Here is a 57671-nt window from a genome sequence, read left to right as displayed (position 1 = left end):
ATCTGGAAACACTACAAATTTCTTTTTACGTAAATAACTTATACATGTATTTATCATTATTCTTCGTATCCATCCTTCCAAACTTCCTTCCTCCTTGAACTTCTTAATATTTGTAAAAACCTTAAAAAAACCTTGCAACATTAAATCCTCTGCATGATGCATATCCTTTACATATTGCCTACACACCCCCAACATTTTAGGAGAGTATAATTCAAACAAGCGCTGTTGAGCATCTCTATTCTCTTTTTTTGCTTCTCTAACTAGCGTTGCTTCTTTCTTATGTAATGAAATTATTTTCAACTTAATTTTAAAAAGTTTTATGCTCTTACAAATATATAGACTCGTATCTTTTAAAAAAGGTTGCCTTGTCACAAAAAAAAACTCCAACTTTTTTTAAAGTTGGAGCATCAATATCATTTTTGACTATGATATTTCGGGGGGACTTCAATATCTTTTTAAACTAAATTTATACATAAGCGTTTTATTTACAGCTAATTTACCATTATTAACCTTTTAGCTATCAGGAAAAACACTGTATATACCCCATTATTCGACGAATGGAAAAAATTAAGATTCCCTTAACATTTTATTTCCAAAACTTGCTCAGTAATTTTCTTTGTCATACTTTTAATCTATGACATATACAGCAACGATAGAAGAAGAGAACAAAGAGATAGCAAATCGTTATAAAGATTTATTAAAAGGTACGTATCAAACATTATCAGAAGATGATAAGAAGTTAATACGTAAAGCTTTTGATATTGCTGTTGAGGCACATTCAGAGCAACGAAGAAAAACCGGTGAACCTTATATTTACCATCCAATAGCAGTTGCTAAAATTGTAGCCTATGAAATAGGTTTAGGGGCAACTTCAATTGCTGCTGCCCTATTACATGATGTAGTTGAAGATACACACTACACCATTGATGATATGGAACGTCTTTTTGGTGAAACCATTGCTCGTATTGTAAGTGGTTTAACCAAGATTTCTAATTTAAAGAAAGAACAAGACTATTCTATACAAGCAGAAAACTTTAGAAAAATGCTATTAACCTTACACGACGACGTACGTGTAATACTAATTAAAATAGCAGATAGATTGCATAATATGCAAACAATGGATGCAATGCCTGCACATAAACAGGTAAAAATTGCTTCTGAAACACTTTACATTTATGCACCTCTTGCACATCGTTTAGGCTTGTATAATATTAAAACGGAGTTAGAAGACTTAGGTTTAAAGTATACCGAACCAGATGTATATAATGACATCCTTTTAAAAATTAAAGAAAGTAAAGAAGATCAACAAAAGTATATTGATAGTTTTACAGGAGTATTGAAAGAAGCTCTTGATAAAGAAAACTTTAAATACGAAATTAAAGGTAGATTTAAATCTATTTTCTCTATTCGTAGAAAAATGCGTAAACAGAATGTTTCTTTTGATGAAGTTTATGACAAGTTTGCCATTCGTATCATTTATGAACCAGTATCAAAAGATGAAAAGTTTGATGCTTGGAAGATTTATTCTATTGTTACAGATTTCTTCAAACCCAACCCTGCTCGTTTACGTGATTGGATTTCTCAACCTAAATCAACAGGTTATGAAGCTTTGCACATTACGGTAATCGGCCCAGAATCTAAATGGGTAGAAGTACAAGTTCGTTCAAATAGAATGGACGAAATTGCCGAAAAAGGATATGCTGCCCACTTTAAATACAAACAAGGTAATATTACTGAAAATGGTTTAGAAGGCTGGCTTAACAAATTAAAAGAAACCTTAGAAAACCAGAGTTTAAATGCCGTTGATTTTGTTGAAGATTTTAAACTAAATCTTTATGCAAAAGAAATTTACGTCTTTACACCTAAAGGAGATTTAAAATCATTACCAAAAGGAGCTTCTGCCTTAGATTTTGCATTTTCAATTCATACAGATGTTGGATTAAAATGTAGAGGTGCTAAAGTAAATGGTAAACTAGTTCCTTTAAGTCATCAATTAAACAGTGGTGATCAAGTAGAGGTATTAACTGCCAGTAATAATAAACCTAATGTACGCTGGCTAGATTTTGTTTTAACAGCAAGAGCAAGAACCAAAATAAAATCAGCTTTAAAAGCAGAAGAAAAGAAAATAGCTGAGGAAGGTAAAGCAATTTTAATGCGTAAACTTCGTCACTTAAAAATAACGCCAAACGAAAAGACCATTCATGAACTAGCTTCTTATTTTAATTTAAAAACTAGTTTTGATTTATTCTTTAGAATCGGAAATGGTGCTATTGACAATACGCAATTAAAAGAATTTGTTGCGCAACGTAATAGTACAATTATGAACTTCTTTAAAAACCCGTTTAGAAGAAATAGCGGAAAAGGAGTTACCGATAAGGAAGAAGTTACTAGTAAATATGATGCTTTAGTATTTGGAAAAGATGAGCAAACATTAGATTATACACTTGCCAAGTGTTGTGCTCCAATTCCTGGAGATAAAGTTTTTGGATTTGTAACGATTAATGAAGGAATTAAAGTTCATAAGAACGACTGTCCGAATTCTATTTCTTTACAATCTAACTATGCATATCGTATTATGCCAGCAAAATGGATAGACTCTACACAACAAGAGTTTACTGCTATTTTACATATTTCTGGTATCGATAATAAAGGAATTGTAAATAATTTAACAAGAATTATTTCTAGTTCTATGGATGTATTTATTCACAGTATTAACATCTCAGGAAATGATGGAGTTTTCGAAGGAAAATTATCTTTAAGTGTTAAAAATAAAGCACAATTAAACAAGTTAATGGATAGAATGAAGAAGGTTGAAGGTGTTCAAAAAATAGACCGTGTTAATACTTTGTAAATATCAATCAAAAAAATACCTATATATTTTCAGAAATAAGATTAAATTTGTCCTTTAGTAAAATATAAACAATGAGCAGTTCCATCGAAAATCAAGAAATTGTAAAAAAAGTATTCACTTCTTTCCTAGAAGAAAATAAACATAGGAAAACTCCTGAACGTTTTGCTATTTTACAAGAGATATATGATGCAGAAGAACACTTTGATATTGAATCTTTATATATCAAAATGAAAAATAAAAACTATCGTGTGAGTAGAGCAACACTTTACAATACGATTGATTTATTGTTAGATTGTGGTTTGGTTCGTAAGCACCAATTTGATGGCCAATCAATGGCTCGTTATGAAAAGAGTTATTTTGACAAACAACACGATCATGTAATTCTAACGGATACTGGAGAGGTTAAAGAATTTTGCGACCCTAGAATTCAAATCATTAAGAAAACAATTGAAGAAGTTTTTGATATAGATATTCACAACCACTCACTATATTTTTACGGAACAACAAAGAAAAAAGACTAAAATACAACACCCAAAAATCAGCTTTACTCAAAGTTGATTTTTTATTTTCAATTAAACATAAAACAACACACAAATAACACAACTAAATGGCTGTAGATTTATTACTCGGTTTACAATGGGGAGACGAGGGAAAAGGTAAGATTGTAGATGTACTTACAAAGAACTATGATATTATTGCTCGTTTTCAAGGAGGTCCAAATGCTGGACATACTTTAATTTTTGATGGAAACAAACACGTATTACATACGATTCCTTCAGGAATTTTTCATAAAACAGCTTTAAACGTTGTAGGTAACGGAGTTGTTATTGACCCTGTTATTTTTAAACGAGAATTAGAAAATTTAGATGTACATAACATTGACTATACATCGAAATTATTAATTTCTAGAAAGGCACATTTAATTTTACCAACACACCGTTTATTAGACGCTGCTTCAGAAACGTCTAAAGGAAAAGCGAAAATTGGTTCTACTTTAAAAGGAATTGGTCCTACTTATATGGACAAGACAGGTAGAAACGGAATGCGCGTTGGAGATTTAGAATTAGATAACTGGAAAGAAAAATATCGTGCTTTAACTGAAAAGCACATTAAAATGTTAAACTTCTTTGATGTAGACATTCAGTATGATTTAGAAGAATTAGAAGCTGAATTTTCTGAAGGAATTGATAAATTAAAAACATTACAATTCATAGACTCAGAAGAGTTTTTAAACTCAGCAATTAAAGAAGGAAAATCAATTTTAGCAGAAGGAGCTCAAGGTTCTTTATTAGATATTGATTTTGGAACATATCCTTTTGTTACTTCATCTAATACCACAGCAGCAGGAGCTTGTACTGGTTTAGGAATTGCTCCTAATAAAATTGGTGATGTTTTCGGAATTTTTAAAGCATATACTACTCGTGTAGGTTCCGGACCATTCCCAACAGAATTGTTTGATGACAACGGTGCTACTATGGCTAAAGTTGGTCATGAGTTTGGTGCTACCACTGGTAGACCTCGTCGTTGCGGATGGTTAGATCTTGTTGCTTTAAAATATGCTGTTCAAGTAAATGGAGTAACACAGTTAATGATGATGAAAGGTGATGTTTTATCTGGTTTTGACACATTAAAAGTATGTACTGGATATAAGTATAACGGTGAAGAAATTTCTCACTTACCATACAACATAGAACCAGAAAATGTAACACCTATTTATACTGAGTTCAAAGGTTGGCAAGCAGATTTAACAAAAATGTCAACTAAAGAAGAGTTACCACAAAACCTTCTAAAATATATAGACTTTATTGAAAAAGAAACTGAAGTGCCTATTAAAATTGTTTCAGTAGGTCCAGATAGAAAACAAACAATAATGAGATAATAAAAAAGGAGTTCAATTTTGAGCTCCTTTTCTAATTAATGACTATGGTTGAAGAATATTTATATAATATCAAAAAACAATTTCTATCCTATAAAGAAGTAGCTGATAAAACACTAAAACAGCTTCATGAAGAAGATCTACATTGGACCTATAATAATGAAAGTAACAGTATAGCAATGTTAATGATTCATTTATCTGAAAATATGCTTTCAAGATGGACCGATTTTTTCACTTCAGATGGAGAAAAAGAAAACAGAAATAGAGATGCCGAGTTTGAGCCACAAAACTTAAACAAAGAACAGTTAACTGCGCATTGGGAACAAGGTTGGAACTGTTTGTTTGATGCCTTAGACTCATTAAATGAATCTAACTTTAATACGCCTATTTATATTAGGAATAAAGAACATAAACTCATAGAAAGCATTTCAAGACAAATAGCACACTACCCCTATCACATAGGGCAAATAGCTTATATAGGTAAGATGATTTTAAATGACAGATGGCAAACCGCTTCTATAGCAAAAGGAAAGTCTAAAGAATTTATACAAGCTCAATTTGAGCAAAATAAAAAAGGAACTCATTAAATAGAGTTCCTTTTTTTATTATTTTGATTTTGTTGCTAAAATTTCTTCAGCAAACTTATTACATAATAAGAAAGTATCTCTAATATGATCAATTGTTGTCTTAGGATTGATCAAACACATTCTTAATACTACTTGTTTATTCAATATTGTAGTAACTAATAATGCTTCTTTAGATTCCATTACTCTTCTTGAGATCTCTTGATTCAAACTATCAATTTCTTCTTCACTTAAGTTTAAACCAATTGGATTGTATCTAAAATTGATCACTGCTAAGGTAGCTGGTGAAATAATTTCCCAATTTCTACTCTTACGAAGCATATCTTCTACATCATCTGCTAATTGAATATTATAAGTCACAGCCTCTTTAAAAGCTTCTAATCCATAAGTCTTAATAGACATATAAAACTTTAAAGCTCTAAATCTACGTGTTAACTGTACTCCATAATCGTAGAAGTTAATCTCTGATTCATTTCCTTCAATATCTCTTAAGTATTCAGGTTTCTCACTAAACGTATTACTTAACCAAGAAGAATCTTTTACCAATAAACATCCAATTTCATAAGGTTGATAAAACCATTTATGCGGATCTACCGTTAACGAATCCGCTCGTTCTATACCACGCAAAGCTCTTGCTCCTTTCTCCGATAAAATAGCCGCTCCTCCATATGCTCCATCTATATGAAACCACAAGTTTTCTGCTTCACAGATATCAGCAATCTCATCTAATGGGTCTACTGTTCCTGTATTGGTTGTTCCTGCTGAAGCAATAAAACAAAACGGTTGCAAACCTTCTAATCGATCTTTTGCAATGGCGTTTTTAAGTTTGTTGATACTAATTCTAAACTCAATATCTGTAGGTAAAATTCGAATTTGTTCCTTTTTAAATCCAAGAACCCTAATGGCCTTAATATTTGAAGAATGGGCTTGATCAGAAAGATAAATTACCGCTTTTGAAAAGTCGTCTCCACATTTAATTCTTCTTGCGGTAACCAATGCGGTTAAGTTCGCCATAGAACCACCACTGGTAAATATCCCCCCTCCTGCTTTTACAGGAAAGTTAAACATTTTTAATAACCAGTTCATCGTTACGATCTCTAACTCTGCTGCCGCAGGAGAAACAATCCATCCTCCAGAAAAAATATTAAATCCTGTTGCTAAACTATCTGCCATAGTACTTATATAATTACTAGGTCCAGGTACAAAAGAATAAAATTTAGGATGTGAAGTAACATTACTATATGGAACTACGTTTTCCATTACAAAATCCAATACCTCGTTAGGAGGCATCCCCTTATCAGGAGCTTCTTGTAAGAAAATAGAATCCATTTCCTTTCTTGTTGCCGATGTAACAGGCTTCTTATCTTCTAAAGTTGCCCAATGCTCAGCTATTAAGTCTACTATTTTATAACCATAGGCTTTCATTTCATCTATAGATAAATCAAAATGAGCGCTCATAATTTTGTTTATTTTTATAATTATCCTGCAAAATTACGGAATACTATTTGCAAGTCATTTATGAAAGTATTTTAATTCTTTATTAAGAATAATAAAACATACTTTTCCTTATTTTTGTGTGATTAAATTTGAAACATTTTGAAACATTTCTTTCTGCTTATCTCTCTATTATTTTCAATAGTTAGTTTTTCTCAAACCAAACAGATTAAAATACTTTCTACTCAATTAAGTACTGCCGATGAAGAAAAATATCCCGGAGCAACCATACTTATTGGAAATGTAAAAATGTTGCATGAAGGTGCTGTGCTAGAATGCAAACGTGCATTACTCTATAAAAAAGAAAATCTATTTAAAGCTCTTGGAGAAGTGGTTATTGAGCAAGGAGATAGTATTATACAGTATAGTGACTTTGCTACCTATAACGGAAATACTAAAATGGCTAAGTCTTGGGGAAATGTAGAAATAAATGATAAAGAAATGAAGCTTAGTACAGATACGCTTTATTTTGACAGAAAAGAACAAGTTTTGTTCTATCCTAATAATGGAACCATACGTGATAAAAAAAATACCTTAAAAAGTAATAAGGGTACCTATTACTTAAAAGATAAAAAATTCTCTGCTCGCACAAATGTTACGGTTGTAAATCCAGAGAATAATTTAGAATCTAATCACTTAGATTATTATACCAATTCTAATCTAGCTTATTTATACGGACCAAGTACGGTTACCAATTTAAAAGACAGTACCAAAGTATATGCAGAACGTGGTTTTTATGATACGAATACTGATGTTTCTTACTTTGTGAAAAATGCCAAATTGTTCTTAAAAGAAAGAACCGTATTAGCAGATAGTTTGTATTATGATAAACGTAACGGATTTGCATCAGCAACCAATAGAATAAAAGTAATTGACACCGTTCAAAAAATGATTGCCAAAGGAAATTATGCAGAGTTATACGAACTAAAGGATTCTCTTTATATAATTGATAATGCGGTTGCCATTACAGTCTTAGATAAAGATTCTATGTATGTTGCTGGAGATAAAATATTATTAACAGGAAAACCTGAAAAGAGAATTGCGAGAGTATATAATAATGTAAAAATATTTAAATCAGATTTACAAGGAAAATGTGATTCTATACATACCAATCAAGAAACGGGTTTAACAAGAATGTTTAAAAATCCAATACTTTGGTCTCAAAATAGCCAGATTACAGGAGATAGTATTCAGTTTTTAGTTGATAAAGAAACGAACAAGCTAGACTCTTTAAAAGTAATTCGAAATGCTTTTATGATTCAAAAAGACTCTTTGGCTGATGATATTTACAATCAAATAAAAGGAAGAAAAATAAGAGGAAAGTTTAAAGACAATGATTTAAGAATCATGCTTGTAAAGGGGAATGCTGAATCTCTTTATTACAATAGAAATGAGCAAAGTCTAAAACTTGAAACGATTACTAAAGAAACCTCTAGTGATATCGAATTCACTCTAGAAAACAACGAAATAATTCAAACCCAATATTTTAAAAAACCAGAGGGAAAAACATTTCCACCTTCTGAATTTCCAGAAGAAGAAAAGAAATTCAAAGGGTTTATTTGGAGGGGCGACGAACAACCTTTAAGCGTTGAAGATATTTTGGTTAGAGGTAAATTTAAAATACCTACTAACTCTGGAAGAAAAATAGTGCCTAATAAGGAAGCTCAAAAGGCCAAAGAAAAATTTAAGAAAGAGGTTTATAAAAAAGAAAAGCTCGATGAACCTTTACTAAAAAAGTCTCGTGTAAAATAATACTTTAGTGAAACAGGATTTTTTAAAATATCAAGGACAAACTACACCTCATCCTTTAGCCATAGAGATCTCTAAAGCAAAAGGAAGTTATATTTACGATAGTAATGGTAAAGCTTTATTAGACTTTGTAGCAGGGGTTTCTGCCAATAGTTTAGGACACAATCACCCAAAAGTTAATCAAGCTATCAAAGATCAACTAGAAGCCTATACACATGTAATGGTATATGGTGAGTTTATTCAAAAACCTCAACTAGAATTATGCAAAGCCTTAGCTGCAACGCTACCTCCTAGTTTATCTTCTGTATATCTAGTTAATTCAGGAACAGAAGCTACAGAGGGAGCTTTAAAACTAGCAAAGCGCTATACCGGTAGAGCAGAAATTATAGGAGCCAAAAACGCCTATCATGGTAATACCCAAGGAGCCATGAGTGTGTGTGGTGCTGAAGAACAAAATCAAGTATTCCGTCCTTTAATTCCGGGTACTAGGTTTATTCAATTTAATAACGAGCAAGACCTCAAAAAAATAACGACAAAAACAGCAGCTGTTATTTTAGAAACCATTCAAGGTGGTGCAGGGTTTATTGAACCTCAAAATGAGTATTTAGTAAAGGTTAAACAACGCTGTCAAGAAGTAGGCGCATTGTTAATCTTAGATGAAATACAAACAGGAATTGGACGTACTGGAAAGTTTTGGGGCTTCGAAAACTATCATGTAGTTCCAGATATATTCATTACTGGAAAAGGATTAGGAGGAGGAATGCCTGTAGGGGCTTTTGTTTCTAGTTATGAAATCATGAATACCTTAAAGGAAAACCCAAAATTAGGACATATTACCACTTTTGGAGGACATCCTGTAATTGCAGCAGCGAGTTTAGCTACTGTAAATGAAGTAACTTCTTCCAATCTAATGCAAGAAGCTTTAGAAAAGGAACAAATAATAAGAAATTATTTTAAAGACCACCCTAAAGTAAAAGAGATTCGTGGTAAGGGATTAATGCTGGCCCTAATAGTGGATACTCCAGAAATAGCCTCTAGAATCATCCTAAACTGTTTAGAAAAAGGACTTATTTTGTTTTGGTTATTGTTTGAAGGGAGAGCTATTCGCATAACTCCCCCACTAACTTTATCTAACAAAGAACTTAAAATAGGTTGTCAAATGATTCTTGATGAATTGGATGCTTTTTAAACCAAAAACTCAAATAAATTAGGTTTATCGTTTAAATATTCTCCAAAGAAGTTTCGTTCTTTCATCCTGGCAATTAACGGATGAAGATCTTCTCTTTTTTCCAATTCTATTCCTACGACAGCAGGACCATTTTCTCGATTTGTTTTCTTTGAGTATTCGAAAAAAGTAATATCATCGTTTTTCCCTAATACATCCATCACAAACTCTTTTAAAGCCCCTGCTCTTTGTGGAAATCGAATGATAAAATAATGTTTTAAACCATTGTATAATAAAGCCCTTTCTTTTATTTCAGCAGTACGTGTAATATCATTATTACTACCACTTACCACACAAACTACATTCTTTCCTTTAATTTCTTCAGAGAAAGTATCTAGTGCTGCCAATGTTAAGGCTCCTGCTGGTTCCACCACAATAGCATCTTTATTATACATATCTAAAATTGTCTGACAAACTTTTCCTTCTGGAACGGTAATCATATCAAACAAATTCTCTTTACAAATTTTATACGTTAAACCTCCCACTTGTTGCACGGCTGCACCATCAACAAACTTATTTATCTTATTTAACTTAACATTTGTGTTTTCTTTAAATGCCGATTGCATTGAAGGAGCTCCTTCTGGCTCTACCCCGATTACTTTAGTGTTTGGAGATAATATTTTAAATACACTCGACAATCCTGAGGCCAAACCTCCGCCTCCTACAGGAACAAAAACATAATCAATAGGTGCATTATTACTCTGTTCAATAATCTCTAAAGCTACTGTTCCTTGTCCTTCTATAATCTTTTCATCATCAAACGGATGTACAAATGTTTTGCCAAGACTATCAGAAACATACTTCGCTGCATTATAAGCGTCATCAAAAGTATCACCTGTTAACTGAATATCTACATAGCTACCTCCAAACATACGTACTTGTTCTACCTTTTGTTTGGGTGTAGGTGAAGGCATAAATATAGTTCCATGTATTTGCATTTTACTACATGCCAAAGCTACTCCTTGCGCATGATTTCCTGCACTAGCACACACAATTCCATTTACCAACTCATCAGACTCTAACGAGCTTATTTTATTATAAGCCCCACGTATTTTATAAGAGCGTACTTGCTGTAAGTCTTCTCGTTTTAAAAACACATTTGATTGAAACCTGTTAGAAAACGTAAAGTTTTTTAGCAATGGAGTTACAGCAACCACTTCTTTCAAAGTAGCTGCTGCCTCTTGTATAGCTGTTAGTTTAGGAAAATATGTTGTTGCTTCTAATTCCATATTAAGCCAAAACTGGTTCTTTTTCTTCTGTTTTGATTGATTTCATTGCGGTCATTGCCGAACGTAATACACTTCCTGTTTCTTCAATAGGGTGATTTCTAATAGCATCGTTAACCTCAATTAATCGCTGGTTATCTACCTTTCCATTGGTACTAAATGATTGACCAATTACATCTGTTGAAACCGTTTTCATAAAGTCTTCTAATAAAGGTCTACAGGCATGATCAAATAAATAACATCCATATTCTGCAGTATCAGAAATAATACGGTTCATTTCAAATAACTTCTTACGAGCAATCGTATTTGCAATTAATGGTGTTTCATGTAATGATTCATAATAAGCAGAGGCTTCTATAATACCCGCTTCTGTCATAGTTTCAAAAGCTAACTCTACTCCTGCTCTTACAAAAGCTACTAACAATACGCCATGATCAAAATACTCTTGTTCGTCAATTTCTGAAGTCGTAGCCGCTGTTCTTTCAAATAAGGTTTCTCCAGTAGCTGCTCTCCATTGTAATAAATTAGCATCGTCGTTTGCCCAATCTTCCATCATAGTCTTAGAGAAATGTCCAGACATAATATCATCCATATGCTTATGGAACAATGGTCTCATAATATCCTTTAGCTTTTCTGATAACTCAAATGCTTTGATCTTTGCCGGATTCGATAAACGATCCATCATGTTAGTAATACCACCATGTTTCAATGCTTCTGTAATGGTTTCCCAACCGTACTGAATTAATTTAGCTGCATAACTAGCCTCAATTCCTTCGGCAACCATTTTATTAAACGATAAAATAGATCCTGTTTGCAGCACACCACATAAAATAGTTTGCTCTCCCATTAAATCAGATTTTACCTCAGCTACAAAAGAAGACTCTAATACACCTGCTTTATGACCTCCAGTAGCAAATGCATATGCTTTTGCTTGTGCTAAACCTTCTCCTTGCGGATCATTTTCTGGATGTACCGCAATTAAAGTAGGTACTCCAAATCCACGTTTGTATTCCTCACGTACTTCAGACCCTGGACATTTAGGTGCTACCATAATTACCGTTAAGTCTTTACGTACTTGCATTCCCTCTTCAACAATATTAAATCCATGAGAATATGATAAAGTTGCTCCTTCTTTCATTAAAGGCATCACTGTATTTACCACTCTTGTATGTTGCTTATCTGGTGTTAAGTTACATACTACATCTGCCTGCGGAATTAAGGCTTCAAACGTTCCCACTTCAAAACCATTAGAAGTAGCATTTTTATAAGACTGGCGTTGCTCTTGTATAGCTGCATCTCTTAATGCATACGAGATATCTAATCCAGAATCACGCATATTCAATCCTTGGTTCAATCCTTGTGCCCCACAACCAACAATCACAATTTTCTTTCCTTCTAATGCTTTAATTCCATCTTCAAATTCAGAAGACTCCATAAATCTACATTTTGCTAACTGTGCTAACTGTTCTCTTAAAGAAAGTTGGTTAAAATAATTTTTCATTTTTATATGTTTAATGCTGTTTGTTTAATTATTTATTGATTTTAACATTTCAGAAACTGGCATTTCTTCTTTTGTAATGGCAATACGTCCTGAACGAACAAATTGCTTAATTCCATGTTTATTTAACTCGTGATATAACTCTTCTAACTCTTCTTTAGAGCCCGATCTTTCTAAGACAAAAAAGTCTTTGTTTACATTGATAATTCTTGACTTACTATTATTAATTACTTTTTGAATTTCATCATTATCCACTAGTAAATCGGTACTCAACTTAAACAAGCAAGATTCTTGATAAACTGTTTCTTCATCATTATGGTAAAATGCTTTGATTACCTCTACCTGCTTTTCTATTTGACCTAAAATTTTCTTAACCTCTACTTCTGTCAATCGAACTAAAAGCGTAAATCTCGATACACTTTTAATTTCCGATTTAGATACATTGACACTTTCTATATTGATATGTCTTCTTTGGAATATTGCTGATATTCTATTCAATAACCCTACTGTGTTTTCGGTATATATTGAGATGGTATATGTTTGTTTATTTTCCATAATAATTATTCTAATCTTACATCTGATACTGAACTACCTGTTGGAATCATTGGAAAAACGTTGTCTTCCTTTTCTACACAAACTTCTAAGAAGTATGCCTCATCGCTATTCATCATTTCCTGAACAGCGTTTTCTAATTGCTCCCTTTGAGTTACCTTATTTGTTTTTAACTGATATCCTTTAGCAATGGCGATAAAATCTGGATTTACCATTTCTGTAGAAGCATATCGCTTATCAAAGAATAATTGCTGCCATTGACGCACCATTCCTAAGAATTCATTATTAAGAACTACAATTTTTACCGCAGCTCCTGTTTGTAAAATGGTTCCTAATTCTTGAATCGTCATTTGGTAGCCTCCATCTCCAGCAATAGCTACTACTTGTCTCTCTGGCGCTCCCATTTTAGCTCCAATAGCAGCTGGTAAGGCAAACCCCATGGTTCCTAATCCTCCAGAAGTAATATTACTTTTAGACTCTGTAAACTCAGCATACCTACTAGCAATCATTTGATGTTGTCCTACATCGGTAACAATAACTGCTTTACCTTCAGAAGCTTTATTAATCTCTTTAATTACTTCTCCCATGGTTAAGCCTTCCTTAGTTGGATATAAGTCATTCTTTATGACCTTTTCAAACTCTACTTGATCTAAGGCTCTAAATTCTTCCAACCACTCTTTATGATTCTTTTGAGCTATAAAAGGCAAAATTCCCGATAAAGTATCTTTTGAATTTCCTAATACAGCAACATCAGCATGTACGTTCTTATTTACTTCAGCAGGATCTATTTCAAAATGAATCACCTTTGCTTGTTTTGCATAGGTCTCTAAGCTACCCGTAACACGATCATCAAATCGCATTCCTACAGCAATCAATACATCACACTCATTGGTTAATTTATTAGGACCATAGTTTCCATGCATTCCTACCATTCCCACATGTAATGGATGTTTGGTTGGTAAAGCTGAAAGTCCTAAAAGTGTTGATGCTGAAGGAATTCCTGCTTTTTCTATAAAAGCCTTAAACTCTTTCTCTGCTTCTCCTAGAATTACTCCTTGACCCCATACAACAAAAGGTTTTTTTGCATTGTTGATTAATTCAGCCGCTGCTTTTAAGCTTTGCTTTTCAACATTAGGTTGTGCTTTATAACTACGAACAGAAGTACATTGGTTATAGGCAAAATCCAATTCGTCAAACTGTGCATTCTTCGTAATATCTATCAATACAGGTCCAGGTCTACCTGAACGTGCTATGTAAAATGCCTTGGCAAATACTTCTGGTATTTCCGATGCCTTGGTTATTTGATAATTCCATTTCGTAACCGGTGTAGATATTCCAATGATATCTGTTTCTTGAAATGCATCTGTTCCTAATAAATGACTCCCTACTTGACCTGTAATACAAACCATTGGTGTAGAATCTATTTGTGCATCTGCAATTCCTGTGATTAAATTAGTTGCTCCAGGACCAGAAGTAGCTATTGCCACTCCTACTTTACCTGTTGCTCTTGCATATCCTTGTGCCATATGCGTAGCTCCCTGTTCATGGCGAGTTAAGACATGATGTAATTTATCTTGATACTTGTATAATTCATCATATACTGGCATAATTGCCCCACCAGGGTATCCGTATAGTAAATCAACTCCTTCTTCTAACAAACATTTTACTACGGCTTCTGCCCCCGAAACCTTTACAGTTTCCTTAGTTACTTTTTCTGTTAATGCTGCTGTTTTTGTTTTCATAAACTTAGCTTTATGCTATGTAGCCATTGGCTAGTGCTTCGTTTTCTATTAAATTTTAATACGACTCAAAACAATCTTGAATCTTAATTTTTCCCTCTTTGTATAAGATTAAAACTCGTCAGTTACACATCCGTTTGATGCAGATGAAACTGTTCTAGCATACTTGTATAAAACGCCACGTTTTGCCTTTAATGCTGGTGCTTTCCATTGGATTCTTCTTTCCAACAACTCTTCTTCTGAAACTTCTACATTGATTGTATTCGTTTCTGCGTTAATCGTAATAGTATCTCCGTTTTGTACAAGGGCAATTACCCCTCCTTCTTGTGCTTCTGGTGTAATATGTCCTACAACAAATCCGTGTGTTCCTCCAGAAAAACGACCGTCGGTTATCAGCGCTACATCATTTCCTAATCCAGCTCCCATAATAGCAGCAGTAGGTTTTAGCATCTCTGGCATACCTGGTCCACCTTTAGGTCCTTCATAACGAATCACAACCACATCACCTTTTTCTACTTCTCCATTTTTAATACCATCATTGGCTGCATATTCTCCTTCAAATACTTTAGCTTTTCCTGAGAAGTACAATCCTTCTTTCCCTGTAATTTTAGCTACAGAACCTTCTTTTGCTAAGTTTCCGTATAACATGCGTAAGTGCCCAGTTTCTTTAATTGGTGTTTCTACATCTTTGATTACTTCCTGCCCCTCTGTTAAACTTGGAACTTCCGCAAGATTCTCCGCGAGTGTTTTCCCCGTTACGGTTAAACAATCACCATGAATCAATCCTTTCTCATACAAATACTTTAATACGGCTGGTGTTCCTCCTACGCTATGCACATCTTCCATCAAGTATTTACCACTTGGTTTTAGATCCGCTAAAAATGGAGTCTCATCTGATATACGTTGAAAATCTTCTAAGGTAAACGCTACATTGGCTGCTTTTGCAATCGCTAAAAAGTGTAATACTGCATTGGTAGAACCTCCCATTACGGTAACTAAGCGAATGGCATTCTCTAAGGCTTTCTTAGTAACAATGTCAGATGGTTTGATATCCTTTTCTAACAGCACTCTTAATGCTTCCCCTGCCTTTACAGACTCTTCTTCTTTGTTATTACTAATTGCAGGATTCGAAGAGTTATACGGTAAGCTCATTCCTAATGCTTCTATAGCAGAAGCCATCGTATTAGCGGTATACATTCCTCCACAAGCACCTGCACCTGGACAAGCTTTTTCAATAACGCTTTGATATTCTTTGTTATCTATCTTTCCAGCTACTTTCTCACCCCAAGCTTCAAAGGCAGAAACTACATCAAGTTTTTTTCCACCATGACGTCCCGATTCGATCGTACCTCCATATACCAATACAGACGGACGATTTAAACGTAACATTGCCATCAATGCTCCTGGCATATTCTTATCACAACCTACCACCGTTACCAATCCATCATACGACATAGCTTGTACCACAGTCTCCATAGAATCTGCAATTACATCTCTAGAAGGAAGTGAGTAACGCATTCCTGGAGTTCCCATCGAAATACCATCAGAAACACCAATGGTATTAAAGATCAATCCAACTAAATCTACATTCTCTGTTCCTTGCTTAACCAACTTAGCCAAGTCATTTAAGTGCATATTACACGGGTTTCCTTCATATCCCGTACTGGCTATACCTACCAAAGGTTTTTGTAAATCTTCATAAGTTAATCCGATTGCATGCAACATAGCTTGTGCTGCAGGTTGTGTATCGTCTTGAGTTACTTGTTTACTAAACTTATTTAATTCCATTTTTAAACAGCTTTTGCTTGTTTTCTTAATTCTAATACTTCCTCTTTGTACAATTTCATTAGTTGATACCCGTGTGATTTCTCCCATGATAATGGAAATTGGTAATCATCTAACGATTGTAATCCTACTACTTCTGCTGCGGTTCCCGTAAAGAAACACGCGTCTGCATCTTTTAATTCCTCAAGAGTAAAATGCCTTTCTTCTATAGGTATTCCTGCTTCTCTACATAAATCAATTACCGTGGCTCTGGTAATACCTGCCATGATATGTCCACGTGGTGGCGTATATAACTTTCCGTCTTTTTGCATAAACACATTGGCTCCTGAGCATTCTGCTACATTCCCATTCATATCCAGCAATAAGGCTTCGTCATACCCAGCTTGTTTTGCTTCATTGGTAGATAAGATAGAATTGATGTAGTGCCCTGTTACCTTAGCTTCTACAAAACATGATTTAGGATTTGGTCTTTGAAATTTTGATGTTTTCACTTTCAACAATTTATCTCCCATATACTTTCCCCATTCCCAACATTGAATAATTAAGTTGGTTTCTGTTGAAGTGGTTAAGCTCATATTAGCTCCCGTAGTAATGATTGGACGGATATAAGCATCCTTAAATCCATTTTTCTCTAGCAATTCATAGGTTATTCTAGTTAACTCTTCTTCCGTATAATCAAACTCAATATTCATTACTTCTGCCCCATACTTCAATCTTTTGTAATGATCATAGGCTTTGAATATTCTGGTTCCTTTAGAAGTTTCATATGCTCTTATTCCCTCAAAAACACCGTTTCCATAATGCAAGCTCTGGCTATACATATTGGCATTAGCTTTTGCATCGGTTGCTTTTAAAAACTCCCCATTGTAAAAAATTATGGTGTTATCGTTATAGTACATTGTTTTAGTTGTTTTTGTTATTCGAAATTATTTTAAACGGTTTTATTACTTTCTTGTGTTTTTTGATCTTGGATGATTCCTATTGGACGATTTTTTTATTCATTTTATTGATTTTCAGTTAGTTATGTTTAATTTATCTTTTACATTCACGATATAAAAAAAGCCTGTATCAAAAATTGATACAGGCTTTCTTATACACAATAGCTATCTGCATCAACTCGGTGGTGAGTTAATAATGACAATAATGATAATGACTACTATGTTTGTAAATATGTTCATGTGTTCTATTTGAATTGCATAAAAAAAGGCTTCCTAAATTTTAGGAAGCCTTTCATGATATATTATAATTTAAATACTACTTCCCCTATCCTTGTGAAATAATCACAACGACAATAATGACAGAAATAATATTTAATACTTGTTTGCTCATTCTGTTGCAAATATTTCAAAATATTTTTTTAACCACCAAACATTTTTCAACAAAAAAATTAATCCCCTGCAAACAACAGGGCTACAAACCCTTATTTTACAGGGGATTAAAAATAAAATTAATTTTATTCTTTTATTTATCAAAAATTAATTTATAGCTTTGTAGCGTTATGCAACAAAATAAAACATACAATAATACACCCAGTTTGTTTGTGCGGTAAATCACCGACACAGCGTCTTCTATTATAGCAAACTAGGTATTGTATTTTTATTTTTTCGTTTTGAAACCAACAGCAATTTTAAATTTTATTAGTAAGTCATATACTATCTTTTCAGATAGCCATATTACTGTACGCCCTACTTTTATCCGACCACGCCCGTAAGGGTGTTTCTCTATTTCATGGAACTTAGGTGTGTCCGGTTCCTTCTTCCAACAAAACGATTACAACTTAAAATTTCAATCATAACTAAATATCAATGAAAATTGTTATTGCCAATGCATCGCATGCTACATATGCGCAAGTTATTTGTGATACCATTGAAAAGGCCGCTGAAAAAAGAGGTACTGGTATAGCGAAACGTACACCTAACTACATCATTTCTAAGTTAACACAAGGAAATGCGGTGATCGCTTTAGATGGAGATCAATTTGCTGGTTTTTGTTACATCGAATCATGGGAACATGGAAAATTTGTAGCAAACTCCGGACTTATTGTACACCCAAGCTATAGAGGAATTGGGCTCGCTAAAAAGATTAAAGCACATGTTTTTGAGCTATCTAGAACCAAGTATCCTACTGCCAAAATTTTCAGTATTACTACCGGATTAGCGGTTATTAAAATGAATACAAACCTAGGTTACAAGCCTGTTACGTTTTCAGAATTAACCGAAGATCAGTCTTTTTGGAAAGGGTGTCAAACCTGTGTAAACTACGATGTTCTACAAAGGACCCAACAAAAAATGTGCTTATGTACCGGCATGCTATATGATCCAAATACCTCCAACTCAAAAAAAGTAAAAGTCAAAGAAAAGGTCTTCCAAAGACTCAAAAAAATTAAGGAAGCCTTGTTCTTAAAAAAACAAACAACTAAATAATTTAATATCAAATGAAAAAATTAGTCATTGCGTATAGTGGAGGTTTAGACACATCATATTGTGCAGTTAGCCTAGTAAAACAAGGGTATGAAGTACACGCAGTAAGTGTAAATACTGGAGGTTTCTCTTCTGAAGAAGTTAAACATATTGAAGAAAAAGCTTATCTCATGGGAGTAAGTACCTACAAAAACATTGATGCCGTAAACGACTTCTACGAAAAGGTGGTAAAGTATTTAATTTTCGGAAATGTTTTAAAAAACAATACCTACCCTCTTTCTGTAAGTGCAGAAAGAATTATTCAGGCTATTGAAATTATCAATTATGCCAAAAGTATTGGAGCTTCCTACATAGCACACGGAAGTACAGGAGCAGGAAATGATCAAGTTAGGTTTGACATGATCTTTCAAACCTTGGCTCCAGAAATTGAAATCATTACGCCTATTAGAGATTTACAACTATCAAGACAGGAAGAAATTGATTATTTAAAGGCAAATGGTATTGCACTTTCTTGGGAAAAAGCCAAGTATTCTATCAACAAAGGCTTATGGGGAACTAGTGTTGGTGGTGAAGAAACATTAACTTCAAACAAACCATTACCAGAACAAGCCTATCCATCACAACTCAACAAAGTAACTCCTAAAACGGTTAAACTAACCTTTAGCAAAGGGGAATTGATTGCAATTAATGATGTTCATAAAGACATGGTTACCAATATCAAAGTTTTAGATATGATTGCATCTTCTTTTGCTATTGGTAGAGACATTCATGTAGGTGATACTATCGTGGGAATTAAGGGAAGAGTCGGTTTTGAAGCTGCAGCCGCTTTAATTATAATCAAAGCCCATCACCTACTAGAAAAACATACCCTTACCAAATGGCAATTACAGCATAAAGAATACCTAGCTAATTTTTATGGAATGCACTTGCATGAAGGTATGTATCTAGATCCAGTAATGAGAAACATAGAAGCTTTCTTAGAAAACAGTCAAGACAAAGTTACAGGCCATGTATTTGTTACGCTAAAACCTTATCACTTTAGTTTAGACGGAATCTCATCTCCTCATGATTTAATGAATGCTCAATTTGGTAGTTATGGAGAAATGAATACCGGATGGACAGCCGAGGAAGCCAAAGGTTTTATTAAGCTTTTAGGAAATCAAAACAAAATCTATCAACAAGTAAATCAATAAACATGATACAAGTAGGAATCATAGGAGGAGCAGGATATACAGCAGGAGAATTAATCAGACTCTTATTACAACATCCAAATGCAGCTATCAATTTTGTATATAGTACTTCTAATGCGGGTAATAAGCTTTCTCATGTACATCAAGACTTAGAGGGGAATACAGCCTTAAAATTTACACAAGAAATCAATTATAGTATTGATGTGCTTTTCTTGTGTCTCGGACATGGAAACTCAAAGAAGTTCTTAGAGAAATACACTTTTGCCAAGTATACTAAAATTATTGATTTAGGGAATGACTTTAGACTTTCTAAAGATGCCATTTTCAATGAGAAAGACTTTGTATATGGCTTGCCAGAATTTCAAAAAGAAGCTATTCAAAATGCCAAGTATATTGCGAATCCAGGGTGTTTTGCCACCGCCATTCAATTGGCATTACTCCCTTTGGCTAATTCAAAGCAATTGGTAAACGATGTTCATATCAATGCGGTTACAGGAGCCACAGGTGCGGGTACTTCCCTATCTGCTACCACGCACTTTACCTGGAGAGATAATAACTTCTCTTACTATAAGCCATTTACCCATCAGCATTTAGGAGAAATACAACAAACAGTAACCTCCTTGCAATCATCTTTTGAATCGGAGCTCTTTTTCCTTCCGAATAGAGGAAACTTTTCAAGAGGAATCTTTGCAACCCTTTATACCGAATTTGAGGGAAGCATTGAGGAAGCCAAAGAATTGTATGTAGCATATTACAAAGAACATCCTTTTACCCATATTTCAGAAAACTCAATTCATTTAAAACAAGTGGTAAACACCAACAAGTGCTTGATTCACTTACATAAACACCACCATCAATTATTAATTACAAGTAGTATAGACAATCTTTTAAAAGGAGCTTCAGGACAAGCAGTACAAAACATGAATCTATTATTTGACTTACCTGAAGCTACCGGATTACACTTAAAAGCAACCTACTTCTAATCATTAAAAAATAAACAAAAAGAACATGAAAATAGCCATCATCGGAACCGGAAACTTAGGAAAATCAATTGCCAAAGGATTGATTAAAAACAACACCTTTACTCAACTTATTTTAACCAAAAGAAACCTCAAAGAATTGGAAGAGTTTGCTACTACCGAAAATGTACAGCTAACTACCAGCAATATGGAGGCGGTTCAACAAGCCGATATTCTAATTTTTGCAGTACAACCAAGACATTTTGAGCAAATACTACAAGAAATTCAACCAGTATTAACTCCAAATCATGTCATCATTTCTACCATTACAGGCTATTCAATTGATAAAATTGAAGCAAGTATTGGAGCGGCACACAACATTATCAGAGCGATGCCTAATACTGCTATTGCTGTAGGGAAATCTATGACTTGTATTTGTAGTAATGCCAGTGCCAACGGACATGTAGCGCTTGCTTCTTCTATTTTTAATGTACTTGGAAATACTTTAGTGATTCCAGAAAGTCAAATGCAGGCCGCTACTGTAGTATGTGCAAGTGGAATTGCTTTTTGGATGCGTCTAATACGAGCAACTACACAAGCCGCCATTCAACTAGGTTTTGACGCTAAAGAAGCGCAAGAACTAGCCATGTATACCAGTGAGGGAGCCGCTAATTTATTAATCAACACAGGCAGTCATCCAGAACAAGAAATAGACAAAGTAACCACTCCAAAGGGCTGTACTATTGAAGGTTTGAATGAGATGGAACACAAAGGACTAAGTGCTGCATTGATTCAAGGAATGGTGTCCTCTTTCAATAAAATTAATACCATTAAAAAAGAGCAAATATGAGTCTGTTTAATGTATATCCATTATTTGATATTACCCCTGTAAAAGGTAGAGATGTATTCGTATACGATACCAACAATGAAGTGTATTTAGATTTGTATGGCGGACATGCGGTGATCTCTATCGGACATGCGCACCCTGCCTATACTCAAGCTATACAAACACAAGTAAATGCATTGGGGTTCTATAGCAATTCTGTTCAAAACCCTTTGCAAACAACACTGGCCACACAATTAACTAGCATGGCGAATTGTAAAGACTACCAATTGTTTTTATGCAACTCAGGGGCAGAAGCCAATGAAAATGCCTTAAAGCTAGCCTCTTTTCATACAGGTAAAAAGAAAGTGATTGCTTTTAAAAACTCCTTTCATGGTAGAACCTCGGCAGCAGTTGCGGCAACGGATAATCCGAAGATTATTGCTCCTATCAATGCACAACAAGAGGTAATTTTTATTGATTTTGAAGATTTAGAAGCAGTTGAACAGGCCTTACAAACCCATGACGTATGTGCCGTGATACTAGAAACCATACAAGGAGTTGGTGGTTTAGACGAAGCCTCTACCTCTTTTTATCAAGGTGTAAGAACACTGTGTACAAAGTACCATACCCTATTGATTGCCGATGAAATACAATCGGGATTTGGTAGAACAGGTGATTTCTTTGCCTTTCAAAAACACGGTATTCAGCCAGATATTATCTCTATGGCTAAAGGAATGGGGAATGGTTTTCCTATTGGTGGTATTCTTATTCATCCAGCTATCAAAGCTTCTTTCGGATTATTAGGAACCACCTTTGGCGGAAATCATTTGGCTTGCGCCGCTTCTTTAGCTGTTTTAAAAACTCTTGAAAAGGAGCAACTATTAGAGCATACTCTTAATATTTCAGCATATTTGATAGCACAGCTCAACGAGATTCCGCAAATAAGCGCTATTAAAGGAAGAGGACTCATGTTGGGTATCGAGTTTCCGTTTGCCATAGCTTCTTTAAGAAAGTCCTTGTTGTTTAATCAGCATATTTTTACAGGGAGTGCTAAGAATCCGAATTTATTAAGAATTCTACCTCCGTTGAGTTTACAAAAAGAACATGTAGATCTATTTATTCACGCCCTCCAACAAGAATTAAAAACCATTACATCATGAAACAGTATACTAGTTTAAATGATATAAAGAACCTAAATACGCTTGTTAAAAAGGCAATTCAATTGAAAAATAATCCTTTTCAGTATAGTCATTTAGGGAAAAACAAAACCTTAATCATGCTATTTTTCAATGCGAGCTTACGTACCAGATTAAGTACCGAAAAGGCCGCCAAGAATCTAGGAATGGAGGTGAGTATTTTAAACATCAATGCTACTTGGAATATAGAGTTTGAAGAAGGAACCATCATGAATTTAAATACTTCTGAACATATCAAAGAAGCCGCTCAGGTAATTTCTCAATATGGAGATATCCTTGCTATTAGAGCATTTCCAAGCTTAACCGATAAAGAAAAAGATACTGCTGAGTGGGTATTACAGAGCTTTCAAAACTATGCCAGTATTCCTATTGTCAATATGGAAAGTGCTACAGACCATCCGTTACAAGCACTCGCCGATGCGATTACTTTAGAAGAGCATAAGACCGTTCAAAAACCAAAAGTAGTATTGTCATGGGCACCACATCCGAAGGCATTACCACATTCGGTACCCAATGCTTTTGTACATCTTATGCATCGTATGAGTGATACTATTGATTTTGTAATCACGCATCCCAAGGGGTATGAATTAGATACTAAGGTTACAAAAAATGCGAGTATTGTATATAATCAAGAAGAGGCTTTACAAGATGCTGACTTTGTATATACCAAAAACTGGAGCTCTTTTTCTGACTATGGAAAAATACTTCCTATGGATACCAACGATACTAACAGTACTAACCATACTAACTGGACGATTACCCAAGAAAAATTAGGGAACGCCAAGTTTATGCACTGTTTACCTATAAGAAGAAATGTAGTTGCGGAAGATGCTGTTTTAGACGGAAATAATTCTCTGGTTATAGCACAAGCAAACAACAGAACCTATGCCGCACAAGTGGTGTTGCAGGAGATATTGATGGGATTGGTTTAGACCTAAGAGGAAAGATGAGAGATAAGAACACAGCTGTCAGTTCGAGTGGTTTTGTGAAGTAAAACGAAACAAAATTGTATCGAGAACAAATTAGAAACGAAAACTTCTCGATACAAAATAACCCTCCACTTCGTTACGGATAATTTCACTCGAAGTGACATTAGAAGCGAAGACTAAAAACGAAACAAGAAACAAGAAACAAGAAAATTAACGTCATTACGAGTGAAACAACGTGAAGCGAAGTAATCTGTCAAAACATAACGTACACAATAAACAGATTGCCGCACTTTAGCCTGTCTTGAGCGACAGTCGAAAGGTTCGCAATGACAATAGAAAACAAAAAACAAATGAAAATCATAAAAATCGGAGGAAATATTATCAATAACCAAGAAGCATTAGATAGTTTCTTGACTAATTTCCATCAAATAGAAGGTCCGAAGATATTAGTGCATGGAGGTGGAAAACTAGCTTCAGAACTATCCAATAAGCTCAACATTCCTGTACAGATGATTGATGGTAGAAGGATTACAGATACCGAAACGCTTGATATTATTACCATGGTATATGCAGGAAAAATCAATAAAAATATTGTGGCTAAGCTTCAGGCAAATCAGGTAAATGCATTGGGTTTTACAGGTGCAGATGGACAAACTATTCTTGCTAAAAAAAGACCTTCAAAACCTATCGATTACGGATATGCAGGAGATGTAGTGGATGTCAATATATCCACTTTAGAACTATTGATCAAACAACATATTACACCGGTGTTTTGTGCTATTACACATGATACCAAAGGGAATCTACTAAACACCAATGCAGATACCATTGCTTCTGAATTAGCTATAGCCTTTGGTAAATACTATAGAACAGAATTGTATTACTGTTTTGACAAACAAGGAGTTTTAAAAGATGTACAGGATTCTACATCGGTTATCGAAAGAATGCATTTTAAAGAATACCAACAATTAAAAAAGGAACAAGTCATTTTTGAGGGGATGATTCCGAAGTTAGACAATTGCTTCCATGCCTTACAAAACAATGTCTCTCAAGTACACATAGGTACTACAGAGATGCTATTCAATACAACAACACACACGCTATTACAATTACAATGATTTCAAAACTCACTACAAAGGCCATCGCTTTATTAAAAGACTTAATAGTCACGCCTTCCTTTTCTTCGGAAGAAGAGCATACGGCGCAATTATTAGAAAACTGGTTTCAAAGCTTTGATATTCCGTATACACGAACGCAAAACAATGTATGGTCGGTACACAAAGCATATGATCCTAGCAAACCTACCCTATTGCTCAACTCGCATCACGATACGGTAAAACCAAATAACGGATACACCAAAGATCCGTTTAGTCCAATTGTAGAAGATGGTAAGCTATATGGATTAGGAAGTAACGATGCTGGAGGATGCTTGGTATCTTTATTAGCTACCTATACCTATTTCTATCAGCAACAAAACCTAGCTTATAATTTGGTCTTTGCAGGAACTGCGGAGGAAGAAAGTAGCGGTCCGAATGGTTTAAACGGATTGTTAAAAGAACTTCCGAACATCGATGTTGCCATTGTCGGAGAACCTACATTAATGCAACTAGCCATTGCCGAAAAAGGATTGGTTGTTTTTGATGCCGAAATAACCGGTACACCGAGTCATGCTGCCCATATAAATGATGATAATGCGATTTATAATGCTATTGAGGTATTGGAATGGTTTCAAAAGCTAGCTTTTGAGAAAACTTCAGAAACTTTGGGAGATGTAAAGCTTACGGTAACTCAAATCAATGCAGGGAAACAACACAATGCCGTGCCTGCCAATGTTTCTTTGGTAGTAGATGTTCGCGTAAATGACCAGTATACCAACGAAGAAATCAATGCATATTTACAAAAGCATGCGCCTTGTACGAGCATCACACCAAGAAGTTTGCATTTGAACTCTTCTTCGATTCCTAAAGAACATCCATTGGTACAAGCAGGAATTAGCTTAGGAAGAAAAACCTATGGCTCTCCTACCCTTTCTGACCAATCTGTGTTAAGCTGTCCGTCTTTAAAACTAGGACCTGGAGACAGTAAACGATCACATACCGCTGATGAGTTCATTTACCTACAGGAAATTGAAGAAGGTATTGAGTTGTATATACAATTGTTGGAGAAAGTATTGTAAAGAGTCTAGATGAAAGACAAAAGACGAAAGACAAATGACTAAAAAATAGAATTTTGTTAGTCACCAAAAGAAACAACTGTCAGTTCGAGTGGTTTTGTGTAGTGAAACGAAACAAAATTGTATCGAGAACATTTACAACAACAAAAGCTTCTCGATACAAAATAACCCTCTACTTCGTTACGGATTATTTCACTCAAAGTGACAATAGGAACTAAAAACAACAACGACGTCATTACGAGTGAAACGAAGTAATCTGTCAAAATATAACGTACACAACAAACAGATTGCCGCGGTGCCCTCGCAATGACAGGAGACAAGAAACAGGAGAAACAAGAAACAGGAAACAACTGTCAGTTCGAGTGGTTTTGTGAAGTGAAACGAAGCAAAATTGTATCGAGAACATTTACAACAACAAAAGCTTCTCGATACAAAATACTCCTCCACTTCGTTACGGATTATTTCACTCGAAGTGACAATAGGAACTAAAAAGTCAACGACGTCATTACGAGTGAAACGAAGTAATCTGCCAAAACATAACGTACACAATAAACAGATTGCCGCAATACCCACGCAATGACAGGAGACGAGAGACAGGAGAAACAAGAAACAAGAACACAACTGTCAGTTCGAGTGGTTTTGTGAAGTGAAACGAAACAAAATTGTATCGAGAACATTTACAACAACAAAAGCTTCTCGATACAAAATACTCCTCCACTTGGTTACGGAATATTTCACTCGAAGTGACAATAGGAACTAAAAACTCAACGACGTCATTACGAGTGAAACGAAGTAATCTGTCAAAAACATAACGTACACAATAAACAGATTGCCGCAATACCCGCGCAATGACAGGAGACGAGAGACAGGAGAAACAAGAAACAAGAACACAACTGTCAGTTCGAGTGGTTTTGTGAAGTGAAACGAAGCAAAATTGTATCGAGAACATTTACAACAACAAAAGCTTCTCGATACAAAATACTCCTCCACTTCGTTACGGAATATTTCACTCGAAGTGACATAAGGAATGAAAAATAAGAATAAAGACATGAGACCTAAGACAAAAGACGAAAAACAAATGACTAAAAAATAGAATTTTGTTAGTTCCCAAAAAAGAACACAACTGTCAGTTCGAGTGGTTTTGTGTAGTGAAACGAAACAAAATTGTATCGAGAACATTTACAACAACAAAAACTTCTCGATACAAAATACTCCTCCACTTCGCTACGGATTATTTCACTCGAAGTGACAAGAAACAGGAGACAGGAGAAACAAGAAACAAGAAACAAGAAACAAGAAACAAGAAACAAGAAACAAGAAACAAGAAACTAATAACTCAACACTAAGAACTAAGAATTAAAAACTTTAAAACTAAAAAACCATGAAACTCTGGGATAAAGGAATACACATAGATAAAAAAATAGAAAACTTCACTGTTGGAAACGATAGAGAGGTGGATATGCACATAGCAGCATACGATGTACAAGCTTCTATAGCACATGCCCAAATGCTAGAAAGCATTGGTATTATTACTACAAAAGAATGCGCTCAGCTATTAGAAGGACTCGAACAAATAGCCCAACAAATAACGGATAGTACTTTTGTTATTGATAATAGCTTTGAAGATGTACATTCTAAAATAGAATACGAGCTTACCCAACAATACGGAGAAGTTGGTAAAAAGATTCATACGGCTCGTTCTAGAAACGATCAGGTATTGGTAGCTTTACAGTTGTATTATAAAGACAATCTAGCTGCACTTACTCAAAAAACAAAAACACTATTTGCTACACTCTTACAATTAGCAGATCAATATAAAGAGCAATTGTTACCAGGATATACCCATTTACAAATAGCCATGCCTTCTTCATTCGGACTCTGGTTTTCTGCCTATGCGGAGGTATTGATAGACGATTTATATATGGTACAAGCCGCTTATAAAACCGTAGATCAAAATCCACTAGGCTCTGCCGCGGGTTATGGGAGCTCCTTCCCTATTGATAGAGCATTTACCACACAAGCATTGGATTTTAGCTCTTTAAAATACAATGTAGTGGCTGCACAGTTAAGCAGAGGAAAAAGTGAGCGTACGGTTGCCATGGCATTGGGTAGCTTGTCAAATACACTCGCTCGTTTTGCAATGGACATTTGTTTATATATGAGTCAGAATTTTGGATTTATTTCCTTTCCTGATGAATTAACTACCGGAAGTAGTATTATGCCGCATAAAAAGAATCCGGATGTATTTGAACTGATTCGTGGAAAGTGTAATAAAATTCAAGCTTTGTATACCGAAACCTTATTACTAACAAACAATCTACCAAGCGGATACCATAGAGATTATCAGTTACTCAAAGAAAACATTATCTATGCTTTTGAAGATTTAAAAGATGTCCTAGATATTTTTGATTATGCGATTCAGCAGATTATTGTGAAAGACATTGATTTAAACGATGAAAAGTATCAGTATTTGTTTACGGTAGATAACATCAACACTCTAGTAACACAAGGGATAAGTTTTAGAGAGGCTTATCAAAAAATAGGCATGCAAGTGAATGAAGGCACCTATGTACCGGATACTTCCAAACCGCATACACACATAGGAAGTATACATAATTTAGCCTTAGATAAAATCCAAGAGAAAATAAACTTGTTATAAAGTGTTAATTTTTCTCCAAACTACGGAAACCCGTAAGGATGTTATAAAAGAAAGAGTTATGTTTATCGTGGAATGGACGGGTATATAATTCACGACCATATCATATAAAGGGAAAACAAGCAAAAACTACTTTACGATTAAGGTAGTTTTTGTATTTATATACACTTTTTTCTTCCCAATTACGAGAACCCGTAAAATTATTCCAAAATAAGTTCGTAGGTTTATCTCAAGATGTTTAATTAATGTTTTCTAATAGCAACGACTAACCAAACAGTTTGAAAATATATAGTTAAGTGCTACAATTGTTAATTTATATTTTAAGTAATTGATAATTTCTTAGACTGTTCGTTTTTATATGATCACATTGTTTTATCCATCTATATTCAATCATCGTTGAATAGGGGAAAAAACAAAGGCTACCTTGCAAAAGGTAGTTTTTGTATTTATAGCACTTTTTTTCTTCAGAATACGAGAACCCGTAAGACTATTCCCTTTTCATCACTTACATTTGCCATAGGTTTAACAATAAAAGAATCCCCCATATAAAAAAGGCCAGTCCGAAGTATATGTTTGGTATATCAGATAGGATGTATTATCATAGTTTAATGATTAGAAGGGTTTAAATTTAATTCGGATTGGCTGGTTTATAGTCCCCAGAGTTTTTTTATTGTTCAACCAATACCTTAGGTTTAGAACGCCATATTTCCCCTTTCCATCCCTCCAGGATTCATAAATAACTCATAACAAACCTCTTACAAAGACCTACTTTATCAAAAATACGACCAACGGCAAGGTTTTTTCATAAAAATATACTAAATTCGCCATCAACCATAAACACTATAACTTGATAGTTCGGATCCAGAATTCCGTGCTTACACCATAAAGGGTAAGAAAACAAGCTTAAACTGCTTTACATGTATTTGTAAAGCGGTTTTTGTTTATATGCAATTTTCGTCTCAGGAAGAAAAAGAACCATAGACAACCATTGCGCACAAAACTTTTAATTAAAATCAAAGCCTTTTACGGATATCAGTAAGAATAGCTCAAAATTTTATCCCATCTTTAAAAAAAATTAGAAATAGAAGTCCCTCTTTATATCTTCCCTTAATTTCAATCAACGATGAAAAAGAAATACCCATAGATGAGTATAGGCTCCTCTATGGGTATTCATTATTTTGATAACCAAAAGATAACCAAGGTATCCTTTAGAATTCGTTAATTTTAAAAGCTTTAAACCAAGCATTCCATAGGATACTATTAGTACAACTGGTTTATGAATTGTGTTTTTAAAATGCCTATTCATAACCCTGTACACTATGTAAACCTTATAACACTCAAAATTATGCCAACTGACACAAACACATTTAAACTAGGAATTACCATGGCTGGTGCGGTTTCTGCCGGAGCGTATACCGCTGGTTTTATGGATTATTTATTGGAAGCTTTAAGTATATGGGAAGCCAAAAAGGAACATAATCGTACGGTAGGAAAAGAGGCTCCAGACTATGATAAAAAGGTACCTATGCACAATGTAATGATTGAGGTTGTTGGAGGTGCTTCTGCGGGTGGTATTACCTCTATGATGAGTATTTTAGAAATGATGAAAGGTCATCAACCTGTTCATGCTCCGTCTGATACTAAAACAGGCAATATATTTTACGATACCTGGGTGCTTTTAAATGAGGACCCTACCGACGAGAAAGCAAAAAAGGTAATGGATAAAATACTGGATGTTGCCGATATCGAAAACAGTACAAATGGGGTTCCCTCCTTACTCAATTCGAGTTTTATTGATGAGGTGGCCAATGCTGTGTTCGACAAAAATCCTGACTTGTTTGATATTGCCAATTTACCCGATTTCATCACAAAAGACATTTACCTACTCGTTACCTTATGTAGTGTGAGAGGTATTCCTTTTGAAGTGGAATTTGATGCGCGTGACTATGGATTTATTGAAAATATTCCTGCCCATCGTATGAGCGAACATATGATCATTGCACGTTTTAAAATGACCCATAACGAACAAGACATCCATCATGCTTTTCATTTTGATTTACAAGATCCAGATAAACGTGCCTTTTTAAAGCTATGTGCCAAAGGTACCAGTGCTTTTCCTATAGGGCTTGCTCCAAGGCAATTTAAGCAGTTATTATCTAAAGAATATGTGCACAACAATATTGTGGCCAATATGGGAAATATTGATCCCTCAAAAATAAAAGTGGTGTTGGAAGATGAGATGTTTGATTTTACCTCTGTTGATGGAGGTACCATTAATAATGAACCTTATACCCAAGTATTGAGGGAATTGAAAGCTCGTAGTGATGCCTACAATAAAGAACATCCGAATTATGGGATTATTATGATTGATCCGTTTCCTAATTTTTATGATCAAACTGAAATACACGAAATAGAAAGCAATCTCAGCGCTACAGAACGTACAGAGAAAGAGGAAGAAAAAAAACGTTCTATTTTTCAGTTCAACGTGGTTGATTTTATCAAGAATGCCTATCCGATGTTTCAAGAACAAGCGCTTCTTAAAAGAGAGCCTGAGTTTTTTGGAGACGAGTTTAAAATGTTGGTATACCCATCTAAAAGAAAACCCAAAAGAGGTGGCAGACCTGGAGAATCTATTCCAAGAGCGCATCCACCCATTGCTTCTGCTGTCTTAGGTGGTTTTGGAGGTTTTTTAGACAAGAAATTTCGCGATCATGATTACTTTTTAGGTAGAGACAATGCGCGTAACTTTCTACAAGGTATTTTTATGCTTGAATACGACCCCAACAACCTACATCCTTTGTTTGAAAATCTAAGCGATGAAGCTTTAGAGGCCTTTAAACGTGTACCAAGAATAGAGAGAAATCCAGATAGGCGTGTGTTATTTCCAATCATTCCAGATTTTAAAGATCCAGATTATACGGGAATTCCATCTTCTCCCTTTTCTTATACCATTGAAAAGTTTCCACAATTAAAACCTGCAGAGATTGAACAATATCGCTCGCAAATACGAGACCGAGTGAAGCTCATTTTGATTACCAAGATCAAAGACTTCTTTAACAATGTTTGGTGGATCAGGACCTTACTTAATTTGTTTAAAGGAAAAATAGCAAAATATGCTACCAAAAAGGTCATTGATAAAATTTTAAAAGAGCTTAAAGATCATCGTTTGTTAGACGAGTCTTAAACTCTTTGCTATATCACAACTCATATACAGGACTGCGTTAGGTAGTCCTTTTTTTATATACCATTAAGAATTTTTAGCAATACTATTAAAAGCTTGTTTTGACAATTTTTTGGGTTATTTTGATAAAAAAGTCGTACAAAACACGTCAATATTCACTAAAAAACTATACTTTAGAGCTAAATACAATTGACTGTAAAGAAAAATTGCTCTCTCTTTCTTCACTACCCTACATTCAATATTAATTACAAAGTTTAATTAAAAACTTTTGCAGCTTCATTCGCTACGGATAAGTATGCAACAGAAAAAGAACGTAATTTAAAAATTGAATATTATGAAGTACTATTTAGTAGAAAACAAGTTAACGGATGAGGTAAACTTTTCTGCACGTATCCTAACGGAACGTACCGTAAATCAAAATGAGCTTATTGAAAAAATGCTCAGCAAGCGTAACCTGGTGAGCAAAACCGATATTGTAGCGGTGTTAAACTCTTTTTATGAGGAAATCATACAATCTATTGAAGAGGGTGATAATTTGAACCTACCCTTGTTTAATATAGGCTATTCCATGACAGGCGTATTTGAAACAGAAGAAGAGAGTTTTAATTTAGAAAAACACAAATTGCATGTCAACCTAAACAGCGGAAAACTCATCAATGAAGTAAAACGAGACATTCCTTTGCAAAAGGTAACGGCACCGGTAAGCTCAACCCTAATTACCAATTTAAAAGACATTACCAGTCAAACCACCAATGCTAAACTAAGTCCGAATGGTATTTTTGAATTAAACGGATTGCGATTAAAGGTTGCTGGAGATCAAGCTGAAGTAGGCTTGTATTTTGTTTCCGAAAACAATACCGAGTTTAAAGTAGATCACTTGGCTCAAAACAATTATAAGAAAATTATTGGACAAGTGCCTACCCTAGCCCCTGGTACCTATAAGGTTCGTATTAAGACGCAGGCGACTCATAGTGTAGGTATCTTTCTTAAAACTGTGAAGGTTACGGAGTCTCAATTTACATTAACAGTCTCTTAAAATACATCTTTTTTGATGTAAAACACAACAGCACTATGGTAATTCTACATAGTGCTGTTTTTTGCTTTCCCTCTAAATGTCATTTAGACCATAATAGAAACGTTGTTTAGACTATAATGGAAATGGCTTTTAGATTATCGCATAAACACTGTTTAAATAAGTATAAATGCATTTATATTAATAAGGATTCTTTATTTCTCAGGAAAATAATCTACGAGATATTTTTTATTATATTTAATATTAGACAAAACTTTATCCAATACATTTTTTATTTCTTTTTTTTCTTCAAAAGGAATTAAATCCGTTAAAGATACTCTTGCATTATCCGGAGATTTAACTTGAATCGTTAGAATATTATCTTTTATATATTCTAATACTTTTAATAAAATCTGATTAAGTTCTTTAGGCATTTTTATTTCTTCAAAAGCTCTCTTAGTAAGTTCAGTAATAAGAATTGACTTTAAGGGTAATCTTTCTTGACTTTTTAAGATCTTTACCAACTTAATTACCTCTATTTTTTCTTTCTCGAAATCTCCAAGATCTTTTTGTTTATGAGGATTCATTTTAAGCTTTGTTGAACCCCTAGAAAATATTGGGTTTTTATATAGGTGGTAGTCATTTTTACCTTTCTCAAAATCTGTTCTCAACGATGGAACTACATCAATAATTTCTTCAGACCCTTTAATATTAAATATCAAACCAATAGAAACTTTTTGCTGACGAACACTTATTAAGTCGGGATCTTTAAAATTATGCTTTAAAAAATTATACAATTCAAAATACATTTCTCTTGTTTGATAAAAGCTTGTTTTCTTAAATTTAATTAAAATATCAAGATCAGACAAGCCACTTAAGGCTGTCCCAACTGCTTTAGAACCTTGATATGTCGCTCTTCCTAATAGATCAAACCCAAACCTTTCGTTAATTGCATTTTTTATTCTTCTACCTTTGATAAGCACTTCCCTATCTACTTCATTTGGCTCATATGTTTTTAATACAGATGCTAAATAACTAATTTCATCTCTTTCATCTAATATTTCTTCTTTACTCGTAAAAACAGAAAGTAAAAAGTCAATAATACCAAAACTTACTGCTCCTATAATCGAACCTAATATTCCTGCTAATATTAGTGATTTGAAATCGAACTTCCTATCCGGATTCTCTTCTTTTATTTCTGCTTGACATACTACATTTGACATCAAACCTAAGATACCTCCTATAACAAAACCTGTTTCAATAGACTTGCCATTCGTCTTTTTCATGATTTTTTTATTTAAGAACAACAGTATTATCTTGAAATGGAGGTGTTGGTATAATTCTCTCTACAATTTCTTTAGCTTTTTTATGATTTACAGCTTCATTTGGATATGCATCCAAAACTAAAGAAGGTAAAAGACGTTGTATTAAATCAGAAAAAGTAAATCCATATTCTCTTTCCGTAGTCTCTCCTGTAATCTCGACTATATCTTTGATATCATCATCAGTAAAACCAAGTTCTGTTAATGGTTCTCTTAATACAAATAATCTTTGTTCTTTATTTGGTCTGCCAAATTTTAAGATATCCGCAGCCCTTCTTTTAATTGCTGGATCTAAAGAGTTCAAGCGATTTGTACACATGATAACTGCTACCGGTAGTTTCCCATTAGCGATTCTATCAATTCCACGAATAAATGCATTTACTCCTGCTTTATCTTCATGATGCATTTGATTACTTTCTCTAGATTGGGTTAAAGCATCTGCTTCATCAACTAAAAGAATTAATCCTCCTTTAGATTTTCCTGAAGAATTCTTTAGTTTCCCGGCCTTTTCGACTGTGTAATCAAATGCTGTTGATATTAGTTTTGTCATTTCTCCAACATGACCTTGCCCTCTTGTAGATAAACTTAAAGGCAGTAAAGTGATATCTATTCCTTCTTGTCTGGCAACAGCATCTCCAATACAAGTTGCCAATTCCGATTTACCTGCACCTACATCACCTTCTAAAATTACTAATGGTGGTCTTCTTAAGACAATATCGGATATACGCTTTGCATTAGGATGATATTTATTCATCCACAACTCAATTCCTTCTGGATTTATTAGAAGGCTTAATATTTTAGCCATTCGATTTTTATGATTATCTAGTCCAATTAATGCATTTAGTCTATCTCGATAATCTGTATTAGGGTATATAATTGCTTGTTCAAACAAGTTTTCTGCTAATAATCTTGCACTCATCTTTAATATTTTTTAACAGTGAAACGATTCAATGATTTGCTTCCAGAGGTATATGTTTTATCTTGTGATAAATAACCATTTATACCTGGTTCAGTAGCTCCTGATCTTCTAAAAGGTAAATTATTCTCATACTGATTTCTTTCTTCTGAACTTAAATTATCCCATTGGGAAGTATAAATAAGATAACTATAAAAAGATGCCCCATCTACATTAGCTCCTGGTCTTATTCTTCCTGGATCATCGTCTTCTCCAAATGAATTTACAAGGTCTTGGGCTGTAAATCTAACTGTTGGCTCAATCCAGTTCCCATTTCTCTGAAATCCGTATGTAACAGTATCTAAGTAGCCATCTTTAAGAAGTTCTACTATTTCGGCTTCATAATTAGCTATAAGGCTATCTGATGGATCTCCATAAAACCTTTGTATTCTTTTTAAATCTGTTGCTACTTTAGCTCCTAGTTTTTTAGCATGGGTTACTGTAAAACTGTTGTTATATGTACTATTAAAACTCATAGTTATAATTTTAAATGTGAAATGATGGACCAAATACTTTTTTCCAGTAATAAATAGTCTCTTGTTTAGTTGTAGCAGCTAAAGCTGCATCAATAGCATCTCCTGCATCAATAGCGGCATCGACAATTAAATCTGCTTGAATGTTTGTATACAGTTTTGCTGCATTATTCTCTTCATTGACCGGATCAATCATTTGTACTGGTTCTGAAAACGAACCAATAGCACTGTAAGGGTAATAGTCATCAAATGAAATTTGCTCTCTTACGTCTGTGGTTGCTAAGTAGGTAAAAAAACTTTGTAGGGCTTCTGGATAATCCGAAAAGTCTTGTCCATTGTCTGCAAGTTTTGCAAAAATTAGTTCAATCATAAATGACTTGAACTTAAAACTAGGATTTTCACTTTTTATGTTTTTAGCCCAGTATTTCGCAAGTCTTATTACTTGAGCAAAATGAGTATTGTTTTTTGTTTTCCTTGCCCTTATAAATTCTATATGATATGGTATATTAGTTTTTAAAAGCGAACCATCGTCTTGACTAACAAGATTTCCATACCAATTAGGATCATCATAATAGAGAATTGGAACTATATCCACATCCAATCCAGTTCCTTTGAAAGAAACTTGTACAGAATATGTTTGTGGAACTACTTGATTTGGACTAAAGTTTGGAAATGCTTTTCTCAGTTTTTCTGCTAAATAATCTAACAACTCTTTTATACTAGATGGAGCACCGTCCGCCTTTATATAACAACCAACATCAATATCACTAGTTGATTTTAAAGCAGTGCCTTTTGCAAGACTTCCAGAAATTAGCATTCTTTTTAATACAAAGTCTGGATGATTATTTAAGTAATTCTTTAGTTTTTCCCTAAGTCGATTTGCCTGTTCTCGATATTCTTTGGCTTTATCACTAGGTAAATTCACTGTGTTTACAGCCCAATTTGCTATATCTCTTTTTGAGACGTGTTCTCTTGCCATAATTATAAAAAATTCTATTATTAATTAATGACAAGAACGTCACATTTTAGCATGGTTTCAATACCTTGGTAAGGGTATATTACTTTGTTACTTAATTAAAGTTCCTTTATCTTTTTACTTAACCATTATATAAATTTTTGAGTTTTAAAACATTCATAGCATTAACGTATAAATGTGCATGAGAATTCACATAATCTAATAGATATTTGTTCTTCAATTTTCTAAACCCTTGTTCTCGCGAAGGAAAACGCTGGTCATTTGAAAAATATAGAAATCCTATTTTTAATTTTAAAAACTCATTAGTGAAATTTAGCATCTCTTTCTTGAATCCATCACTGTTACTTTGATTGTCTAACCATTGTCTATTTTCAGCATCACAGTTATCCAAAATTATCATATCAAAATCACTGACTAACAAGCTACCGCTATTTACCAAAACAACCTTAACCTCCTCAAAACTAAGTGATTTTATTCGTATATGCGTACAATTAAAAGTCACTTTTGTTGTGCTTTCTTCAAAAATTTGTTTTAGAGAATCATTTACTGATGTACTTGTTTCACTAATAAGTAATATTCTTGATTTTGCCCGTAAATCATTGTTTACAATTTCCGTATTTTGAATACGTAAAAGTGTTTCTTCTTCTATTTTTTGTACGTTCTTTAACGATTCTTCACACTCAGTTTCTAAAAAAATTACATTTTTATTAATCTTACTTTTAAGATATTCCTTCAAATAATACCCAAACCCAAAAAATGCAAATAATCCTGAAACACCTCCTATAATTAACCCCTGAGTTCCGAGCTTTGTAATAAACAAATTGTTTATATTATTCTTATTTTCAAGAACCTGCTCTCGATTGTTTAGAATGTTTTCTTTTAAAGCATTTACTTCTTTATCTATTTGTTGTTGAATATAAGGTTCTGAAATATTAACCTTTTCTGTTTGTTCTTTAATTTTAACGTTTTTTTGTACTGCTAGTGCTAATGAAAAATTAATAGCCACAATAAAAATTATACTTTTCATGATTCAATTTCAATTTGTAAATAGTAATTAATAGTCATAACGGATATTTAATTCCTCCAAAATTTCTACAAGAGCTAAAACACTTACTGAAAAGTTTGCTCGGTATCCTCCATAATTTTCATTAATACCTGCATAATGAATACCTAATACTTTACCTGAACTAAAATCAATTACAGGAGAACCGGAGTTTCCTCCCCAAGTAGTACAATCATGCCTATATATGTATTTGCTAGTTCCAGTTTTACAAAATGTCCCTGGTGCAAATTGCTTTTTACCTATTATTCCATTGAAATATTTATCTCTTAACGTTTTGTTTTTTATACCATTACAAGCAGGAAAACCTATAACATAAATTTCATCTTGTAGATTTGGTATTGCGTGTGATAATTCTAAGCCTTCAGGTAACCCATCCCCTTTAAAATTCTCATTATCAATACGTAATAAAGCAATATCCAAATCTCGTTGTTTAGCCAAATAAACTATTTCTTTTACTGAAAATTCATATTCTGCGTTAGATGAATGCTCTTTTTTAAAGTCAATTCTCACTGAATAAGTATCTCCTAACCAATCCTGTCTAAATAGAAACTCTCCCTCTTTTCTTGCAGCAAATTCATCTGCTACATGCCTATTTGTGACTATTATATTAGTATTTTTAATTAGCCAACCTGTCCCAATAAAATTAACATCATCTCCTTTTATCTCAATACGCCCAACAGACCGAATTGCTTTAGAAATTGTTTCTACATTTTGTTCTATTTGATTATTCCATTTTGTAATCCTAGAAATATCAATTTGATCATTATTAATCAAAAAAACAGGACGATCTACTTCTTTTATGATACTCTGTTCAGCTCGCTTATATAAATCCATCTCTACTGATATACCTTCAATGGTTGAATTGAAAATTTTATCAATAATATGAGCATCTTCTCTATCACATAAAAATGCCTGAAGACTTTTGAAGAATTTACTATCATTACTCACATCAATGTGAAGCATTATTTCCCTTAATATTTCAGGATTATCTTTGTAACGATTTTTCAAATTGTCTAATACATCTAAAGGAGATTTTGGTGTATTCTCTCTCTCTAATTTAGGTTTTATTGATCCCATAGTACTTATTTAAAGTTGGTTGCAAGTACATCAGAAGAGATAAAAATATCAATCCCCTTATTAGGGTATATTTAGGAAAGAATGTAAGACTAGACTAAAGATCGTAGTCTCTATTTAAGGCATAACTCAAAAGGGCATCTCTACCTTTAAGATTCAATTTTTCAATCATGTTTTTACGATGAGAAGTCACAGTATGCTCACTAATAAATAATTTCTCCGCGATTTTTTTATTACTAAATCTTTTACCTATGAGATCCAAAATTTGGTTTTGACGTTTGGTTAGAAGATTTTCTTTTTTAATCTCTGCAGAAGAATTTTCTTCCTCTAAAGAAAGATCAGCATCATAATAGGTTTCACCTTTATATACTTCTCTAATAGCTTCTCTTAAAGTAGGTAAACTTACATTTTTAAGTAAATATCCTTTAACACCTGCTGTTATCATTTTATTTACAACTTCACGCTTTCTAATCATCGTAAACGCAATAATCTTTATATGTGGATACTTTTCTTTAATTTCTTTTGTAGCTTCAATACCATTTAATTTTGGCATACGAATATCTACTACAACAATATTTACTTGTCTATTCCTTTTCTCCAGAAAATCTAACAATGCACTACCATCATTAACTTTTCCTATAATGTTAATATCTTCTTCATACTTAAAGAAAATATCAATTCCATCTATTAAACTATTGTGATCTTCGGCAATTACTATATTAATCATAATGGTATTTCTGTTATAAATGTGGTTCCTCTATTTGGGAGAGAGTCAATAGTAAATGTTCCTTTTAATTCTTCCACTTTTTTCATTATGCTATATAGTCCTAAACCTTTTTTTTGTTCCAATTTAGTTTTGTCTAAGCCTATACCATTATCTTCAACAATTATTGTTAAAGCATTCTCATTAGCAGTGATATCAACAGAAATTTCTAATGCTTCAGCATGCTTTATAGCATTAGTAATCAACTCTGTAGTGATACGTCTCAAATCATTTTCTACAGATGTATCAATAATATTAGCTGTTCCATAACTCTGTACTTCAACAGATAATTGATTACTCTCATTTATTATCGATGCATAATCTTTAATTACATCTACCCAATAACCAGAATTTCGAGATGCAGACTCTTCAAGATGCGCCATATTTCTGACTTTTTTGTATGCTTCATCTAATAAACCCTTTGTTTTAAACATCAAATTATCTTCTTCTTGCTGAAGACGATCTTTACTCGCTTTTAAATTATCAAAAGATTGTTTAATAGCCACAATCAAACCTCCTAAATTATCATGTAATTCTCCTGCTATACGTTGTCTTTGACGATCTTTTTCTTCATTACGAGCATCAATAGCTTTTAATTCCTTATCCTTTTCAGCTAGTTGCTTTTTTTTACGATAATACATTATTACAAGTGTACCTAATATCAAAGAAATTAATAAAACTCCAATAGCTAAATAAAATCTATTTTTATGTCTAATACGTTCGGCATCTAACATTAAATTTTTTTGAGACAATTCTTGAGTCTCTAATAATGTTAATATTGTGTTTTGCTTACTAATACTGATACTATCTCCATATGCAACCATTTTCTTATAATAGAAAAAAGCAGAATCTTTTTTATTTAAATTTTCATAGTTTAAAGAAAGATATCTATACAGCCCTTTTTTCCTATTATAAATATTTTCTCTTATAGGTAAAGATTCTGCTTTTAAAAGCTCCTTGATAGCCTTTTTATACTCACCTTGTAATGTATATGAATATGCTTTTGTCTTAAAAGAGGAATCAATCCTATCTGGCGAATTAATAATATTTGCATAATGTATCATGCTATCTATATGCATTTTAGATTTCATTAAGTCATTTGTATAACTTTGATAAAAAACTGCTTTATAATTATGTAATTTATACAATGCTTCAGGTGTTCCGATTAAATTAGCATAATGTCTTGCTTTTTCTAAATGAAAAACTGCATTTTTTACATTACTCGGAGAAAGTCCTAAAAAACTCAAACTTAGATGAGCTGTCAGTAATTGATTAATATTTCCTTTTTCTTGAGCATTATCAAAAAAAGTCTTTAAATAAGATTGTCCATCATATTCTAAAAAATCTTGTGAAACTAAAGTATAATGTAAATCATAATTTACAGCATTTGACATTTCAGTATTATTAATAACATCAAATATTTCTTTTGATTTAAGCTTAAGAAAAAAACCTTTTTCTTCTTGATTATTATATCTATAGGCGTCTCCCAGAATATAAAAATACCATCCTTTATAAATCTGAGAAAGTTGAGTTGTATCTACTTTTTTAAGAGATATAAATGCATTTCTTATCTCACGTTTTTTAAGATCTAACTTTCCTTTATAATACCAGTATTGACTACTATCTTTGTTAGAACTAGTTAATCCCTTAAGCTCTCCCTCAAAAAGTAAGTATTTCTTCTTATCCAATAAAGAATCTAATAGTACTTCCTGAGAAAACATCATACTAGATAGCAACAGACTATATAAAAGGAGGGTATATTTCAAAGCTTCAATTTTTAAAATGTTAAAATACGACTATTTATGCAGGATCCAATACACCACCTCCTACTGTTCTAGGTTCTTCTTCAATGAGAGATACATCAGATTTTCCACCAATAAAATCTTGAAGAAGATCAATATCGCATTCAAATTCATTAGTAGAAGTATTAAAATCAACGTGATGTTGAACAAAAAAACGATACACATTAATGTGCCAATCTTCAAAGTCTTCATCATGAACTGTAATTACCAAAATTTTTTCGCAAGAAAAATCTGTACAGTTAAAAATAGAATCTAATGTTAGAGTTTGTCTATCCCAATTTAGATTATCACCTATTATTTTTTCTCGATGAGTTGGATGACCATGTTTATATACGGAAAGCATACATGGAATAAAATCATTTGAAATATCGTAACTTTTTTGATGTTTCAAACTATATTCATTTTTAGAATCGGACAAAGAGATTACTGGGATTTCCGTTGATACTTTAATCTCATTATTTTTTCTGCAATAAGTACCCTTACTATAAAAAGTTTGTTTGTGTTCTACTGTTTTTAAAAATGTATTTTTTGTCATTTGTCTAAATAATTTTAATTATACCTCAAAACTAAAATGAATGTGTTTTCGAAAAAATACCTTTATTAGGGTAAATTTTATAGTTGTCTATTTTTTCTCAATAAAAGTTTTGATGTTTAACTAATATCATCATTATCACAAGGAACTCTAACATATAATAAGTTTAAAGTAGTCTCTTCTTAATTTTTAGTTGGTAGAATTTGAGTATATCGAGAAACCAAAGCTCCTTCTAATACATTAAATACATAAGGATCTTCTGCTTTAGGCGCCTCTCCTAGAAAGAAAATGAATGCTTTTTTCTTATTTGCTTCATCATTCTTAAAAGCATTTTTCTTTTCCTCTATTACATAACCAATTTCATTCTTGATTCTACTAAGTTTATTCTTAGAAATTATAGTTTTATTAATTCGAACAATAAAAGGATTAATCTGTTGTTTTGGTAACTTTTGTCTACTTCCTGATTTCCATCCTTCACATTCATACAATGTGATATCCATAAAATCTTCTGTCTCGGTTATTTTATTCTCTCCCGCATGAAGTCGCCCAAAAAAGATTCGTTTGCCTTTATAATTCCCTTTTGATATTGGCTTTTCTATTCTCTTAAACCAATATCGATACAACATACTTTCATTTTCAATTTCAAGTTCTGTATTTCTATTATAAGGGCATTTTAAATAAAAATCAACAATAGGAGAAATTGATGCTACTACTTTAGATTTATTTAATACTTCTACAAACTCTCCAGAGGCTTTTCTTCTTACTGCGGATTTTCTACTTTGTTCTTGCCCTAAATCATCTGTTTTCGAGGTAATATTTGTAGTATCAATTTGTTTTAATCTCTGAAACTTTGTTGGAAATGGCATATCTTCCAATTCATAATTTGTGAGAGCTCTTTTTCTAGCTTTTTCTAATAATTTTAGATAAAGACTAAATTGACAAGTTTTTTTATGATTATCTCCCTTATATGTTTTAAAATAAGGTCGGTTTTTATTTGTTGGTTTGTATGAACATGGTAGTAATTTTATTTTACATTTTTCATCAATACACTCATATTCTGATAATCCATCTTCATAAAGATGCTTTAATGATTCTGCATCGATTATTTCACCAGTTACTTTATCTCTCGCTTGATTCACTATATAATACTTCTTTTACTTTTACTCTAGTTATATTAGCTACTCTATTTTATATGTATAATTTCTAAATGTAAAAAAGCATTTCACAACAATCTTGCGGGAAACCGTAAGTGAGCATTATTTTTCTTTAATGTCTACCACATAAAGGGTTTAATCTATCGGCTATGATTTTTTCTAAAGCATTTAAGTATGCGTTGTCTAGTCCATTCAATTCTATCACATATAGTTTGATTTCTTTACCTGTATCTTTTGCCCAATGTACCAATTGAAGTCCTTGTGTAGATCCCTTTTCGTAATAGCCTAAGTGTTGAATGATTCGTCCAGAAATGTTTGTAAGTTTATCTCTTTTTCTGATGCCTCCTCTACGAATTCCTACATACAATACCTTACTATGTGTATTGCTATTCTTAACCGGTACAACTCGTAGGTTCCGTTTTAACTCTTCTCTTTTTGCATCTAAAAGATGGTTTAATTCTATTGCCAATGCTTCAGATTCTAATTCGAACCAATATAAACAGTTCTGTTCCTTTTTATTTAACGCTTCAAAAATGCTTTTAAAGTACTGGTCTTCTCTAATATCTGTATTGTAATTATTAACAGCAGGCAATTGGTTTAGGTTAAAACTATAGCTATCCGCTTCTTTTATGGCAATATTTGCCAACGCCACAAAGTTGCATTGTATGGCTTGTATTTCTTGGGTCACAGGTTGTTTTTTTGGGGTTATATCATCTTATACCAAGTAATCTTGCTATAGGTAATGATTTCGTTTAGTAACACTTATAATTATTTCTCTTCTCTTAAAATTTCTTGAAACAACTCAATTTCTCCAGTATTACTTATCGCTAACTTTGGAGGTGATGTATGTAATGATGATTCAATCAAATCCTTTGCTCCATTTATACTATACGGAAGTCCGAATGCAACTACTTGCGGTGTTATACGAGTTTTCTTATCATAAATTTTACTTTTAATTGTGGCTAAAGATTGCATTGCGGTTTGAATGGTGCTCTCATTTATCCTATCAGGAATTGGAATTATAGGCGATACATTTTCTCCGCTAATACCTAACGACTGAATTATAAGTGTTCCACTTAGTTTATTTTGCGAAGCAGCCACTCCTAAACCATACAAGCTACCTAAATTCACAGAATCTTTAAGAACCGTAACAGATGCTTGAATTCTTAATCCGATACCAACATACACAGGTATTTTAATATTATGTTCTTGAGACTTATCTAATCTTAAGTTTTGATTTTGTGATTTTAGTTCAGCGTTAAACTCGATTACAGAGCCATGATTTGTTGAAAGTTTTTGCTCTGATATCAATACATTTTTTGATTTTAAATTATCTGGAATCTTAATGGCATCCAACTTTTCTCCAAGAAAATTATAATTATTGTTTACATAATCTTCATATTTTTTTGTTGTATATTTTTCTGAATATCGAGCAGGAATTGCTGTGGTAATGTATTTTATATAGTCAATAATAACAGAGTAGCTTTCGCCGTTTCTTGCAACATTAAAAGGTCCGAAAGTTAATGAACCACTTTGATTTACTTTTCCTACAGCAACTCTTGTGGCTTCATTAGGAAACTCAGAGATTATGTCTTCAAAGCTTACGGTATCTTTTACAACTTTTAATTGAATAGGATCAATAGGTTGATATCCCTTCATTACAGTTGTAACGCTGTTGGCATTTTTGTTTAGTTCTTCAAGTTGAGAATTTTTCTTTAGCGCTCCACAACCAACAAGTATTGTAGCACCCGCAATTAAGATTAGTTTTTTCATTTGATTTCTTTTATGTAACAGAGGGTTATTGATTTTGTTCATCATTTACAGCACTTATATTTGGTACTATAGAAGTGATTCATAAAAACAAACTCAAATCCCTCTGCTGTATACTAACTGTATTTTCTTAATTGGTTAATCTATTTCTAACCAATCGGCTGCATCTCGTTTATTTGAATACGTAGGTCGGTCGTTTTCATCGGTTATGCCAAAATCGGCATATACTTCTTTGATCTTTTCAATGCTTAAATTATAATTACGTGCTTCGTTTAAGATTTGTCTTAGTCTTTTACGTCTTCTAATTTTTTGATAAGCAAATGTTACCGACTGATGAATTAAAGCTGGATCAACATTGGTTGTATCTTTGACACGTATGGCAATAGGTTGCGGATTAAAATCGTCTAAATCACTGCTTCCTAAAGTGCCTAATAGCTTTTTAAAAGATGCTAATAAACCGTCCATCGTAGACTCGTCGATATCTTTTGGATCTGGTAGATCCTTAATAATCTTTTTATCGTTGATTCCTATTCCACGTATATCATATCCCACATTTGCCAACCCTAATTCTGCCGAAGCTCCTACCGCTGCAAAGTCGATATCGATACCAAATTCCATTTCTGTAATTTTAATTTTCATACGCACTCCTACTCCATAGCGTGTTTCTAAAATTTTACCTTTAGGTTCAGCATCGTATACATCCCAATAAATCATAGCATCAAAAATGATGGTTTTTGAGTTGTAATCGTTCGATACATCTGCTATGGCCGAAATTTGAAGTTCTGAAGAGTTTTGAAAGCTTACCGATATGCTATCAAAATAATCCGCCTTAGCTCTTACTTTCCAATCCTCAGGAAGTTCATGAGGCTTGTAATCGTCTCCAAGGTGTTGTAATGACACAAACTGTCCGTTATCATTTAAAATAGGTTCTACAGATACCCATTGGTCTTTATACCCGGTACTTTGTGTTTTGTTATAGCTTCCATTGATCCATTCTTTGGCTATTTTCTTCTGCGCTTCGTTGGGTGTTGAAAGTCCATTTTCTACTCCGAAGTACTTATACATAAACGAAACAATATCTTCATCTTCTGCATGTGAAGAACTTCTTCTAGCTCTTAGTACAGCATCTCGTAAACGTAAACCATTGGCAATGGAATCTGCACCAAAATAAAACGATCGAGAGTCTTCTTCGTCAGGAGAAATAGCTATAGGAGCCAGTTCTTCAATTGGAAACAATCGTATAGAACCACTGTGATCTCCTATTAAGTCTTTAATTCCTTTAACACAAGAAATTATTTTTTGATAGCTGTCATAATTAAAGTCTCCAGCTAAGTCTACATAGTTCTCTATGATATTCTCTGGAACACCATAACTTTCTATTCTATATTGTACAGTGGCTAAGCCCATTTTTGCTGATGCTGCCATACTACCAAAGCTAACATCCATGCTTGCTTTGACATCCGTTACTCTAAGTATTACCTTTATTCCAAATCCATATCGTTTGAAAATCTTAGATCCGTCACTTCTCGTAATAATATCTAATTTATCTGAAAAAAGTAAGGCTGCATAGTTGTAATTAAGCGATGAAAAAGTACTATCGCCTTTTATAAAACCACCTATAGCAAGACTTCCACCACCATTTATATTGGTAATGTATTGATATACCTTTAATGCATTTAATGGATAGTTTTCTGAATTTATTTCTTGAAATGCCCCTTCTGCTTGAAAATTTACGATCTCATCATTGGTTTCATTGTTAAGATCTACAGTCATTAATGTAATCCCCATAATAGTATTGTTTGTTTGGTTATTTGTAAATATAAAAAGCCTAGAAATGAAAGACTTATGGAAAACCGTAAATAAAGTAAGGATTTCCCCTACTTTTTGTTAGTTATATCCTCTTGCATGTTTATCATATTCAAGCCTTTATTCATCGAGTTGATCAACATCGTCTAGATCTATCGAGAGTTTTTCTAAGTTTTCATTTTCTATTAAATTGAGTAATATATATGAGTGTACCCATTTCTTATTAAGCATGGTATACATAAAGAATAGAAATACCAGTTTTCCCCAAAAACAGATTAAAAAAACAATCGATTTAAAAATGGAAGCAGCCTCTAAATCTACTGCATTAAACAAGGCATATAATGGCTGTACGACTACATATAACGGAAGTCCTATGGTGATACCATAATAGTAAAAAGCCCTTTCAAAATTTCGTTTTGAATGTTGGAAATAATATTCCATAGAAATAAACCTACTAAAGAGCAAGGCCATGGCAATTCCGTTGTATAATCCTCCTAATAGTCTAATGGAAGTAGAAGTTTCTTTTAAGTTAAAGAAGTCAATCCCTACTATGAAAAACACAATGTTAATTAGTGTAATAGCAATTGCTATTGACATTGGAATTTGGTTTTTAATTTGCCATGTTTTATTATCACTTTCTAAGGTTATACCAAACAACACTAAAAAAGCAGTGAATAAAAAAGTAGCACTGAATAAGTTTGCTGCGTTTGTTAATATTTCAATTCCTAAAAATTTAGCAGCTAATAAGTCTAGATTCCATTGCGTATTTTGCGGTGTTGATTTTAGCAATTCGAAAATGCTTTTATTTTCTAACAAACTCTTTTCAAAAGCATCATATTTGTCCATTAAACTGATATCCATAAAGAACTGCAAACAATAGAAACCCAGTAATATTAGCGCAAACCATCTTATAGAACTTGCCAATTGATTTATTAAAGAGTTTGTTCTTACTACTTTGGCATTAAAGCTTTCTTTTGTTAGCTTAAAGTTTTTGCAAATTTTAGCGTTTTCTGCTTCTGAAACGTATAACGGAATTCCTTTTATAAAAATCAATGCCAATATTAAAATTCCAATATTAATAGCATCTGTGAGTAAATTGATGTTTAGGTTTTGTAAATTGGTTTTATCAATTGTTTTTATAATCACCGCTACCGAGGTGATGATACCCACTATAATTCCAAGAATTTCATCGTTTTGCTTTAAAAACTTAACTATTCTATCCATTTCTTTAGTTTTTTGGAAAACTAGAGATAAAACAAGGGCAAGAACATACTTATGAATAGGTAATTCTTTTAGCATAAAACAGTATCTTACCATCTTCAATAAGAAATAGTATCCTACAAAAAACAGGTTTTAATGAAGCAAGAAATCACAACCTTTATCACAGAGAATTTTAAGGAGCAAAAGGACTTCTTTTTAAAGTTTTACGGTACCGAACTTCCTCATTTTTATGATCTTTATAAGAAAGCAAAAGGTTGTAATCCGAGTTTGAACTTTTTTAAAGCGCTTTTTATATTTCCTATCAATAGCATTGAGCATGTTGAATACAATGATTACACAAGTACGCAGTACTTTTCGTCTTCTCGTCCTGCTTTATTTGAGATGAAGAAGGATGCATGCTTCGGATTTGCTCCATGTGAGGCGGTTCCTATCATATCTACACTAGATCCTTTTGGTGTTGATGGATGTGGTGGAGACTTTTTTACGAGCTTCTCCTCTCTAGATGAAAAAATTTACCATACCTGGGAAGACTATGAAGGTTTTACCATTATACAAGACACTCTTTCTTCTATCCTAGAAAGAACGTCTCCTCAGGTAAAAGAACTTTATCAATTACTGCTTTCTGAACATCATGATAAATTCAATTCTTTTACACATGCACCTATTGAAGATAAATTGGATATTGTAGGGATTGATTTAGACGAGCCCACTACCGATTTAGCATTGTTGATCTATTCTGATTATAAAAAAGGTGATATTGAGCTTAATTATTCATATGATTATTTTGAGCATTACTTTAACAATCCTAATAGTGAGTACTTTCATTATGATAATGCAGTAGCTATTTTAAATAGTAAACTAGCCGCTACGTTTTACACGCTTTACTTTGCTAGAAAACGAAAAAAACTAAAGAAACTATTACAAGCTACTGAAAAGGTAAAAGGGCAAAATCTAAGTACCATCAGAAATTATTTTGAGCGTATTATTGATACCAAATGGGAAAAGCAAGAAGATATTTATATTGAAAAAGTTGATTTTGAGTAGTGAGTCTTTTGGGGTTCTTTGTTTTCTTTTCTAACATTTTAATCACAAAATTGTTAATCAAAATCTTTAATTAACTCTATAATGTGTGCTTCTTTTAACTCTGAAATATAATCAACCTTAACTATTTTCCATGTTAACTCTTCTGATGTTATATGTTGTATTTCTGCAATCATTTCTCGTAACTTATCAAGTTTAGGTTTCCAGTTTCTTTTTATTTCATCACCAAATTTTTCTACCCATGAATTTATTGTTGAATTTTCAAAATGGCTCTTCATAAATTGGTCTGAATTACGTTGCATAAAATACCATATCCCCTCTAAAACAATATCCTCTTTTATGAGTACTTCTTTAAGTCCTGTATATTGTTCCACTGTTCTTGGATAATAACTTAGTAACACATCTCCTTCAATTGATTTTAGATTTTTTGAGATAAACTTACCCAGAATCTCAGTAGTTAACATCTTCCCTTCAGTTAACAATGCAACCATCTCTTTTCCTAAATCATCATTATCTCGTATTTGTTCTTTAAGTGCTTTTCTTAAATTTAATATTGAAGAATTTAACTTAAAAGACAAGGCCTTTTCGATGATATTCGATGAAAGAGGTGGGTCTAGAAAAAGAATATTTAACTTACGCATTTGAATCTTAGCTATCTGTTGATTAAGTATGTTTTATAACAACCTAAAGTGTTTTACAATTTTTTTATGGTCAACTAATACCCCAATAAAAGAATGTATTAATTCGATACTTTAAAGCAATTTTAATTGAAAAGTACTTTGTAAATATAAAAATATTGAAGTGAATACTTATCCTCACACTTCATTTATCTATTCCTAACTAACTCTCTCTTTTCACTCATTAAAACACCTTGTTTACTCAGTTTTACTTTTAATAGAATAGAAAATATAGAACTTCGTATCACGTTATTAGTTTATAATGGAATAAAAATTGATGTCTACATACTAACTATAAAAAACAAAAACTATGAAAAAGCACTTTTTACCAATAGCTATCATGCTATTCACTTCGACTATTGTACTTTCACAAAACACAGAATTTAAAACCTATAAAAATGGGTTAATTTACAGCGAACATGCCATGAAAAATCTTGGGTTTGTAGTAGACTCACTCAATCTAGCTTACGAATCTTGCAATTTTGATAAACAGTTTTATGGCAAACAGCAAACAATTGGTCATGTAATTAGTTTAGAAAAAGGAGCTACTAAAATGGCTAAAAAGGATTTAAAAAAGAACATTTCTTTAACTGCATTTCTTAAAAAGTATCCTCAAGCCACTATTAAGAAAAATCAGCTTATTCTTAAACTCAAATACTTGGATAATAAAAACAAGGAAAAAGTAGCTTTTGATGAGTTTAGTTTAGATACCCGATATGGATTGAAAATTGAAAAGAACATATCCTTTAATACCAAAGATTTAAAAAACAAATGGGTGTTTCAATATAATAAATGGGATGACTCTTTAGATGCCTTTTATTTTCCGAATGAGTTTAAAACTACGGCACTACCAAAAAAATACAATACCATGATTGGATATGCCGATTGTTTAATAGACACCACTACCACCAAATTAAAAAAAGACCTAAAAAGAGAATATGGTTATATGGAACTTTCTGAAGATTGGACTTCCTATTCTCATAAAAAGAAAACAGCGCTACTTGACAAGTTTAGAGGATTGCGAGTAGTGGGTTCTTGTAGTATGGATTCTAGCCCTAGAGTTCATGCGCTTAATATTGCCTTATTATCTGCTGAAACTTATAACTGGCGTATTTTTTTTAAAGCACATTTAGATATTATGAATGACCGTTTTGATAGAGCTTCTGATGGTAGTTATGCACAAGAGGGAAGAAAAACTTATATCAAAGAGTTAGAAGAGTTAAATATTAATGTGATGGACTTAATCATGGGAATCTCTTTTCAAGTTGAAAATCCTGCGATCAATCACTATAACGGAAATATATGGAGAATTGGACGTGCCTTGGCTGAAACTAAGAATAGAAAAAAAGTTGAACAACGTATTTTAGAGGTAATAGGAAACAAAGAACTTGATGATTATAACAGACTCATTTTTTATTTTCTTTTAAGGAGTTACTATTACAACTCCAATAACAATTATACAAAGGAGAAGTTGAAACAACTCATGGTTACGTCTATCCAATTACTTCCAAAACAGTATCAGGAAGTCTTACTTAAAAAGTAAAAAAAGAGCTAGGTATTTACCTAGCTCTTAAACAATTATAAAATGTATTCAAAATAGTTTGGAATATTTAGAATGTATACATTTTCCGTTAAAAAGTGCCAATCCGAATAGTTTTAGTTGTGTGCATTTAATTAACCGTTAAATTGTAATGGTCTTAGATAGTTCGGATTGGCTTGTGTTATATAATAGTGCTTTGTCCCATGTGAACATTTTGGAAATTGATATTGCTATCTTCTTGGTTATAGATATAATCTGCAATAAAATCTCCTACTTTACTGGTACCAAAATTTTGTTCTGAATTGATATCTTCTGTGGTTATTCCTAATTCTAATGATTTCTCCACAGCCTTTTCTACAGACTGTGCTTCATCATGTAATCCTAAATGATGTAATAACATCGCTGCCGATAAAATAGAAGCTAATGGATTAGCTACATCCTTTCCTTTTGCTTGTGGATACGATCCATGGATTGGTTCAAATAAAGCATTTTCTTTTCCTACAGATGCCGATGCTAATAAACCTATGGATCCTCCAATTACACTGGCTTCATCAGATAAAATATCTCCAAATAAATTCTCAGTTAAGACCACATCAAAGTGTTTTGGATTTAATATTAACTGCATTGCCGCATTATCTACAAACATCGTTTCTAACTCAACATCTGGATAATTTGATGCCAAAGCTGTTACCGTTTTTCTCCACAATCTTGAGGTTTCTAAAACATTTGCTTTGTCTACTAAGGTTAGCTTTTTACGCCTTTTTTGGGCTTCTTTAAATGCTAAATGTGCAATTCGTTCTATTTCTTCTACTGAGTACGAACAACCGTCAAATGCTATTTGTCCATCATCACTTAATTCTTTAATTCCAAAGTAGATTCCACCTGTTAATTCTCTATAAATAGAAATGTCTGTTCCTTGGATAATTTCCTTTTTTAAAGGAGAGTTTTTGATTAACTGATCATAAGCTTTTACCGGACGTACATTACAAAATAGCCCTAATTCTTTACGAAGTTTTAATAAGCCTTGTTCTGGACGAACTTTTGCCGTAGGGTCATTGTCATACTTAGGATCTCCAATAGCTCCAAAAAGTATGGCGTCACTTTCTTTACATAAACGAATGGTTTCATCTGGTAACGGGTTTCCCGTTTCATCAATGGCACAAGCTCCCATTAAAGCTTGCGTAAATAAAAAAGTATGGTCGTATATATTTGCTACAGCATTTAAAACTTTTTGTGCTTGTGCTGTTACTTCAGGACCAATTCCATCTCCTGAGATTACTGTTATCTTAAATTTCATTTGTTGCTTTTTAAACCGGACACTGAACCTATTCTTTCACCCTTCATAGAAAAAATAGGTGTAGTTTTAAATACTAGCTTATTATTGGTTTTTTTTAGTGTCCTTCTTATTAATAATTTTCTGTTTCAAACTCTCTAATCTTGTCTTTTTTACTTACTAAAAAGTCAATGTCGTCATAACCATTAAGTAAACAAATCTTTTTATACGGATCTATTTCAAAATCGATATTACCAACAGGAGTCTTCAACTTTTGATTCTCTAAATCAACAATAACAACCGTTTCCGGTTCTTCCGTTACCTTTCTAAGTAACTTCTTTAAGTAATCTTCTGATGTTTGGACTGGTAATATACCATTATTTAAGGCATTTCCCTTAAAAATATCAGCAAAAAAACTAGAAATTATTACTTTGAAACCGTATCCTGCTAGTGCCCATGCGGCATGCTCTCTACTTGACCCACATCCAAAATTATCTCCAGCAATTAAAATCTTTCCTGAATAAGTAGGATTGTTTAGTACAAATGATTCGTCAACACTTCCATCTTTGTGGAAACGCCAGTCTCTAAATACATTATCACCAAACCCTTTTTTATCAGTAGCTTTTAAAAAGCGTGCAGGAATAATTTGATCGGTATCAATATTCTCTGTCGGTAATGGAACCGCTGTATCTATTAATTTTATAAACTTTTCCATATTCGTTTATTGGGTTATATCAATTATTTTTCCTTCTACAGCAGTAGCTGCTGCAATTAAAGGACTTGCTAAAATAGTACGTGCTCCTTGTCCTTGACGTCCTTCAAAGTTTCTATTAGAAGTGGACACACAATACTCTCCTTCTGGAATTTTATCGTCATTCATTGCTAAACATGCCGAACAACCAGGTTGACGTAGTTCAAAACCAGCTTCCTCAAAAATTGTTTCTAGTCCTTCTTCTTTAATTTGTTTTGCTACTTGTTGTGAACCAGGTACCAACCATGCATTTACGTTAGAAGCTTTCTGCTTCCCTTTTACATAATTGGCAGCTACTCTAAAATCTTCAATTCGTGAGTTTGTACAACTTCCTATAAATACATAATTAATAGGCGTATCGATTAAGCTTTCTCCCGGTTGGAAATTCATATAGCTCAATGACTTCTTAAAAGAAGCATCGGTTTGATTTGGAATATTTTCTGTAATCTTGATTCCCATTCCCGGATTGGTTCCATAGGTAAGCATTGGCTCAATATCTTCTGCATTGAACGAATATTCTTGATCGAAAACAGCACCTTCATCTGTCTTTAAGGTTTTCCAATAGGCTACTTTCTTATCAAATTCTTCTCCTTTTGGAGCGAATTCTCTTCCTTTTACATATTCAAAAGTGGTTTCATCAGGAGCAATCATTCCTCCTCTTGCGCCCATTTCAATGCTCATGTTACACACGGTCATTCTACCTTCCATACTCATTTCTTCAAAAACATTTCCAGCGTATTCGCAGAAATATCCAGTACCAGAATTGGTTCCTAATTGCGCAATGATGTATAAGATTACATCTTTAGGTAAAACACCTTTCTTTAGCTTTCCATTTACATTAACTCTTAACTTTTTGGGCTTTTGAATTAATAAACACTGGCTAGCAAATACTTGTGCTACCTGACTGGTACCTATACCAAATGCAATGGTACCAAATGCCCCATGCGTAGATGTATGACTATCTCCACATACCATGGTCATTCCTGGTTGTGTTATTCCCAACTCTGGTGCCATTACATGTACAATACCATTGTATTTATGTCCAAGTCCGTATAAAGTAATACCGTTTTCCTTACAGTTTTTAGTTAATTGTTCTAATTGGTTTCTAGATAAATCGTCTTTAATTGGCAAATGCTGATCTACAGTAGGTGTATTATGATCAGCAGTAGCAACCGTTCTATCTGGTCTTGCGATAGGAATATTACGTTCTTTTAATTCATTAAATGCCTGTGGGCTTGTTACTTCATGAATTAAATGTTTATCGATATATAAAATTTGTGGTCCGTTATCTACTCTATCGACCACATGTGCATCCCAAACTTTATCAAATAAGGTCTTCTTCATTAGGCTATGGCTATTTTTGAGATTTTATTTACTTGTTTCATAATTGCATGAATATCTTCATCAATTACTTCTTTTTGTCTATCTGCAAATTGTAAGAACGTTTTATATGCTGTATCTAATTGTAGCTTGGTTAACTCATACCCTATTTTCTTAGCTCTATAAGCCAATGCTGCTCTACCACTTCTTGCCGTTAATACAATAGCACTTTCCGTTACTCCTACATCTGCTGGATTAATAATCTCATAAGTTTCTCGATTTTTAATGACTCCATCTTGGTGAATTCCAGAACTATGTGCAAAGGCATTTGCTCCTACAATCGCTTTATTTGGTTGCACTGGCATTCCCATTTTTTCTCTAACCATTAAACTTGTATCATATAACAACTTAGTGTTTATATCTGTTTGAAGGTTTAGATATGGATGTTGTTTTAAAATCATTACCACTTCTTCTAGTGCAGTATTTCCAGCTCTTTCTCCTATACCATTTATTGTACATTCAATTTGACGAGCACCATTGATTGCCCCAGCAATAGAGTTTGCCGTAGCTAAGCCTAAATCGTTATGACAATGACAAGAAATAATTACATCATCTATTCCTTTTACATTGTTTTTTAAATAATTGATTTTCTCACCGTATTCTTCAGGTAAACAATACCCTGTTGTATCAGGAATATTTAAAACAGTAGCTCCTGCTTTAATCATCTCCTCACAAACTCTTGCTAAGAAAGCATTGTCTGTCCTACCAGCATCTTCAGCATAAAATTCAACATCATCTACAAAGTTTTTCGCATATGCTACTGCCTCTCTACCTCTTCTAATTACTTCCTCTTGACTAGAATTAAATTTATACTTAATGTGAGAATCACTCGTTCCTATACCCGTATGAATTCTAGGCTTTACAGCAACTTTTAGTGCCTCTGCAGCCACTTCAATATCTTTTTTTACTGCTCTGGTCAATCCACAAACCGTTGCATTCTTAACTAATTTTGCAATTTCATTAACCGAAGCAAAATCACCAGGGCTAGAAATTGGGAATCCTGCCTCAATAATATCTACACCAAGAAAATCTAATCTTTCGGCGATAATTAGCTTTTGTTTTGTATCTAATTTACATCCTGGGACCTGTTCTCCGTCACGTAAAGTTGTATCGAATATTTGGACTTTATTATCTTTCATTACATTAAATAATTGTCTTATTATAATCCAAATGTATATATTGGCTTTTCATAAGAACACTTTTACCAAAATGTTCTTACGATGCCAAAACAGCTTAAAAACAAATATAAAAAATTGAAAACCAACACTTTAAAATGAATCATTTTACAAAAGCTAATCAACAAAACGATTCTTTATTTATACTGATTCAGTCTCTTACGAAATCAGAAAAACGTCAATTCAGTTTATATATTGGTAGATTGGAAGGAAATACCGAAGCCAAATTTTTTACGTTGTTTAAATTTTTAGAAAAACAAAAGAAGTATGATGAAAAGGCTATTCTAAAAAGTGGTATCGTTAGTAAACAACAACTGTCTAACTTAAAAGCGCATCTATATCGACAAATTTTAGCGAGTTTACGAATGAACCCTTCTCATAAGAACATTCGAGTACAAATACGTGAGCAGCTTGATTTTGCTACCGTGTTATATCAAAAAGGGTTGTATAAACAAAGTTTGAAACTTCTTGATAAAGCCAAAAATATGGCCATAGAAAATGAAGAAAAAAACATTGCCTATGAAATTGTTGAGCTCGAAAAAGTAATTGAAAGTCAATATATAACACGAAGTATTAGTACCAGAGCAGATGAGCTTACGGTACAGGCAAAAGATTTGAGTCTTCAAAATGTAATTACGAGTAAACTATCAAATTTATCTCTTCAATTATATGGTATCTTATTAAAAACAGGTTATGTAAAAAATGATTTCGAGCTTAATAAAATCAATACTTATTTTGAAGCTCGTCTTCCTAGTTATGATTTTAGCTCTTTAGGTTTTAGAGAACAATTGTGGTTATATAAAGCGCACTTGTGGCGTTCATTATTAACGCAAGATTTTTTACATGCATATAAATATGCCTCTAAATGGGTACATCTATTCAAAGAATACCCAAAAATGATCACCGTAAATCCCGTTTTTTATTTAAAAGGGAAGAATTATTTATTAGAATCTCTGTTCTTTATTAAGCACAGAAATGAATTTATTAAAGAATTAAACACTTTTGAAGAAGAGATTGAGGCAAAGAAAATTCCGATAAATAGTAATACCGAAATACTTATTTCTCAGTATTTGTATTCTCATAAACTTCACCAACACTTTATAGAAGGTACTTTTAATGAGGGAGAATATTTAGTTATGACTATTCTAGAGGAATTAAAGTTGTATCAGAACCGTATCGACCAACATCATATTGTTCGTTTCTATTACAAAATTGCCTGTTTATACTTTGGAATGGGGAAAAACAAGGAATGTATTGAATATCTTTCTAAAATTATCAATGCTAAGAAATTGTATGTTGGTGAAGATTTACAGTGCTTTGCTCGTATTTTAAATTTGATTGCACATTATGAATCTGGATTGGACTATCATTTAGAGCGTCAATTTAAAGACACTTATAAGTTTTTGCTTAAAATGGAGAATCTACAGGAGGTACAAAAAGTATTTATAGAATCTATTCGTTCTCTAGGTGATTTATATCCTCATGAATTTAAGAAAGAATTCAAGAAAATTTATGATCGTTTAAAAGCTTTTGAAGATCATCCGTATGAAAAGCGTGCATTTTTATACTTAGATATACTTTCTTGGTTAGAAAGTAAGATACAAAACAAGCCTGTTTCTGAAATTATTAAAGAAAAGGCGAGTACATTACTTCGATAATACTCATACTTCGTAAAAATTCGTAAAATAAGCGCATAAAAAAACCTCAATCTCTTTTATAAAAGACTGAGGTTTAAAAAGAAAGGCGACGACCTACTCTCCCACCAGTGGCAGTACCATCGGCGCTAATGGGCTTAACTTCTC

Annotated in this window: 47 protein-coding genes (1 of these 47 running past the window's edge); 20 read left to right on the top strand and 27 right to left on the bottom strand. The window is 33.1% G+C overall.

The window, feature by feature from the left end:
• Positions 1–300 carry the 5' portion of an RNA polymerase sigma factor gene (locus Q0873_RS03330; protein WP_299104384.1) on the bottom strand. Its footprint begins 261 nt before the window's first position, so 300 of the gene's 561 nt are visible here — the first part of the coding sequence; it begins with the start codon at positions 298–300; its stop codon lies beyond the left edge, outside the window.
• 334 nt (positions 301–634) lie between these two features.
• Here Q0873_RS03330 and Q0873_RS03325 point away from each other — a divergent pair, with 334 nt between their 5' ends.
• The 4 genes from Q0873_RS03325 to Q0873_RS03310 all read left to right on the top strand — a co-directional run bounded on the left by Q0873_RS03325 (position 635) and on the right by Q0873_RS03310 (position 5314).
• Entirely contained in the window at positions 635–2851 is a 2217-nt protein-coding gene (locus tag Q0873_RS03325; protein WP_299104383.1) for a RelA/SpoT family protein, read from the top strand.
• 71 nt (positions 2852–2922) lie between these two features.
• Positions 2923–3372: a transcriptional repressor gene (locus Q0873_RS03320; protein ID WP_299104381.1), complete on the top strand. Its 450-nt coding sequence runs from the start codon at positions 2923–2925 to the stop codon at positions 3370–3372.
• Between the two features lie 86 nt (positions 3373–3458).
• Positions 3459–4730, top strand: coding sequence for an adenylosuccinate synthase (locus Q0873_RS03315; protein WP_299104380.1), 1272 nt, complete (start codon positions 3459–3461; stop codon positions 4728–4730).
• Between the two features lie 44 nt (positions 4731–4774).
• Complete coding sequence (locus Q0873_RS03310; RefSeq protein WP_299104379.1) at positions 4775–5314, top strand: DUF1572 family protein; 540 nt, start codon at positions 4775–4777, stop codon at positions 5312–5314.
• 18 nt (positions 5315–5332) lie between these two features.
• Here the strand turns inward: Q0873_RS03310 and Q0873_RS03305 are convergent, their stop codons facing one another.
• Entirely contained in the window at positions 5333–6769 is a 1437-nt protein-coding gene (locus Q0873_RS03305) for an aspartate aminotransferase family protein (protein WP_299104378.1), read from the bottom strand.
• 138 nt (positions 6770–6907) lie between these two features.
• Between Q0873_RS03305 and Q0873_RS03300 the strand changes: the two genes are divergently transcribed.
• Together Q0873_RS03300 and Q0873_RS03295 are read left to right on the top strand one after the other, a co-directional pair.
• A complete protein-coding gene (locus tag Q0873_RS03300; protein WP_299104377.1) occupies positions 6908–8557 on the top strand; it encodes an OstA-like protein in 1650 nt (549 codons plus the stop codon).
• A gap of 7 nt (positions 8558–8564) precedes the next feature.
• Entirely contained in the window at positions 8565–9743 is a 1179-nt protein-coding gene (locus Q0873_RS03295) for an aspartate aminotransferase family protein (RefSeq protein ID WP_299104376.1), read from the top strand.
• Here the strand turns inward: Q0873_RS03295 and ilvA are convergent.
• The 6 genes from ilvA to Q0873_RS03265 all read right to left on the bottom strand — a co-directional run bounded on the left by ilvA (position 9740) and on the right by Q0873_RS03265 (position 17478).
• Complete coding sequence (gene ilvA, locus Q0873_RS03290; RefSeq protein ID WP_299104375.1) at positions 9740–11008, bottom strand: threonine ammonia-lyase; 1269 nt, start codon at positions 11006–11008, stop codon at positions 9740–9742. The genes Q0873_RS03295 and ilvA overlap by 4 nt on opposite strands.
• Before the next feature lies 1 nt (position 11009).
• Positions 11010–12506, bottom strand: coding sequence for a ketol-acid reductoisomerase (gene ilvC, locus Q0873_RS03285; RefSeq protein ID WP_299104374.1), 1497 nt, complete (start codon positions 12504–12506; stop codon positions 11010–11012).
• A gap of 24 nt (positions 12507–12530) precedes the next feature.
• Positions 12531–13058: an acetolactate synthase small subunit gene (gene ilvN, locus Q0873_RS03280; protein ID WP_299104373.1), complete on the bottom strand. Its 528-nt coding sequence runs from the start codon at positions 13056–13058 to the stop codon at positions 12531–12533.
• Between the two features lie 5 nt (positions 13059–13063).
• Positions 13064–14797 carry a biosynthetic-type acetolactate synthase large subunit gene (gene ilvB, locus Q0873_RS03275; protein ID WP_299104372.1) on the bottom strand — a complete coding sequence of 578 codons (1734 nt, stop codon included), beginning with the start codon at positions 14795–14797 and terminating at the stop codon, positions 13064–13066.
• A gap of 108 nt (positions 14798–14905) precedes the next feature.
• A complete protein-coding gene (gene ilvD, locus Q0873_RS03270; protein WP_299104371.1) occupies positions 14906–16582 on the bottom strand; it encodes a dihydroxy-acid dehydratase in 1677 nt (558 codons plus the stop codon).
• 2 nt (positions 16583–16584) lie between these two features.
• The gene (locus tag Q0873_RS03265; protein WP_299104370.1) at positions 16585–17478 is read right to left on the bottom strand and encodes a branched-chain amino acid transaminase; all 894 of its coding nucleotides are present in this window, start codon (positions 17476–17478) and stop codon (positions 16585–16587) included.
• Positions 17479–18384: 906 nt separating this feature from the next.
• On the opposite strand from Q0873_RS03265, the gene Q0873_RS03260 reads away from it, so the two are divergent.
• The 11 genes from Q0873_RS03260 to Q0873_RS03210 all read left to right on the top strand — a co-directional run bounded on the left by Q0873_RS03260 (position 18385) and on the right by Q0873_RS03210 (position 33145).
• Complete coding sequence (locus Q0873_RS03260) at positions 18385–19002, top strand: GNAT family N-acetyltransferase (protein ID WP_299104369.1); 618 nt, start codon at positions 18385–18387, stop codon at positions 19000–19002.
• A gap of 11 nt (positions 19003–19013) precedes the next feature.
• On the top strand, positions 19014–20192 hold the full coding sequence (locus Q0873_RS03255) for an argininosuccinate synthase domain-containing protein (protein ID WP_299104368.1): 1179 nt from the start codon (positions 19014–19016) through the stop codon (positions 20190–20192).
• Between the two features lie 2 nt (positions 20193–20194).
• Positions 20195–21172 carry an N-acetyl-gamma-glutamyl-phosphate reductase gene (gene argC / locus Q0873_RS03250; protein ID WP_299104367.1) on the top strand — a complete coding sequence of 326 codons (978 nt, stop codon included), beginning with the start codon at positions 20195–20197 and terminating at the stop codon, positions 21170–21172.
• A 25-nt stretch (positions 21173–21197) separates the two neighbouring features.
• Positions 21198–21998, top strand: a complete 801-nt coding sequence (proC, locus tag Q0873_RS03245; protein WP_299104366.1) for a pyrroline-5-carboxylate reductase — start codon at positions 21198–21200, stop codon at positions 21996–21998.
• On the top strand, positions 21995–23134 hold the full coding sequence (locus Q0873_RS03240) for an aminotransferase class III-fold pyridoxal phosphate-dependent enzyme (protein WP_299104365.1): 1140 nt from the start codon (positions 21995–21997) through the stop codon (positions 23132–23134). The genes proC and Q0873_RS03240 overlap by 4 nt, the downstream gene beginning before the upstream one ends.
• Positions 23131–24102 (top strand): acetylornithine carbamoyltransferase, encoded by a 972-nt coding sequence (locus tag Q0873_RS03235; protein ID WP_299104364.1) that lies wholly within the window; start codon positions 23131–23133, stop codon positions 24100–24102. The genes Q0873_RS03240 and Q0873_RS03235 overlap by 4 nt, the downstream gene beginning before the upstream one ends.
• Positions 24103–24449: 347 nt before the next feature.
• On the top strand, positions 24450–25217 hold the full coding sequence (gene argB, locus Q0873_RS03230; protein WP_299104363.1) for an acetylglutamate kinase: 768 nt from the start codon (positions 24450–24452) through the stop codon (positions 25215–25217).
• A complete protein-coding gene (locus tag Q0873_RS03225) occupies positions 25214–26275 on the top strand; it encodes a M20 family metallo-hydrolase (protein ID WP_299104362.1) in 1062 nt (353 codons plus the stop codon). Before argB ends, Q0873_RS03225 begins: the two co-directional genes overlap by 4 nt.
• A gap of 1378 nt (positions 26276–27653) precedes the next feature.
• The gene (gene argH / locus Q0873_RS03220) at positions 27654–28931 is read left to right on the top strand and encodes an argininosuccinate lyase (RefSeq protein ID WP_299104361.1); all 1278 of its coding nucleotides are present in this window, start codon (positions 27654–27656) and stop codon (positions 28929–28931) included.
• A 1342-nt stretch (positions 28932–30273) separates the two neighbouring features.
• Positions 30274–32112: a hypothetical protein gene (locus Q0873_RS03215; protein WP_299104360.1), complete on the top strand. Its 1839-nt coding sequence runs from the start codon at positions 30274–30276 to the stop codon at positions 32110–32112.
• Between the two features lie 331 nt (positions 32113–32443).
• Complete coding sequence (locus Q0873_RS03210) at positions 32444–33145, top strand: DNA-binding domain-containing protein (protein ID WP_299104359.1); 702 nt, start codon at positions 32444–32446, stop codon at positions 33143–33145.
• A gap of 191 nt (positions 33146–33336) precedes the next feature.
• Here the strand turns inward: Q0873_RS03210 and Q0873_RS03205 are convergent, their stop codons facing one another.
• The 14 genes from Q0873_RS03205 to Q0873_RS03140 all read right to left on the bottom strand — a co-directional run bounded on the left by Q0873_RS03205 (position 33337) and on the right by Q0873_RS03140 (position 48035).
• Positions 33337–34407, bottom strand: a complete 1071-nt coding sequence (locus Q0873_RS03205; RefSeq protein ID WP_299104357.1) for a hypothetical protein — start codon at positions 34405–34407, stop codon at positions 33337–33339.
• A gap of 7 nt (positions 34408–34414) precedes the next feature.
• Positions 34415–35362 carry an AAA family ATPase gene (locus tag Q0873_RS03200; protein ID WP_299104356.1) on the bottom strand — a complete coding sequence of 316 codons (948 nt, stop codon included), beginning with the start codon at positions 35360–35362 and terminating at the stop codon, positions 34415–34417.
• A 2-nt stretch (positions 35363–35364) separates the two neighbouring features.
• Entirely contained in the window at positions 35365–35874 is a 510-nt protein-coding gene (locus Q0873_RS03195) for a hypothetical protein (RefSeq protein WP_299104355.1), read from the bottom strand.
• Positions 35875–35884: 10 nt separating this feature from the next.
• A complete protein-coding gene (locus Q0873_RS03190; protein ID WP_299104354.1) occupies positions 35885–36850 on the bottom strand; it encodes a CBASS oligonucleotide cyclase in 966 nt (321 codons plus the stop codon).
• A 118-nt stretch (positions 36851–36968) separates the two neighbouring features.
• Positions 36969–37874: a hypothetical protein gene (locus Q0873_RS03185; RefSeq protein WP_299104353.1), complete on the bottom strand. Its 906-nt coding sequence runs from the start codon at positions 37872–37874 to the stop codon at positions 36969–36971.
• Between the two features lie 27 nt (positions 37875–37901).
• Positions 37902–38987: a serine protease gene (locus Q0873_RS03180; protein WP_299104352.1), complete on the bottom strand. Its 1086-nt coding sequence runs from the start codon at positions 38985–38987 to the stop codon at positions 37902–37904.
• 94 nt (positions 38988–39081) lie between these two features.
• Positions 39082–39711, bottom strand: a complete 630-nt coding sequence (locus Q0873_RS03175; protein WP_299104351.1) for a response regulator transcription factor — start codon at positions 39709–39711, stop codon at positions 39082–39084.
• On the bottom strand, positions 39708–41513 hold the full coding sequence (locus Q0873_RS03170; RefSeq protein ID WP_299104349.1) for an ATP-binding protein: 1806 nt from the start codon (positions 41511–41513) through the stop codon (positions 39708–39710). Before Q0873_RS03170 ends, Q0873_RS03175 begins: the two co-directional genes overlap by 4 nt.
• Before the next feature lie 34 nt (positions 41514–41547).
• Positions 41548–41940 carry a hypothetical protein gene (locus Q0873_RS03165; RefSeq protein ID WP_299104347.1) on the bottom strand — a complete coding sequence of 131 codons (393 nt, stop codon included), beginning with the start codon at positions 41938–41940 and terminating at the stop codon, positions 41548–41550.
• A 323-nt stretch (positions 41941–42263) separates the two neighbouring features.
• Positions 42264–43220: a hypothetical protein gene (locus tag Q0873_RS03160; RefSeq protein ID WP_299104345.1), complete on the bottom strand. Its 957-nt coding sequence runs from the start codon at positions 43218–43220 to the stop codon at positions 42264–42266.
• A gap of 127 nt (positions 43221–43347) precedes the next feature.
• Positions 43348–43923, bottom strand: a complete 576-nt coding sequence (locus Q0873_RS03155) for a hypothetical protein (RefSeq protein WP_299104344.1) — start codon at positions 43921–43923, stop codon at positions 43348–43350.
• A gap of 80 nt (positions 43924–44003) precedes the next feature.
• Positions 44004–45008: a hypothetical protein gene (locus Q0873_RS03150; RefSeq protein ID WP_299104343.1), complete on the bottom strand. Its 1005-nt coding sequence runs from the start codon at positions 45006–45008 to the stop codon at positions 44004–44006.
• Positions 45009–45143: 135 nt separating this feature from the next.
• Positions 45144–46793: a hypothetical protein gene (locus Q0873_RS03145; protein ID WP_299104342.1), complete on the bottom strand. Its 1650-nt coding sequence runs from the start codon at positions 46791–46793 to the stop codon at positions 45144–45146.
• Positions 46794–46931: 138 nt separating this feature from the next.
• Positions 46932–48035, bottom strand: a complete 1104-nt coding sequence (locus Q0873_RS03140) for a hypothetical protein (RefSeq protein WP_299104341.1) — start codon at positions 48033–48035, stop codon at positions 46932–46934.
• A gap of 132 nt (positions 48036–48167) precedes the next feature.
• On the opposite strand from Q0873_RS03140, the gene Q0873_RS03135 reads away from it, so the two are divergent.
• On the top strand, positions 48168–49076 hold the full coding sequence (locus tag Q0873_RS03135) for a hypothetical protein (protein WP_299104340.1): 909 nt from the start codon (positions 48168–48170) through the stop codon (positions 49074–49076).
• 53 nt (positions 49077–49129) lie between these two features.
• Here Q0873_RS03135 and Q0873_RS03130 read toward each other — a convergent pair whose 3' ends face one another.
• The gene (locus Q0873_RS03130) at positions 49130–49714 is read right to left on the bottom strand and encodes a nucleoside monophosphate kinase (protein ID WP_299104339.1); all 585 of its coding nucleotides are present in this window, start codon (positions 49712–49714) and stop codon (positions 49130–49132) included.
• 346 nt (positions 49715–50060) lie between these two features.
• Between Q0873_RS03130 and Q0873_RS03125 the strand changes: the two genes are divergently transcribed.
• Positions 50061–51293 carry a hypothetical protein gene (locus Q0873_RS03125; RefSeq protein WP_299104338.1) on the top strand — a complete coding sequence of 411 codons (1233 nt, stop codon included), beginning with the start codon at positions 50061–50063 and terminating at the stop codon, positions 51291–51293.
• A 178-nt stretch (positions 51294–51471) separates the two neighbouring features.
• On the opposite strand, the gene leuB is transcribed toward Q0873_RS03125, so the two are convergent.
• From leuB to Q0873_RS03105, 4 genes are all read right to left on the bottom strand, one after another.
• Positions 51472–52587, bottom strand: a complete 1116-nt coding sequence (leuB, locus tag Q0873_RS03120) for a 3-isopropylmalate dehydrogenase (RefSeq protein ID WP_299104337.1) — start codon at positions 52585–52587, stop codon at positions 51472–51474.
• 109 nt (positions 52588–52696) lie between these two features.
• Positions 52697–53278 (bottom strand): 3-isopropylmalate dehydratase small subunit, encoded by a 582-nt coding sequence (gene leuD / locus Q0873_RS03115; protein WP_299104336.1) that lies wholly within the window; start codon positions 53276–53278, stop codon positions 52697–52699.
• A 6-nt stretch (positions 53279–53284) separates the two neighbouring features.
• On the bottom strand, positions 53285–54658 hold the full coding sequence (gene leuC / locus Q0873_RS03110; protein ID WP_299104335.1) for a 3-isopropylmalate dehydratase large subunit: 1374 nt from the start codon (positions 54656–54658) through the stop codon (positions 53285–53287).
• Positions 54658–55833: a 2-isopropylmalate synthase gene (locus Q0873_RS03105; RefSeq protein ID WP_299104334.1), complete on the bottom strand. Its 1176-nt coding sequence runs from the start codon at positions 55831–55833 to the stop codon at positions 54658–54660. The genes leuC and Q0873_RS03105 overlap by 1 nt, the downstream gene beginning before the upstream one ends.
• Positions 55834–55967: 134 nt before the next feature.
• Here Q0873_RS03105 and Q0873_RS03100 point away from each other — a divergent pair, with 134 nt between their 5' ends.
• On the top strand, positions 55968–57527 hold the full coding sequence (locus Q0873_RS03100; protein WP_299104333.1) for a hypothetical protein: 1560 nt from the start codon (positions 55968–55970) through the stop codon (positions 57525–57527).
• Positions 57528–57671: the final 144 nt, after the last annotated feature.

This window comes from uncultured Tenacibaculum sp. (genome assembly GCF_947498805.1).
GTDB lineage: Bacteria > Bacteroidota > Bacteroidia > Flavobacteriales > Flavobacteriaceae > Polaribacter.
Note: the sequence above shows the minus strand (reverse complement) of the source record. Positions and strands in the feature narration are given on the sequence as shown.

Excerpts from the sequence above, each read along its gene's own strand:
- ilvC (WP_299104374.1), bottom strand. The coding sequence starts at position 12,506 with ATGAAAAATTATTTTAACCAACTTTCTTTAAGAGAACAGTTAGCACAG.
- Q0873_RS03185 (WP_299104353.1), bottom strand. The coding sequence starts at position 37,874 with ATGAAAAGTATAATTTTTATTGTGGCTATTAATTTTTCATTAGCACTA.
- argB (WP_299104363.1), top strand. The coding sequence starts at position 24,450 with ATGAAAATCATAAAAATCGGAGGAAATATTATCAATAACCAAGAAGCA.
- Q0873_RS03265 (WP_299104370.1), bottom strand. The coding sequence starts at position 17,478 with ATGTACTATAACGATAACACCATAATTTTTTACAATGGGGAGTTTTTA.
- Q0873_RS03190 (WP_299104354.1), bottom strand. The coding sequence starts at position 36,850 with ATGGCAAGAGAACACGTCTCAAAAAGAGATATAGCAAATTGGGCTGTA.
- Q0873_RS03200 (WP_299104356.1), bottom strand. The coding sequence starts at position 35,362 with ATGAGTGCAAGATTATTAGCAGAAAACTTGTTTGAACAAGCAATTATA.
- Q0873_RS03310 (WP_299104379.1), top strand. The coding sequence starts at position 4,775 with ATGGTTGAAGAATATTTATATAATATCAAAAAACAATTTCTATCCTAT.
- Q0873_RS03255 (WP_299104368.1), top strand. The coding sequence starts at position 19,014 with ATGAAAAAATTAGTCATTGCGTATAGTGGAGGTTTAGACACATCATAT.
- Q0873_RS03100 (WP_299104333.1), top strand. The coding sequence starts at position 55,968 with ATGAATCATTTTACAAAAGCTAATCAACAAAACGATTCTTTATTTATA.
- Q0873_RS03215 (WP_299104360.1), top strand. The coding sequence starts at position 30,274 with ATGCCAACTGACACAAACACATTTAAACTAGGAATTACCATGGCTGGT.
- Q0873_RS03210 (WP_299104359.1), top strand. The coding sequence starts at position 32,444 with ATGAAGTACTATTTAGTAGAAAACAAGTTAACGGATGAGGTAAACTTT.
- ilvB (WP_299104372.1), bottom strand. The coding sequence starts at position 14,797 with ATGAAAACAAAAACAGCAGCATTAACAGAAAAAGTAACTAAGGAAACT.
- Q0873_RS03315 (WP_299104380.1), top strand. The coding sequence starts at position 3,459 with ATGGCTGTAGATTTATTACTCGGTTTACAATGGGGAGACGAGGGAAAA.
- Q0873_RS03105 (WP_299104334.1), bottom strand. The coding sequence starts at position 55,833 with ATGAAAGATAATAAAGTCCAAATATTCGATACAACTTTACGTGACGGA.
- leuB (WP_299104337.1), bottom strand. The coding sequence starts at position 52,587 with ATGAAATTTAAGATAACAGTAATCTCAGGAGATGGAATTGGTCCTGAA.
- Q0873_RS03240 (WP_299104365.1), top strand. The coding sequence starts at position 21,995 with ATGAGTCTGTTTAATGTATATCCATTATTTGATATTACCCCTGTAAAA.
- Q0873_RS03145 (WP_299104342.1), bottom strand. The coding sequence starts at position 46,793 with ATGGGGATTACATTAATGACTGTAGATCTTAACAATGAAACCAATGAT.
- Q0873_RS03135 (WP_299104340.1), top strand. The coding sequence starts at position 48,168 with ATGAAGCAAGAAATCACAACCTTTATCACAGAGAATTTTAAGGAGCAA.
- Q0873_RS03235 (WP_299104364.1), top strand. The coding sequence starts at position 23,131 with ATGAAACAGTATACTAGTTTAAATGATATAAAGAACCTAAATACGCTT.
- argC (WP_299104367.1), top strand. The coding sequence starts at position 20,195 with ATGATACAAGTAGGAATCATAGGAGGAGCAGGATATACAGCAGGAGAA.
- Q0873_RS03205 (WP_299104357.1), bottom strand. The coding sequence starts at position 34,407 with ATGAAAAAGACGAATGGCAAGTCTATTGAAACAGGTTTTGTTATAGGA.
- Q0873_RS03225 (WP_299104362.1), top strand. The coding sequence starts at position 25,214 with ATGATTTCAAAACTCACTACAAAGGCCATCGCTTTATTAAAAGACTTA.
- ilvD (WP_299104371.1), bottom strand. The coding sequence starts at position 16,582 with ATGGAATTAAATAAGTTTAGTAAACAAGTAACTCAAGACGATACACAA.
- Q0873_RS03325 (WP_299104383.1), top strand. The coding sequence starts at position 635 with ATGACATATACAGCAACGATAGAAGAAGAGAACAAAGAGATAGCAAAT.
- Q0873_RS03140 (WP_299104341.1), bottom strand. The coding sequence starts at position 48,035 with ATGGATAGAATAGTTAAGTTTTTAAAGCAAAACGATGAAATTCTTGGA.
- leuC (WP_299104335.1), bottom strand. The coding sequence starts at position 54,658 with ATGAAGAAGACCTTATTTGATAAAGTTTGGGATGCACATGTGGTCGAT.
- Q0873_RS03320 (WP_299104381.1), top strand. The coding sequence starts at position 2,923 with ATGAGCAGTTCCATCGAAAATCAAGAAATTGTAAAAAAAGTATTCACT.
- Q0873_RS03130 (WP_299104339.1), bottom strand. The coding sequence starts at position 49,714 with ATGCGTAAGTTAAATATTCTTTTTCTAGACCCACCTCTTTCATCGAAT.
- ilvN (WP_299104373.1), bottom strand. The coding sequence starts at position 13,058 with ATGGAAAATAAACAAACATATACCATCTCAATATATACCGAAAACACA.
- ilvA (WP_299104375.1), bottom strand. The coding sequence starts at position 11,008 with ATGGAATTAGAAGCAACAACATATTTTCCTAAACTAACAGCTATACAA.
- Q0873_RS03125 (WP_299104338.1), top strand. The coding sequence starts at position 50,061 with ATGAAAAAGCACTTTTTACCAATAGCTATCATGCTATTCACTTCGACT.
- Q0873_RS03175 (WP_299104351.1), bottom strand. The coding sequence starts at position 39,711 with ATGATTAATATAGTAATTGCCGAAGATCACAATAGTTTAATAGATGGA.
- Q0873_RS03180 (WP_299104352.1), bottom strand. The coding sequence starts at position 38,987 with ATGGGATCAATAAAACCTAAATTAGAGAGAGAGAATACACCAAAATCT.
- Q0873_RS03305 (WP_299104378.1), bottom strand. The coding sequence starts at position 6,769 with ATGAGCGCTCATTTTGATTTATCTATAGATGAAATGAAAGCCTATGGT.
- proC (WP_299104366.1), top strand. The coding sequence starts at position 21,198 with ATGAAAATAGCCATCATCGGAACCGGAAACTTAGGAAAATCAATTGCC.
- leuD (WP_299104336.1), bottom strand. The coding sequence starts at position 53,278 with ATGGAAAAGTTTATAAAATTAATAGATACAGCGGTTCCATTACCGACA.
- argH (WP_299104361.1), top strand. The coding sequence starts at position 27,654 with ATGAAACTCTGGGATAAAGGAATACACATAGATAAAAAAATAGAAAAC.
- Q0873_RS03195 (WP_299104355.1), bottom strand. The coding sequence starts at position 35,874 with ATGAGTTTTAATAGTACATATAACAACAGTTTTACAGTAACCCATGCT.
- Q0873_RS03260 (WP_299104369.1), top strand. The coding sequence starts at position 18,385 with ATGAAAATTGTTATTGCCAATGCATCGCATGCTACATATGCGCAAGTT.
- Q0873_RS03150 (WP_299104343.1), bottom strand. The coding sequence starts at position 45,008 with ATGAAAAAACTAATCTTAATTGCGGGTGCTACAATACTTGTTGGTTGT.